The sequence below is a fragment of the Streptomyces sp. CB03238 genome, from assembly GCF_002099185.1.
Classification (GTDB): Bacteria; Actinomycetota; Actinomycetes; order Streptomycetales; family Streptomycetaceae; genus Streptomyces.
Genome location: NZ_NBCN01000039.1, coordinates 1 through 42237 on the forward strand (window position 1 = coordinate 1; position 42237 = coordinate 42237).

General features: G+C 72.4%; 36 protein-coding genes and 1 pseudogene. 25 read left to right on the plus strand and 12 right to left on the minus strand.

What is annotated here, in order from left to right; genetic code table 11:
* Positions 1-58 precede the first annotated feature (58 nt).
* Complete coding sequence (locus BKD26_RS36980; RefSeq protein ID WP_084907366.1) at positions 59-1108, minus strand: LacI family DNA-binding transcriptional regulator; 1050 nt, start codon at positions 1106-1108, stop codon at positions 59-61.
* A 148-nt stretch (positions 1109-1256) separates the two neighbouring features.
* The gene (locus BKD26_RS36985) at positions 1257-2789 is read right to left on the minus strand and encodes a M1 family metallopeptidase (RefSeq protein ID WP_084907368.1); all 1533 of its coding nucleotides are present in this window, start codon (positions 2787-2789) and stop codon (positions 1257-1259) included.
* Positions 2790-3059: 270 nt separating this feature from the next.
* On the opposite strand from BKD26_RS36985, the gene BKD26_RS36990 reads away from it, so the two are divergent.
* The 5 genes from BKD26_RS36990 (at position 3060) to BKD26_RS37010 (ending at position 10075) form a co-directional block, all read left to right on the plus strand.
* Entirely contained in the window at positions 3060-4001 is a 942-nt protein-coding gene (locus BKD26_RS36990; RefSeq protein ID WP_241519028.1) for an Inducer of phenazine A, read from the plus strand.
* 325 nt (positions 4002-4326) lie between these two features.
* Complete coding sequence (locus tag BKD26_RS36995; RefSeq protein WP_084907370.1) at positions 4327-6291, plus strand: Xaa-Pro dipeptidyl-peptidase; 1965 nt, start codon at positions 4327-4329, stop codon at positions 6289-6291.
* The gene (locus BKD26_RS37000; protein WP_084907372.1) at positions 6288-7580 is read left to right on the plus strand and encodes a M14 family metallocarboxypeptidase; all 1293 of its coding nucleotides are present in this window, start codon (positions 6288-6290) and stop codon (positions 7578-7580) included. Before BKD26_RS36995 ends, BKD26_RS37000 begins: the two co-directional genes overlap by 4 nt.
* 121 nt (positions 7581-7701) lie before the next feature.
* Positions 7702-9426, plus strand: coding sequence for a BCCT family transporter (locus BKD26_RS37005; RefSeq protein WP_084907423.1), 1725 nt, complete (start codon positions 7702-7704; stop codon positions 9424-9426).
* A 115-nt stretch (positions 9427-9541) separates the two neighbouring features.
* Complete coding sequence (locus BKD26_RS37010) at positions 9542-10075, plus strand: GNAT family N-acetyltransferase (protein ID WP_073760206.1); 534 nt, start codon at positions 9542-9544, stop codon at positions 10073-10075.
* Here BKD26_RS37010 and BKD26_RS37015 read toward each other — a convergent pair.
* Positions 10056-10994 carry an FAD-dependent oxidoreductase gene (locus BKD26_RS37015; protein WP_084907374.1) on the minus strand — a complete coding sequence of 313 codons (939 nt, stop codon included), beginning with the start codon at positions 10992-10994 and terminating at the stop codon, positions 10056-10058. The genes BKD26_RS37010 and BKD26_RS37015 overlap by 20 nt on opposite strands.
* Before the next feature lie 44 nt (positions 10995-11038).
* On the opposite strand from BKD26_RS37015, the gene BKD26_RS37020 reads away from it, so the two are divergent.
* Complete coding sequence (locus BKD26_RS37020; RefSeq protein WP_084907375.1) at positions 11039-12115, plus strand: oxidoreductase; 1077 nt, start codon at positions 11039-11041, stop codon at positions 12113-12115.
* A gap of 116 nt (positions 12116-12231) precedes the next feature.
* Entirely contained in the window at positions 12232-13872 is a 1641-nt protein-coding gene (locus BKD26_RS37025) for an ABC-F family ATP-binding cassette domain-containing protein (RefSeq protein ID WP_084907377.1), read from the plus strand.
* Between the two features lie 43 nt (positions 13873-13915).
* Here BKD26_RS37025 and BKD26_RS37030 read toward each other — a convergent pair whose 3' ends face one another.
* The 3 genes from BKD26_RS37030 to BKD26_RS37035 all read right to left on the minus strand — a co-directional run bounded on the left by BKD26_RS37030 (position 13916) and on the right by BKD26_RS37035 (position 17480).
* Positions 13916-16324, minus strand: a complete 2409-nt coding sequence (locus BKD26_RS37030) for a Tex family protein (protein ID WP_084907380.1) — start codon at positions 16322-16324, stop codon at positions 13916-13918.
* A gap of 85 nt (positions 16325-16409) precedes the next feature.
* Positions 16410-16541, minus strand: a complete 132-nt coding sequence (locus tag BKD26_RS42175) for an LPFR motif small protein (RefSeq protein ID WP_260604312.1) — start codon at positions 16539-16541, stop codon at positions 16410-16412.
* A 75-nt stretch (positions 16542-16616) separates the two neighbouring features.
* On the minus strand, positions 16617-17480 hold the full coding sequence (locus tag BKD26_RS37035) for a hypothetical protein (protein WP_084907382.1): 864 nt from the start codon (positions 17478-17480) through the stop codon (positions 16617-16619).
* Between the two features lie 113 nt (positions 17481-17593).
* On the opposite strand from BKD26_RS37035, the gene BKD26_RS37040 reads away from it, so the two are divergent.
* A complete protein-coding gene (locus BKD26_RS37040) occupies positions 17594-18574 on the plus strand; it encodes a GlxA family transcriptional regulator (protein ID WP_084907384.1) in 981 nt (326 codons plus the stop codon).
* Positions 18575-18590: 16 nt separating this feature from the next.
* Positions 18591-19214 carry a DJ-1/PfpI family protein gene (locus BKD26_RS37045; protein ID WP_084907386.1) on the plus strand — a complete coding sequence of 208 codons (624 nt, stop codon included), beginning with the start codon at positions 18591-18593 and terminating at the stop codon, positions 19212-19214.
* Here the strand turns inward: BKD26_RS37045 and BKD26_RS37050 are convergent.
* Complete coding sequence (locus tag BKD26_RS37050; RefSeq protein WP_084907388.1) at positions 19202-20686, minus strand: hypothetical protein; 1485 nt, start codon at positions 20684-20686, stop codon at positions 19202-19204. The two genes, BKD26_RS37045 and BKD26_RS37050, sit on opposite strands and share 13 nt — an antisense overlap.
* 1 nt (position 20687) lies before the next feature.
* Positions 20688-21434, minus strand: coding sequence for an enoyl-CoA hydratase/isomerase family protein (locus BKD26_RS37055; RefSeq protein WP_084907390.1), 747 nt, complete (start codon positions 21432-21434; stop codon positions 20688-20690).
* A gap of 182 nt (positions 21435-21616) precedes the next feature.
* Between BKD26_RS37055 and BKD26_RS37060 the strand changes: the two are divergent.
* A pseudogene (locus BKD26_RS37060) lies at positions 21617-22057 on the plus strand (ATP-binding protein); the annotation flags it as partial.
* A gap of 181 nt (positions 22058-22238) precedes the next feature.
* On the opposite strand, the gene idi reads toward BKD26_RS37060, so the two are convergent.
* The 4 genes from idi to BKD26_RS41845 form a co-directional block, all read right to left on the minus strand.
* The gene (gene idi / locus BKD26_RS37065) at positions 22239-22841 is read right to left on the minus strand and encodes an isopentenyl-diphosphate Delta-isomerase (RefSeq protein WP_073760224.1); all 603 of its coding nucleotides are present in this window, start codon (positions 22839-22841) and stop codon (positions 22239-22241) included.
* A gap of 101 nt (positions 22842-22942) precedes the next feature.
* Positions 22943-24202: a bifunctional class I SAM-dependent methyltransferase/N-acetyltransferase gene (locus BKD26_RS37070; protein ID WP_084907394.1), complete on the minus strand. Its 1260-nt coding sequence runs from the start codon at positions 24200-24202 to the stop codon at positions 22943-22945.
* Between the two features lie 195 nt (positions 24203-24397).
* Entirely contained in the window at positions 24398-25339 is a 942-nt protein-coding gene (locus BKD26_RS37075) for a cation diffusion facilitator family transporter (protein ID WP_084907396.1), read from the minus strand.
* A gap of 319 nt (positions 25340-25658) precedes the next feature.
* On the minus strand, positions 25659-25874 hold the full coding sequence (locus tag BKD26_RS41845) for a hypothetical protein (protein ID WP_241519029.1): 216 nt from the start codon (positions 25872-25874) through the stop codon (positions 25659-25661).
* Here BKD26_RS41845 and BKD26_RS37080 point away from each other — a divergent pair.
* From BKD26_RS37080 to BKD26_RS37150, 15 genes are all read left to right on the plus strand, one after another.
* On the plus strand, positions 25860-27617 hold the full coding sequence (locus BKD26_RS37080) for a DUF5941 domain-containing protein (protein ID WP_241519030.1): 1758 nt from the start codon (positions 25860-25862) through the stop codon (positions 27615-27617). The two genes, BKD26_RS41845 and BKD26_RS37080, sit on opposite strands and share 15 nt — an antisense overlap.
* Entirely contained in the window at positions 27614-28351 is a 738-nt protein-coding gene (locus BKD26_RS37085) for a phosphocholine cytidylyltransferase family protein (RefSeq protein WP_084907400.1), read from the plus strand. Before BKD26_RS37080 ends, BKD26_RS37085 begins: the two co-directional genes overlap by 4 nt.
* On the plus strand, positions 28339-29400 hold the full coding sequence (locus BKD26_RS37090; RefSeq protein WP_084907403.1) for an iron-containing alcohol dehydrogenase family protein: 1062 nt from the start codon (positions 28339-28341) through the stop codon (positions 29398-29400). The genes BKD26_RS37085 and BKD26_RS37090 overlap by 13 nt, the downstream gene beginning before the upstream one ends.
* A complete protein-coding gene (locus BKD26_RS37095; RefSeq protein ID WP_084907405.1) occupies positions 29378-30157 on the plus strand; it encodes a CDP-alcohol phosphatidyltransferase family protein in 780 nt (259 codons plus the stop codon). The genes BKD26_RS37090 and BKD26_RS37095 overlap by 23 nt, the downstream gene beginning before the upstream one ends.
* Before the next feature lie 8 nt (positions 30158-30165).
* Entirely contained in the window at positions 30166-31038 is an 873-nt protein-coding gene (locus BKD26_RS37100) for a glycosyltransferase (protein WP_084907407.1), read from the plus strand.
* A gap of 115 nt (positions 31039-31153) precedes the next feature.
* Positions 31154-32083 (plus strand): ABC transporter permease, encoded by a 930-nt coding sequence (locus BKD26_RS37105; protein ID WP_084907409.1) that lies wholly within the window; start codon positions 31154-31156, stop codon positions 32081-32083.
* Entirely contained in the window at positions 32076-32888 is an 813-nt protein-coding gene (locus tag BKD26_RS37110; RefSeq protein ID WP_241519031.1) for an ABC transporter ATP-binding protein, read from the plus strand. The genes BKD26_RS37105 and BKD26_RS37110 overlap by 8 nt, the downstream gene beginning before the upstream one ends.
* Before the next feature lie 437 nt (positions 32889-33325).
* Entirely contained in the window at positions 33326-34231 is a 906-nt protein-coding gene (gene hpnC / locus BKD26_RS37115; RefSeq protein ID WP_084907410.1) for a squalene synthase HpnC, read from the plus strand.
* On the plus strand, positions 34228-35178 hold the full coding sequence (hpnD, locus tag BKD26_RS37120; RefSeq protein ID WP_179166848.1) for a presqualene diphosphate synthase HpnD: 951 nt from the start codon (positions 34228-34230) through the stop codon (positions 35176-35178). The genes hpnC and hpnD overlap by 4 nt, the downstream gene beginning before the upstream one ends.
* Positions 35179-35282: 104 nt before the next feature.
* Positions 35283-36683, plus strand: a complete 1401-nt coding sequence (gene hpnE, locus BKD26_RS37125) for a hydroxysqualene dehydroxylase HpnE (RefSeq protein WP_084907414.1) — start codon at positions 35283-35285, stop codon at positions 36681-36683.
* On the plus strand, positions 36680-37780 hold the full coding sequence (locus tag BKD26_RS37130) for a polyprenyl synthetase family protein (RefSeq protein ID WP_179166849.1): 1101 nt from the start codon (positions 36680-36682) through the stop codon (positions 37778-37780). The genes hpnE and BKD26_RS37130 overlap by 4 nt, the downstream gene beginning before the upstream one ends.
* A gap of 119 nt (positions 37781-37899) precedes the next feature.
* Entirely contained in the window at positions 37900-39912 is a 2013-nt protein-coding gene (shc, locus tag BKD26_RS37135) for a squalene--hopene cyclase (RefSeq protein ID WP_084907416.1), read from the plus strand.
* A complete protein-coding gene (locus BKD26_RS37140) occupies positions 39912-40601 on the plus strand; it encodes a 1-hydroxy-2-methyl-2-butenyl 4-diphosphate reductase (RefSeq protein ID WP_084907418.1) in 690 nt (229 codons plus the stop codon). Before shc ends, BKD26_RS37140 begins: the two co-directional genes overlap by 1 nt.
* Positions 40602-40606: 5 nt before the next feature.
* Positions 40607-41629, plus strand: a complete 1023-nt coding sequence (gene hpnH, locus BKD26_RS37145) for an adenosyl-hopene transferase HpnH (RefSeq protein ID WP_179166850.1) — start codon at positions 40607-40609, stop codon at positions 41627-41629.
* Between the two features lie 4 nt (positions 41630-41633).
* The coding region (locus BKD26_RS37150) for a flavodoxin-dependent (E)-4-hydroxy-3-methylbut-2-enyl-diphosphate synthase (protein WP_179166851.1) at positions 41634-42237 on the plus strand (604 nt) is incomplete at its 3' end.

A 42237-nucleotide genomic window follows, 5' to 3' on the forward strand; every position in this document is an offset into this window, starting at 1 on the left:
CCGGCATCGGCGGCCAAACACCTGCCAGCCGCGGCACCAACCTCTCCAGACAGCACACCTAGGCCGATGCCCGTCGCACCAGTTCCGTAGGAGTGATCACCGAGCCCGGTGCGCTGCCCGCTCCGGGCTCGGCCTCCTGTGCGTTCAGGACGCGCATCAGCAGCCGGACCATGAGCCGGCCCATGCCCTCGATGTCCTGGCGGACCGTCGTCAGCGGCGGGTCGGTGGCCTCCGCGATGGACGTCATGTCGTCGAAGCCGACCAGCGCCACGTCCTCCGGCACCCGCAGCCCGCGCTCGCGCAGCACCCGCAGCGCGCCCGACGCCATCAGGTCGTTGGCGGCGAACACGGCGTCCAGGTCCGGACGTCGCTCCAGCAGCTCCGCCATGGCCCGCGCCCCGCTCTCCTCGGTGAAGTCGCCCTGTGCGATCAGCCCGGGGCCGGCGTCCAGCAGGACGTCCTGGTAACCGTCCATCCGGTCCATCGCGGACGTCTGGTCGCGCGGGCCGGCGATGTGCGCGACGCGCTCACGGCCCAGCGCCAGCAGGTGCCGTACGGCTTCCCGCGCGCCGCCCCGGTTGTCCGCGTCCACGTACGGTACGGCCAGGCCGGCCGTCGCGCCCGGCCAGCCCGGCCGCCCGCCGAACACCGCCGGCACCTGCACCCGCCGGATGATCGCGGGCAGCTCGTCGTCGTTGTGCACGGAGAAGGCGAGCGCCCCGTCGACATGGCCCCCGCCCAGATACCGGCCGATCCGGTCGTAGTCGCCGGGCCCCTCGACCCACAGCAGCACCAGCTGCGAGTCGTGCGCGGTCAGCTCGCGGCTGATGCCCCGCACCTGCTGCTCGAAGAAGGGGTCGGAGAACACCCGGAACTCCGGCTCGGCGATGATCACCGCCACCGCGCCGTTGCGCCGGGTCACCAGGGTGCGCGCCGCGTGGTTGGGGATGTAGCCCAGCTCCTCGACGGCCCGGCGCACCTTGTCCACCAGCGGCTGGCGGACCCCGGCGCCACCGTTCACGACGCGCGAGACCGTCGCCCGCGAGACCCCGGCGTGGGCCGCGACGGCCTCCAGGGTGGGGCGGGAGCCGGGGGCCGGATCGGGCATGGGGGACAAGGGTGCTCCTCGGCGGCGCGGCGGAACCTGTGTACAGGAGCAGGGTAACCGGTGCGCCGATCTTCTGAGAGCGCTCTCTGGGGCCTGCGGAAAGCCGCCGCCCCTAGGCGCAGGGCGGCGGCCTTCCGGCGAACCCCGATCAGTGACCGTGACCGTGACCGTGACCGTGGTCGCCGTGGTCGTGGATCGTGTTCGTCGCGGCGATCTTCTTCCACGACTTCGGCTGGGCCGGCTTCACCGTTGCCTGCGAGCGTGCCGCGATCCGCGCTTCGGCGGCGGCCGGAGCCGCCGGTTTCGACGGCTGGTACAGCCAGGTGTCGAACAGCCCCGCAAGGGGCTTGCCCGAGACGCGCTCGGCGTACGTCACGAAGTCGGCCACCGTGGCGTTGCCGTACGCGTGCTCGGTCGGCCAGCCCTTCAGGATCGCGAAGAAGTCCTCGTCGCCTATCTCGTTGCGCAGCGCCTGGAGGGCAAGCGCGCCCCGGTCGTACACGGCGATGTCGAACTGCTTGTCCGGACCCGGGTCGCCCGGCTTGACCGTCCAGAACGGGTCGTCGGCCGCCCGCGTCGCGTACACGTGGTCCGCCAGCTCCTGCGCCGTGCCCTCGCCCTCCTTCTCCGACCACAGCCACTGGCTGTAGCGGGCGAAGCCCTCGTTGATCCAGATGTCCTTCCATCGGTCCACCGACACGCTGTCGCCGTACCACTGGTGCGCCAGCTCGTGCACGACCACCGACACGTTCGCGCCGTTCGCGAACTGCCGCGGGCTGTAGAACGGCCGCGTCTGCGTCTCCAGCGCGTAACCGCTGGTCACGTTGGGAACGTAACCGCCGAGCGCGTTGAAGGGGTACGGTCCGAAGAGCTCCTCCAGCCACTCCGCGACCTCCGCCGTGCGCTCGAGGCTGGCGCGCGCCGCGCCCGCGTTGTCGCCGAGGTCCTTGCTGTACGCGTTGAGGACGGGCAGGCCCTTGGCGGTCTTGTCCGTCGTGATGTCGAACCTGCCGACGGCGAGCGTGGCGAGGTAGGTGGCCTGCGGCTTGTTGGAGCGCCAGGAGAAACGCGTCCAGCCGAGCCGCGACGACTGCGACTGCAGGACGCCGTTGCTGATGGCCTGGGTCCCGTCCGGCACGGAGACCGATACGTCGAACGTCGCCTTGTCCAGCGGGTGGTCGTTGGAGGGGAACCACCATACGGCCGAGTCCGGCTCCTGCGCCGCGACGCCGCCGTCGGGCGTGCGGTGCCAGGCGGTCCAGCCGCCGATCTTCAGCTCGGACGGCTTGCCCGCGTACCGTACGACGACCGATATCGCCCGGTTCTTCTCCAGTGGCGCGGCCGGGGTGACTTCCAGCTCGTGGTCACCGGTGGCGGTGAACGTCGCCTTCTTGCCGTTCACCCGGACCTCACTGGCCTTCAGGCCCAGGTCGAGGTTGAAGCGGGAGAGGTTCTGCGTGGTGGTGGCGATGATCGTCGCCGTACCCTCCAGCAGGTCCGTCTTCGGCTGGTACTTCAGGCGCAGGTCGTAGTGCGACACGTCGTATCCGCCGTTGCCGCTGGCCGGGTAGTAGGGGTCGCCGATGCCGGGGGAGCCGGGGCTGTAGTCGGCCGCCGATGCCGGGATCGCCAGCAGGAGGGAGGCCGCCAGGGCGCTCGGGACGATCAGTCTGCGGTGCACGTCAAGCTCTCCAAGTCGTATGGACGGAAGGGCTCCTGAAGACTAATCAGCCCGCGCGCCCCGGTCACGGGGATTGATCACGGCCGCTGGGGTGGCGGCAGGTGGTGCCGGCAGGGACGTGCGGTGGGCGGGATGGCAGCCATGATCGACGGGCCGGCCGTGATGTGCATAAACTCCGAACTGATACGCGAAGACCGCACTTGTTCGCTGAACATCCCTCAGACGGCCGGCTGACGAAGCCGGCCGCCATCCACAGAAGGGAGCACTCCCATGAGGTTGGTACGAACCCGGCTCCTGTCGTACCGAAACCGGCTCCTCCCGTACATGCAGCACTACTACTTCCCGGTGCCCGAACAGCCGTATCTGCTCTGGTTCCAGAAGCCCGACGAGTCCACTGAGGCCTTCAACACGGACCATCTGGGGTTCCGCTTCACCGTCTCCGGTGACCGGCGCACCTCCCCGGGCACGTACCGGGGCGACGGGCCCGTGCGGCTGCTCGCGGGCAGCTCCTCGGTGTTCGGGGTCGGGGCGAGCACGGACGAGACCACCATCGCGTCCCGGCTGTGGACCGAGTACGCACCGGCCGAGCCGTGGTTCGCCTTCGGGGGCCAGGCGTTCAACTCCGCCCAGGAGCTGGTGCTCCTCACCCTGTTCCACCACATGCTGCCCCCGGTCTCGGAGATCGTGCTGTTCTCGGGGGTGAACAACCTGGTGGTGAGCCGGTTGCCCGAGGAGCAGCAGGGCGTGCACGGTGCGCACTACCAGGCTGAGCCGCCCGCCGACGACGCCGTGGTGCCCGGCCCCGCCGAGCGGGTGCAGCGGGCATCCGACCGCACCGCGGCGCACCTGCGTACCTGGCAGGCGCTCGCCAACGCGATGGGGGCCCGGCTGGTGTTCGCCCTCCAGCCGTTGGCCCCATGGGTGCGGGAGGAACCGTCCAAGGAGGAGAAGAAGCTCTTCGCGGAGCTGGACAAGGCATCGAACTTCCGCAGCGTGCACAGCGACATCGTCTCCATGGACGTGGGCCGTGACTACGCCGCCGCGCTGGAGAAGCGGTGCCAGGAGATCGGTGTGCCGTTCCTGAACACCACCCAGCTGCTCGCCGAGCGGGCGACCCCGAAGGACTGGCTGTTCGTCGACCGGGTGCACATGACCGACGGGGGGTACGACATGGTGGCCCGGATCCTGGCCGAGGAACTGGAGCTGCGGTGAGCGCGCCCGGGCCCACTCCCGTCCCGCATCCCGTCCGGGGCGCTCGGCGGCGCCGGCCGGCGGCGCTGCTGTTCTGGCGGCGGCGGGCTGCCCAAGCAGCGGGACGACCCGACGATCCACCCGCGGTTCTGAACCCTGGTCCGTGACGCGCGGGTGGTCGCGGCGGGCGCGGCCGTCTCCAGGGCCCCACCTGTCACGTGATCACCATGGGGCCGCCAGGAACGGCGGTGGCCCGCAACCGGTGCCCGCACCACCCCCCTGTGCCACATTCGTCCCCGTACTGCCCTCTGTCATACGCCAGTTGACCCGTGTACCTTCCGCTCCCATGCCGATACGTGCGCGCAGCAGAATCCTGGTGGGCGCGGCCACAGCCGCCCTGATGTCCGCACTGGTGCCGCAGGCGGGCGCGAACAGCGCCTCCGCCCGCGAGTCCCGACCGATCTACTCGTACGACAACGCCGTCCGCGAGTCCGTCTGGGTCGACACAGGCCTCGACGGCGACCGGGACGGCAGGACGGACCGGGTGGCCGTCGACATCGTCCGTCCGCGCGAGGCGGCCCAGCGCGGCCGCAAGGTTCCCGTGATCATGGATGCCAGCCCGTACTACTCCTGCTGCGGGCGCGGCAACGAGAGCCAGAAGAAGACGTACGACGCGAACGGCGACCCCGTCCAGTTCCCGCTGTACTACGACAACTACTTCGTGCCGCGCGGCTACGCCTTCGTCGCCGTCGACCTGGCCGGAACCAGCCGCTCGGACGGCTGCGACGACGTCGGGGGCCGCTCCGACATCCAGTCCGCCAAGGCCGTCGTCGACTGGCTCAACGGCCGGGGCCGCGGCTACACCACCCGTACCGGCACGGAACGCGCCCGCGCGACCGGCTGGTCCACCGGTGACACCGGCATGATCGGCAAGAGCTGGGACGGCACCATCGCCAACGGTATCGCCGCGACCGGCGTCGAGGGCCTGAAGACCATCGTCCCGATCGGCGCCATCTCCTCCTGGTACGACTACTACTTCGCCAAGGGCGCCCCGCTGTACGACTCCGGCCCCGACTGGCTCTCCCACTACGTCAACAGCCCCGACGCCCGCGCCCGCTGCGCCCACGTCCAGCAGCGTCTCGTCGACGGCGCGCCGCGCACCGGCGACTGGACGCGGCTGTGGGAGGAGCGCGACTACGTCAAGAACGCGCACAAGGTGAAGGCCAGCGTCTTCGTCGTGCACGGGCAGCAGGACCTCAACGTCCGCGCCAAGCACTTCGGCCAGTGGTGGGACGCCCTCGCCGAGCACGGCGTCGAGCGCAGGATCTGGCTCTCGCAGACCGGGCACGTCGACCCGTTCGACTTCCGCCGCGCCGACTGGGTACGGACCCTGCACCGCTGGTTCGACCACTACCTCCTCGGCTACGACAACGGCGTCGACCGCGAGCCGATGGCCGACATCGAGCGCGCCCCCGACCAGTGGTCCACCGACCGCGTCTGGCCGCCGCGCGCCACCGCCGCCACCACGCTCCGCCCCGGCACGGGCGCGGCGCCCGGCGTCGGCACCCTCGGCCTCGCCCCGGCCGGGCCCGGCGCGACGGAGACGTTCACGGACGACCCCGAGCTGGACGAACTCGACTGGGCGGCGCACGTCGACGCCTCCACCCCCGCCAAGGCGGGTTTCATCTCCCGCCCGCTCACGCGGGACCTGCGGCTCTCCGGGTCCTCCACGGTCACCGTCACCGCCACCCCGACGACCACCAGCGCGCACCTGACGGCGGTCCTCGTCGACCTCGGGCCCGACACCATCCGCGACTACGGGGCCGCCGGCGAAGGAATCACCACCCTCACCGAACGCACCTGCTGGGGCGCGAGCACCACCGGCGACAGCGCCTGCTTCAAGGAGACCAAGGCGAAGACCGCCGACGTCGGCTTCACCGTCTTCAGCCGCGGCTGGGCCGACCTCGGCAACTGGGCCGACGCGCACCAGGGCCGCCCCCTCACCCCCGGCAAGGCGCACACCATCACCCTGGACCTCGCCGCGACCGACCACGTCGTCCCGGCCGGCCACCGCCTCGCCCTCATCATCGGCGGCACCGACCAGTACCTCATCGACCCTCCCGCCACCCGGCCCACCCTCACCCTCGACCTCACCCGCACCTCCGCCCGCCTGCCCCTCGTCGGCGGCGCCCCCGCCTTCCTCCGCGCCACCACCGGTACCGTGCACCGGGCTGCCCCGCGCACCGCCCCGCCGGCCGGCGTCACCGCCCCGCGTCCCGTACCGCCGATCCCCGGAGGCAGCACCCGATGACCCCACGCGCCGCACGCGTCCGCGCCCTCGCCGTGACCGTCACCGCCGCAGCCCTCGCCCTCCCGCTGATCACCGCCCCCGCCCAGGCCTCACCCACCACCCCGCCCCGCACCGGCTTCGAGACGTCCCACGGCGCCCGCTGGACGAGCCAGCCCGAGGAGCAACGCTTCCTCACCGCCGTCGACCGGGCGAGCGACCGCGTCTCCATGGCGACCATCGGCACCACCGAGCAGCGCCGCCCCCTCCAGCTCGTACGGATCTCCACCGCGCCCACCACCAACACCGTGCTCCTCATCTGCAGCCAGCACGGTGACGAACCGTCGGGCCGGGAGGCCTGCCTGTCCACCGTCCGCGACCTCGCGTACGCCAAGGACCGCGAAACCCTCCGCTTCCTCTCCCGCACGACCGTCCTCGTCGTCCCCACCGCCAACCCCGACGGCCGCGCCGCCGGCACCCGGGGCAACGCCGACGGCGTCGACATCAACCGCGACCACATCGCCCTCAAGACCGCCGAGGGCCGCGCCCTGGCCGCCGTGATCCGCGACCACCGCCCCGACGTCGTGTACGACCTGCACGAGTACGGCGCCACCCCGCCGTACTACGACAAGGACCTGCTCGCGCTCTGGCCGCGCAACCCCAACACCGACGCGCATGTGCACGACGAAGCGCACACCCTCTCCGAGTCGTACGTCCGCCCCACCGCTGAGCGGGCCGGCTTCGACAGCGGCGTCTACGGCATCTGGACCGACCCCGTCACCGGAGAGCCCGTCAAGCAGGTGGCGGGCGACGGCCAGGAGCGCATCCTCCGCAACACGGCGGGCATCAAGCACGCCGTCGGCCTGCTCGTCGAGACTCGCGTCGACCCCCTCACGGAGGAGGAGAAGAAGGACCCCGCCCTCAACAACCGCCGCCGCGTCGACACCCAGCTCGCCGCCCTCGACGGGCTCTTCGGGTACGTCGACGACCGGCGCGGCACCATCGAGGCGGCCACCACGACGGCCCGGCTGGCCGGCCTGCGCGACCGTGGTCCGGTCTTCCTGGGCGGCGCCGACAACGATCCGCCGCAGCCCGCCGAAACCCTCCAGGACCCGCCCTGCGGCTACCGCCTCAGTCCCGCCCAGTACGCCGGCGTCAAGGACGAGCTGGCGCTGCACGGGGTGACCGTCCGGGCGGGCGACGACGGCGCCTTCGTACCGCTGCGGCAGTCCCGGCGGGCTCTCGTGCCCCTCCTGCTCGATACTCGCGCGGCCTATCACCTCACCGGTGGGGAACCGGTCGACGCCTGTTGATCCCGGGAGGTGTACGCCAGGTGTGGTAGGGGGTATCGGAGAGCGAAATCAGGCCAAACGAATTCGGTGAAAGGTGCCGCTTGTGTCGCACGACGAACGCAAACCGGGACAACGGCTGCGGCTGCCGGTGAAGGCGGCCCTCCCCGGCCGCCACCCGCATGAGGACAAGCCACCCGTCACCGACCGGGTGGTGTTCGGTGTGACGGCCGTGCTCACCCTGGCCTTCGTGATCTGGGGCGCCACGGCCACCAGTGCGCTGGAGAGCGTTTCCGACTCCATGCTGAACGGCCTGATGCACAACGGCGGCTGGGCGTTCGTCCTGGCCGCCTCGGGCTTCGTCGTCTTCGCGCTCTGGCTCGCCATCAGCCGGTACGGGCGTATCGAGCTGGGCCAGGAGCACGAGGAGCCCGAGTTCAGCACCGTCTCGTGGGTCGCCATGATGTTCAGCGCCGGCATGGGCATCGGCCTGATGTTCTACGGCGTCAGCGAACCGCTCGCGCACTACACCACCCCGCCGCCGGGCACCGACCCCGCCGACTCGGCGGACGCCATGCAGACGGCGCTCGCCACCACGCTCTTCCACTGGACCCTGCACCCCTGGGCGATCTACGCGGTGGTCGGCCTGGCCATCGCGTACAGCACCTTCCGGCGCCGCAGGCGGCAGACGATCAGCGCCGTCTTCGTCCCGCTCATCGGCAAGAAGCGCGCCGACGGCACACCCGGCCGGGTGATCGACATCCTGGCGATCTTCGCCACGCTCTTCGGCTCCGCCACCTCCCTCGGGCTCGGCGCGCTCCAGATCGGCAGCGGCATGCACGAGGTGGGGTGGCTGGACAGGGCCGGAACCGGACTGCTCGTCGCCATCATCGGCGTCCTCACCGTGTGCTTCGTCTTCTCCGCCGTCTCCGGTGTGGAGAAGGGCATCCAGTGGCTCTCCAACACCAACATGGTGCTGGCCGTCATCCTCGCCGTCTTCGTCTTCGTCGCGGGCCCCACCATCCTGATCCTCGACCTGATCCCCACCTCGCTCGCCTCCTACTTCGACGAGCTGTGGCAACTGGCCGGCCGCACCGAGGCGGCCACCGGCGGCGGCGACGTCGCCGACTGGCTGAGCAGCTGGACGGTCTTCTACTGGGCCTGGTGGATCTCCTGGACGCCGTTCGTCGGCATGTTCATCGCCCGCATCAGCCGCGGGCGGACGATCCGGCAGTTCGTCGGCGGCGTGATCCTGGTGCCCAGCACGGTGAGCCTGATCTGGTTCGCCATCTTCGGCGGTACGTCCATGCGCCTGAAGGAGGGGGGAGCCCTCGGGGGCGCGACCACGCCCGAGGGCCAGCTCTTCGGCGTGCTCCAGGAGTTCCCCATCGCGGGCGTGATGAGCCTGCTCGTGATGATCCTGGTCGGCATCTTCTTCGTCTCCGGCGCCGACGCCGCCTCGATCGTGATGGGCACGCTCTCCCAGAGGGGCACCTTCGAACCGGCCCGGTTCGTCGTGGTCTTCTGGGGCGTGGTCACCGGCGGCGTGGCGGCGGTGATGCTGCTCGTCGGCGAGGGCAAGGGCGACGCCCTCGCGGGCCTGCAACACCTGACGATCCTCGTCGCGGCCCCGTTCGTCCTGGTGATGGTCGGCATGTGCTGGGCCCTGATGCGGGACCTGCGCCAGGACCCGCTGATCGTGCGTGGCGAACTCGCCGAGGAGGCGGTGGAGGAGGCGGTGATCGCGGGCCACGAGAAGTACGCGGGCGACTTCGAGATCCGCATCGGCCCGGCCCAGGACGAGGAACCCGGCCGCGGCGAGGGAACGGCGCCGAAGTCGGACCAGGGGCCCGACGAATCGCCCCGCTGACCGGTCGGCCCCGGTGCGCGCCCCCGGCCGGGCCGGGAGGCGGCAGCCGGGCCGCCACCGAACCCGGCCGGTGGCCGATTAACGCCCCGGGGCTTCCCTCGGCGAGGATGGCGGCATGACCGAGATCCGCACGCCCCGCCTCCTCCTGCGCCGCTGGCACGACGACGACCTCGTACCCATGGCCGACATCAACGCGGATCCCGAGGTCATGCGCTGGATCGGCGACGGCTCGGTCCGCGACCTGGAGGAGACCGCCGAGGACATCGAGCGGTGGGAGGAGGAGTGGGACGAGGAGGGCTTCGGGCTCTTCGCCGTGGAGCTCCTCGCCTCCGGTGAGCTGATCGGGTTCGCGGGGCTGTCCGTACCCGAGTACCTGCCCGAGGTGCTGCCGGCCGTCGAGATCGTCTGGCGCCTCGGCCGGCCCTTCTGGGGGCAGGGGTACGCCTCCGAAGCCGCCCACGCCGTCCTGGAGTTCGCGCTCCAGGACCGTGGCCTCGACCGGGTCGTCAGCATCGCCCGGCTGGGGAACGAAGGCGCCGAGAACATCATGCGCAAGCTCGGTATGGCGCCGGAACGCGAGACGACCCACCCCGTGTACGGCGTCCCGCTGCACGTCCACGCCATCGACCTCACCGAGTACCACGGGTGACCAGGCCCGCCACCTCCTTCGCGCACCCCCACGCGACCGTGACCCCCGCGCCCCCGTGGCCGTAGTTGTGGACCAGCACCCCGCCGCCGTCCGGCAACGGCTCCGCCGCCAGGCGCACCCCGCCCGACCGCACCGGGCGGAGGCCCACCCGGTGACCCAGTACGCGGGCACGGCCGATCTCGGGGCGGATCCGCGCGCACCGCGCCACGATCGCGGCGGCCGTCCCCGCGTCCGGTTCCGTGCGCCAGTCGTCCTCCTCCGCCGTACCGCCGAGGATCAGCCGCCCCGGCTGCGGGAAGAAGTACGTCGCCGTGCTCGCCGAGGCGTCCGCCGCGACGAACCACTCCTCCACACCCGGGTTCTCCACCAGCACCAGCTGTCCGCGCACCGGCCGCAGACCGCCGTCCGGTACGAGGTCCCGCGCACCGAGCCCCGTGCAGTTGACCACTACCGGGGCCGGGGCCTCCGCGAGGGACGACACCGCCCGCGTCTCGACGGCCCCGCCCGCCGCCTCCAGCCGGGCCTTCAGCCACCCCAGGTGGACCGGCATGTCGACCAGCGGCAGCCGGGCCGCCAGGCCCCGTGACGGCAGCTGCCGCATCCCCGGCACCTCGCCCGCCCAGGAACCGAGCGACCCCAGTTCGGTCTCCGCGTGGACGCCCGCCACCATCCGTACGCCCGTCGCCTCCGGATCGGCGGCGAGCCGCTCGTACACGCGAAGCGACGCCAGGGCCCACGCGCCCACCCGCTCCGCCGGTTCGATGCGGTACGGCCACCACAGCGCGCCCGCCACCGCGGAGGTGGTGGCGCCCGGCGCGTCGCGCGTCCACACCCGTACCCGCAGGCCGCGCCCGGCCAGCGTGACCGCCGTCGTCAGCCCGATGACCCCGCCGCCCACCACGATCACGTCGCCGCTCATGCCGGGACGGTAGCGGAGGCGTCCCGGGCGGGCATACACCCGACATGCCTGCCGAGCACGAGCACGACCCGACGCTCGACCCCGCCCACGCGTCCTTCGCCCTCGCGCCCGCGACCAGGACCGGCGGGGTCCTCACCACCGGTGCGTACCAAGTGCACCGCGACTTCCTCGACTTCCTCGTCGACGGCCGCCCGCTCCTGCACCAGCTGTCCGACCTCGACGCCGTGTCCCCGCTCGCCTCCGACGTACCGCCCGCCATCTTCACCGACCAGGTCCGTGGCCTGCTGCTGGACGCCGAGGCGCCGCTGCCCGGCGGGCGGTACGTCATCTACGGCTGCCCCGAGTGCGAGAGCCTCGCGTGCGGCGCCGTCACGGCCGTGATCGAGCGGGATGGCGACGACGTCGTCTGGCGCGACTTCGCCTGGCAGACGGACGAGTCCGCCGACCTGGACCTCAACGGCTACCACGGGATAGGCCCGTTCCGCTTCCACGGCGACCAGTACCGCGCCGAACTGGAACGCCTGCTCCCGAGCGCCGCCCCCGCCCGCCGCCGCGTCCTGTTGATCGGCGCCCGCGTCGCCGTCCTCGCCAGGCTCGCCGCCGCGCTGCGCACCATCGGCATCGGTGCCGACACCGCCGAGGACACCGCCGCCGTACCGCCCGAGGAGCTGCGGGCGTACGGCGCGGTGGCGTTCGGCCGGGGGGTCGGGGAGGAGCGGCGTACCGCCGTGAAGGAGGCGTTCGCCCGGGCGGGCGCGGACGTGGCGTACGTCGACGGGCTCGCGCCCATCGTCCCGCTGCTCGTCGCGCAGATCGAGCACGCCCTCGACCGCAGCCCGCTGGAGCGGCGGCGCCTGGTCCGGCTGGCCGCGGCCGGCGGCGAGGCGACCGTGGAGGTCACCTCCACCTGCCGCGTCCAGCTCGTCGCGTACCGGCTGGACCGCCTCCGCCGCACGCGCGCGCATGAGCTGTTCGACGGGTTACTGGAGCCGGGCCGACACCGGATTCCGCTGGACGCCCGGGCGGTCAAGGGCCGATCCTTCCTCGTGGCACGCACCATGGGGGGCGTGCTGGTCGCACCGACGATGGCCCCGGCGAGCCGCGAATCGCCGTCACGATGACACCGATGACCCGAAGGCACGCCTCCCCGCGCCGATGAGCGCCGTCGCCGGGTCCCTCGCCCCGCACGGGCTCGCCGGTCTGCTGTGACCGGGCCCCCGATAGGATCGACCCCCTGATGACTGCAACCCTCGTCGCCAAGGACCTCGCCGCCGGCCACGGCGAACGTTCCCTCTTCTCCGGCCTCGACCTCGTCGTCGCACCCGGCGACGTGATCGGCCTCGTCGGCGTGAACGGCGCCGGCAAGTCGACCCTGCTGCGGCTCCTCGCCGGGCTCGACACCCCCGGGCACGGGGAGCTGCGCCTGTCGCCGCCCGCCGCCACCGTCGGCCACCTCCCGCAGGAGCCGGAGCGCCGCGCGGGGGAGACCGTGCGCGACTTCCTCGCCCGCCGCACCGGCGTCGCCGCCGCCCAGGCCGCGATGGACGAGGCGACCCAGGGCCTGGTCGACGGCACGCCCGGCGCCGACGACGCGTACGCCACCGCCCTGGAGCGCTGGCTGAACCTCGGCGGCGCCGACCTCGACGAGCGCGCCGAGGAGGTCGCCGGCTCCCTGGGCCTCACCGTCGGGCTCGACCGGCCGATGACGTCCCTCTCCGGCGGCCAGGCCGCCCGCGCGGGTCTCGCCTCGCTGCTGCTGTCCCGTTACGACGTGTTCCTGCTGGACGAGCCGACCAACGACCTCGACCTGGACGGCCTGGAGCGCCTGGAGCGCTTCGTCCAGGGCCTGCGCGCCGGGACGGTCGTCATCAGCCACGACCGCGAGTTCCTCGCCCGCACCGTCACCAAGGTCCTCGAACTGGACCTGGCGCAGCAGCAGATCCGGCTCTATGGAGGCGGCTACGAGGCGTATCTGGAGGAGCGGGAAACCGCCCGCCGGCACGCCCGCGAGGAGTTCGAGGAGTACGCCGACAAGAAGGCCGCCCTCGAAGGCCGCGCCCAGATGCAGCGCTCGTGGATGGACAAGGGCGTCAAGAACGCCCGCCGCAAGGCGGGCAACGACAACGACAAGCTCGGCCGCAAGTTCCGCAGCGAGGCGAGCGAGAAGCAGGCCGCCAAGGCCCGCCAGACGCAGCGCATGATCGAGCGTCTGGACACCGTCGAGGAGCCCCGCAAGGAGTGGGAGCTGCGGATGGAGATCGCCGCCGCCCCGCGCTCCGGCGCGGTCGTGGCGACGCTGCGCGACGCCGAGGCCGCCCGGGGCGGCTTCCGCTTCGGCCCGGCCTCGCTCCAGATCGACTGGGCCGACCGGGTGGCCATCACCGGCGCCAACGGCGCGGGCAAGTCGACCCTGCTGGCCGCCCTCCTCGGCCGTCTCCCGCTGGACGCCGGGCACGCCTCACTCGGCTCGGGCGTCGTCGTCGGGGAGGTCGACCAGGCGCGCAAGCTGTTCCACGGGCAGGAGTCCCTGCTGGACGCGTTCTGCGCGGCCGTACCCGACACCGAGCCGGCCGACGTGCGCACCCTGCTGGCCAAGTTCGGCCTCAAGGCCCACCATGTGACGCGCTCCGCGACGTCCCTCTCGCCGGGCGAACGCACCCGTGCCGCCCTCGCCCTGCTCCAGGGCCGTGGCGTGAACCTGCTGGTCCTGGACGAACCGACCAACCACCTCGACCTGCCGGCCATCGAGCAGCTGGAGTCGGCCCTCGACTCGTACACGGGGACCCTGCTCCTGGTCACCCACGACCGGCGCATGCTGGACGCGGTACGCACGACCCGGCGCATCGAGGTCGCGGACGGCAAGGTGACCGAGCACTGACCGGTTCCGGGGACCGCCCCCGGAACCGGCCCGTCATGTCACCTCACCGGCGGCCCTTCGCGCCGCCTCCGCCCCCGCCGCCCAGCAGGCCCGCCTTGCGCAGGGCGTCCGCCATGGCGCTGTTCGCGGGCGCGGGCGCGGGGGCCTGGGCCTGACGCCCGCCACCCTTCGCGCCGCCGCCACCGCGCCGGTCACCACGGCCGCCACCGCTGCCCTGGCGCTGCTGCGGCGGACGACCGCCCCGCTCCCGCTTCGGCGACGCCGCCGCGTCCGTACCGGCGGACGTCTCGTCGTCCAGCCGCAGCGTCAGGGAGATCCGCTTGCGCGGAATGTCGACGTCCAGGACCTTGACCTTCACCACGTCGCCCGGCTTGACCACTTCACGCGGGTCCTTGACGAAGTTCCGGGACATCGCCGACACGTGCACGAGCCCGTCCTGGTGCACACCGACGTCCACGAAGGCGCCGAAGGCGGCCACGTTCGTGACGACGCCCTCCAGGACCATCCCCGCCTCCAGGTCGCCGATCTTCTCGACGCCCTCCTTGAAGGTGGCCGTCTTGAACGCGGGCCTGGGGTCGCGCCCCGGCTTCTCCAGCTCCCGCAGGATGTCCGTGACCGTCGGCAGACCGAAGGTCTCGTCCACGAAGTCGTCCGCCCGCAGCGACCGCAGCACCGAGGTGTTGCCGATCAGCGACGCGACCTCGCCGCCCGTCGTCTTCACCATCCGCCGCACCACCGGATACGCCTCCGGGTGCACGCTGGACGCGTCCAGCGGATCGTCGCCGCCGCGGATCCGCAGGAAGCCCGCGCACTGCTCGTACGCCTTCGGGCCGAGGCGCGGCACCTCCTTGAGCGCCTTGCGCGACCGGAACGGGCCGTTGGCGTCCCGATAGGAAACGATGTTCTCGGCGAGGCCCGCGCCGATGCCCGACACGCGGGAAAGGAGAGGCGCGGAGGCGGTGTTGACGTCGACCCCGACACCGTTCACACAGTCCTCGACCACCGCGTCCAGCGAACGCGACAGCTTCACCTCGGACAGGTCGTGCTGGTACTGGCCGACACCGATCGACTTCGGGTCGATCTTCACCAATTCGGCCAGCGGGTCCTGGAGCCGGCGCGCGATCGAGACCGCGCCGCGCAGGGAGACGTCCAGCTCCGGCAGCTCCTGGGAGGCGAACGCGGACGCCGAGTACACCGACGCGCCCGCCTCCGACACCATGACCTTCGTGAGCTTGAGATCCGGGTGCTTGGCGATCAGTTCACCGGCGAGCTTGTCGGTCTCGCGCGACGCCGTGCCGTTGCCGATGGCGACCAGCTCGACCGCGTGCTCCTTCGCGAGCCGTGCCAGGGTCGCCAGCGACTGGTCCCACTTGTTGGCGGGCACGTGCGGGTAGATCGTGTCGGTGGCGACGACCTTGCCGGTCGCGTCCACGACGGCGACCTTCACGCCCGTACGGAAACCGGGGTCGAGCCCCAGCGTCGCGCGGGTCCCGGCGGGCGCCGCGAGCAGCAGGTCGCGCAGGTTCGCCGCGAAGACCCGGACCGCCTCGTCCTCCGCCGCCGTACGCAGCCGCAGCCGCAGGTCGATGCCGAGGTGGACGAGGATCCGGGTGCGCCACGCCCACCGCACCGTGTCGGCGAGCCACTTGTCGCCCGGCCGCCCCTGCTGGGAGATCCCGAACCGGGAGGCGACGATCCCCTCGTACGACGAAGGGCCCTCGACCGGCTCCTCCGGCTCCAGGACCAGGTCGAGGACCTCCTCCTTCTCGCCGCGCAGCATCGCGAGCACCCGGTGCGAGGGCAGTTCGGTGAACGGCTCGGCGAAGTCGAAGTAGTCGGCGAACTTCGCGCCCGCCTCCTCCTTGCCCTCCCGGACCTTCGCGGCCAGCCGGCCGCGCGTCCACATCCGCTCGCGCAGCTCGCCGATCAGGTCGGCGTCCTCCGAGAACCGCTCGGTGAGGATGGCGCGGGCGCCCTCCAGCGCGGCGGCCGGGTCCGCGACACCCTTGCCGGCATCGACGAACGCGGCGGCCGCGGCGAGCGGCTCCACCGACGGGTCGCCGAGCAGCCCGTCGGCCAGCGGCTCCAGACCGGCCTCGCGGGCGATCTGCGCCTTGGTGCGCCGCTTCGGCTTGAACGGCAGGTAGATGTCCTCCAGCCGCGCCTTGGTGTCGGCGGCGAGGATCCGCGCTTCCAGCTCCCCGGTGAGCTTGCCCTGCTCGTGTACGGAGTCGAGGATGGCGGCCCGCCGGTCCTCCAGCTCCCGCAGGTAGCGCAGCCGCTCCTCGAGCGTGCGCAGCTGCGCGTCGTCGAGCATCTCGGTCGCTTCCTTGCGGTAGCGCGCGATGAACGGCACGGTCGACCCGCCGTCGAGCAGCTCGACGGCCGCCTTCACCTGCCGCTCCCGTACGCCGAGCTCCTCGGCGATCCTGCCTTCGATGGACGTCGTCACGGTGTCCCGACTCGCCTTCTCGTGCCTGCCAGCTTGAGGTTGCATTCTGCCGGGTCACCGTGCGACGTGTCCGCCTGCCCCGTCGTCAGGCGCGGCGCGCCCTGCCCCCGCCCCGTGAGGCCCCGCCGAAGAGCCGCGCCAGCAGCCGGAACGGCAGGGTGACGACGGTGGCGACGGCCGAGCCGATCATGCGGAAGAAGTCGGCGATGGTACGCAAGGGGCACCTCCAAGTGCTGTCGGTTGCCCCTTGCGGGTTGCCGCCACGTATACAGCGAAACGTTCCGGCGAAACGTCAGCCCTTGCCGGCCAGGTCCTGCGGGAACGCCCCCGCCGCCACGGCCGCGCCCAGGAAGTCCCGCCCCAGCTCGGTGAGCCGCTCGACGTCCGCCGCGCCGAGGTGCTCGTACGGAGCGGCGTCCAGGCGGTCCGTACGGTCCTCCAGCTCGGCGCGCAGGGCGGAGCCCGCACTCGTCAGCTCGCCGGCCTCGTCCATGAGGCCACGCCCGCGCAGCCGCTCGGCCGCCGCGTCCCAGTCGGCGCGCTGCCAGCCGCGCGTGGCGAGGATCCAGCGGGGCGCCATGCCCTTGCCGGTCGCCGTGTGGCTGACGAGCGCCTCCAGCGGATCCAGCCCGGCGGCCAGCAGCGCGACCAGGTGGGCGTCGCCCCGGTGCTCGCGCAGCAGCGTCGCGGCGTGCCAGTACGCCAGGTGCGGCTCCTCGGGCACCGGGAGGTCGGCGTGGGCGGCGTACAGCGGGCGGGCGTGCCGGGTGCACGCCTCGGTGGCGCGCAGCGCGAGCCGGGCGGCCTCCGCCATCTCCGCCGACTCGACCGCCGCGTCGCCGAGCAGCCGCCGCAGGGTGGTGTCGGCCGCCCGCAGCCGTGCCGCGAGCACCGCCCCGGGGGAGGCGGTGTCCCAGACGGCCGGCAGGTGCCGGGCGACGAGCTCGTGGTTGAAGTTGTAGAACGCCGCCGTGACGACCCCCGCGCCCACCGCTCCCATGGCGGCGGCCCGCCCGGCGAAGTACGCGGCGCTGGAGTCCGTGACCCCGAGCGCCGCCAGCTCCTTGGCGAAGTCGGGCGAGAAGTACACCGTCGAGTGGAGCGGGTTCAGGGCGTTGTGGCAGCGCCGGCCGGCGCGCGGCGGGAGAGTCGTCATGCCAAGCAGGTTACCGACTGGTTGGTACGCCGCCAGGGGCCGGACCCCGGATGGCCGGAAAGGTGGGGCTTTCGTCATTGCGGCCATCCAGCGCGCCCCCAAGGATGAAGGGCATGACGCAGCGACCCGTACTCGTCGTCCTCTTCGACGGCGTACAGAGCCTGGACGTCACCGGACCGGTGGAGGTCTTCGCCGGGGCGGACCACGTCGCCGGACGCCCCACGCCCTACCCGATCCGCACCGCCTCGCTCGACGGAGCGCCCGTCCGCACCCAGAGCGGCCTGCGCCTGGCCGCCGACGGCCCGCTGGCCGACGCGCCGCGGCCGCACACCCTCCTCGTCCCCGGCGGCGACGGCACCCGGGACCCCGACCCGCGCCTGATCGACTGGCTGCGCCGCCAGGCCCCGTACGCCGAACGCCTGGTCTCCGTCTGCACCGGCTCCGTCCTCCTCGCCGAGGCCGGCCTGCTGGACGGCCGCCGCGTGACCACGCACTGGGCGTTCTGCGACCACCTCGCCCGCGCCCACCCGGAGGTGGACGTCGACCCGGACCCGATCTTCGTACGGGACGGGAACCTCGCCACCTCCGCGGGCGTCACCGCGGGCATCGACCTGGCCCTGGCCCTGGTCGAGGAGGACCTCGGCCGCGACGTGGCGCTCACCATCGCCCGCCACCTCGTGGTCTTCCTCCGCCGCCCCGGCAGCCAGGCCCAGTTCAGCGCCCAGCTCGCCGCCCAGACCGCCCGCCGCGAACCGCTGCGCGAGGTCCAGCAGTTCATCACCGAGCACCCGGCCGCCGACCTGTCCGTCGAGGCCCTGGCCGCCCGCGCCCGCCTCTCACCGCGCCACTTCGCCCGCGCCTTCCAGGCGGAGACCGGCACGACACCCGGCCGCTACGTCGAGCGCGTCCGCCTCGAACACGCCCGCCGCCTCCTGGAGGACACCGGCAGCGGCGTCCACGAGGTCGCCCGGGCGTGCGGCTACGGCACGCCCGAGGCGATGCGCCGTGCCTTCGTCAAGGCACTCGGAACCCCGCCCGCCGAATACCGGCGCCGCTTCCACGCACCACCCGTACCCACCCACGGAGAGCACTGAAAGGACACCGGTCCGCATGCAGATCGCCATCCTCCTGTACCCCGGCTTCACCACCCTCGACGCCATCGGCCCCTTCGAGATCATCAGCCGCCTGCCCGACGCCGAAACCGTGTTCGTCGCCAAGCAGTCCGGCCCCGTCCGCAACGACCAGGGCAACCTCGCCCTCGTCGCCGACCGCACCCTCGCCGAGGTCCCGGGCCCCGGCATCCTCCTCGTCCCCGGCACCGGCGACCCGGGACCGGTCATGCGCGACGAGGAAACCCTCGACTGGCTCCGCACGGCGGACGCCACCAGCACCTGGACCACCTCGGTGTGCACCGGCTCGCTGATCCTGGCCGCCGCGGGCCTCCTCAAGGGCCGCCGCGCCACCACCCACTGGCTCGCACTGGACGACCTGAAGGAGCACGGAGCCGACCCGACGGGGGAGCGGGTCGTCTTCGACGGCAAGTACGTCACGGCGGCCGGCGTCTCGGCCGGCATCGACATGGGCCTGCACCTGGTCGGCCGCATCGCCGGCGACCGGCACGCCCAGACCGTCCAGCTCATCACCGAGTACGACCCCCAGCCCCCGTACGACGCGGGCTCCCCGGCCAAGGCCCCGGCCGACATCGTCGCGTTCTGGCGCGATCAGGCCGCCTGAGCGGCCTCCGGCAGCCCCGCCCGGTCCATGAGCGCGTGCATCGCGGTCTCGGGCAGGGCGGGGCTCCCGGCCGCCGCCTCCGCCGTCTCCGGCTCCTCCAGCAGCCCGGCCAGCACGTCGGCGGGCAGCCGGGGATGGCGTACGGCGGCGTTCCTCACCCACCACGCGGGATCACCGGTGAGGCGGACCACCGACGCCACCGACAGGCGGGGGTGCTCCAGTGCCCGTCGCCGTACGGCCTCGTCCGGGTCCCGCCCGAGCCGGTCCACCACCGCGGGCGGGCAGTCCGGGTCCAGCAGCGCGGCCTCCCGCATCCGGGGCCGGGGGTCGTCGGCGCACCGGAGCAGGCCCGCGCGCGGGAAGTTCGGGTGCTCGGGCAGCCGGCGGGCGGAGCGGCCGTCCCAGGTCTCCCACATCTCCAGCAGCATGTGCGCCGGGGCCTGGGCGCAGTGCTCGGCGAGCAGGAGCCGTACGGCGAAGTCCTCGTCGCCCGCCAGGCGTTCCACCACATCGGCGGGCAGGTTCCGCGCGGTCGCGGCGCTGCGTCGCAGCAGCACATGGCCGGACGCGGCACACCGGCGCATCTCGTCCGGGTCGCCGTGCCGTGCCCGGACCCAGGCCAGGGGGTGGTGGTGGTCGTCCGGCCCCACCTCCACGCCACGCACCGCCGCACGCTGCCGCTCGGTGAGCGCCGGGTGCACGGAGGCGTGGCGGCGCACGGTGTCGTACGGGTCCTCGCCGAGCACGGCCACCAGATCCGCGTCCAGGCGCGGATTGCGGGCCAGGAAGCACCGCACCCGGGTGTCCTCGTGCCGGGCCAGCCGCTCGGCGAGCCCCCGCGTGAGCAGGCACTCCTCGGCCGCCCGCTCCCGGACCTTGTCGTCGGGCAGCGCCGCGTACGTCGCCGGGCCCATGGGCAGCTCGTCGCGGTGCCGGCACAACAGCGCCTCGGCCCGCACGTCCTCGTCCTCGTCGGCCAGCAGCGCCGCCCGTTCCGCGGCGTCCAGGTGCTCCCAGGCGCGGGCGCAGACCATGCGCCGGACACCCGGCTCCGGGTCGTCGGCCAGCAGGCGCAGCGGACCGGGTGGCAGCCGCTGGTGGCGGGCGATCTCGCCACGGACCATGGCCTCCGGATGGGTCGCCAGCCGCTCGAACCCCTCGTCGGTCAGCGCGCTCCGGTCGTGAGCGGCATGCATGGCCACGACGTACGCCATGCGGACGTCTCCGTCGAGCAGCCGCGTGCGCTGCTCCGCGGTGAGGTGGATGTGCTCCGCCACCTCACGGCGGGTCCTCGGATGCGGATGGCGGGCCCAGGCCTCGATCACCTCGCCCGGCAGCGGGCGCAAGCGCAGCTTGAAGGGCAACCGCTCCGCCGGGGCCATGCCCAGCAGCCGCACCAGCACCGACGCGGGCGCGGCAGGATTCTCGGAGAGGCCGTGCAGCCAGGGGCTGCCCAGCGCCGCCGACGTCACCTCACACCCCGTACGTGAAGCGCGGCGACCGCCGCTCCAGGAAGGCGGCGACGCCTTCCTCCCGCTCACCGCTGCCGCGCGCCTGCTCCGCCCAGTACGCGTCCCGGTCGGTGCGCCCCGCGGCGAACTCCTTCGCCGCCGCCTGGGTCAGCAGCGAGCGGGAGGCGAGGGTACGGGTGAACTCCGCGACCCGTTTGCCCAGTTCCCCCGCCGGCAGCACCTCGTCCACCAGCCCGGTGCGCAGCGCCCGCTCCGTATCGATCAACTCGCCGGAGAACAGCAGGTACTTCGCCGCGGACGGGCCCACCAGCGACACCAGCCGCCGGGTGGAGGAGGCCGGGTAGACGATGCCGAGCTTCGCCGGCGTGATGCCGAAGAGCGCGCCCTCCTCGGCGAACCGCAGGTCGCACGCGGCCGCCAGCTGGCTGCCGCCGCCCACGCAGTAGCCGCGTACGGCGGCGAGCGTCGGCTTGGGGAAGACGGCCAGCGCCTCCTCGGCGCGCACGGCGAGCGACTGCTGCTCGTCACCCGGCTCGCGCAGCGACGAGATGTCGGCCCCGGCGCAGAAGGTCGCCCCCGCGCCGGTGAGCACCAGCGCCCGGACATCCCGGTCGGCGGCCAGTGTGTCGAGCAGCTCCGGCAGGGCACGCCACATGGCCGCCGTCATGGCGTTGCGCTTGGCGGGGTTGCTGATGACGACGGTGGCGACACCGTCCACGACGGACTGCTCCAGCTGCGGCTGCTCCATGCGCCGGATGCTATCCGTCAGAAGGCGGCTCAGAACGGTCGAGCCCAGAAACCTTGTTGTACGCGTACAGTCAGAAACCGTCGAATAGCTGTTGACTTCTGGTCAGTAACCCGGACCGGTCGCCCGCTGTACCAACACTCGACGACGTGGCGACAATGGAGCACGAGGGTGGAAACCGGACAATGGAGAGCCGCGGGAGCGACCCGGCCCGGCCGCCCTCGTACGAAGGGGTCTGGCGGTTCACCGCTCCCGCGGTCGACGTCTCCGTACCGCAGGCCAGGCGTGCCGTACGGGATCTGCTGAAACGTCAAGGCGTGCCCGCTCACGACGACGTGGTCCACGCCCTGCTGCTGATCGTCTCCGAGCTGGTGACCAACGCCGTGCGGCACGCGGCCCTGCTCTCGCCCGAGCTGGCCGTCGAGGTCGCGATCGGCGCGGAGTGGATCCGGGTGTCGGTGGAGGACAGCCACCCGTACCGCCCCAAGGCGCTGGAGGCGGACTACGGCCGGACGGGCGGGCGCGGTCTGCTGCTCGTACGGGAGGTCACGAAGGAGGCGGGCGGGGAGTGCGACGTGGAGCACACCGCGAGCGGCGGCAAGATCATCTGGGCCGCCCTGCCACTGAGACCCGCGGGGCCGCCCGTGCCGGCCGTGCCGCTCGTGGCGCCCGTGCCGACCGTTCCGCCCGGACTCCCCGTGCCGCCCGGACTCCCCGTGCCGGCCGTCCCGTCCGGTCCCTCGGGGCCCGAGAGACCGGACGGACCGGACCGACCGAACGGACCGGACGGACCGGACGGGCCGACCGTCACCAGCCCCCGGTCTCCCCTGTCAGCTCCTTGATCGCCGGGCGCGCCGCGTCCAGCACCGTCATGAACCACGCGGAGAACGGATCCGCGGCGTGCCGCTCGGTCAGCTCACGCGCCGTCACGAAGGCCGTCTCCTCCACCTCCGCCGGATCCGGCCGCAGCCGGGCCTGCACCATCCCCACGAAAAGGTGGTTGTACTCCTGCTCGACCAGCCCCGACGCGGGGTCCGGGTGGTTGTAGCGGACCGTGCCCGCCTCGGCGAGCAGCGACGGCGACACCCCGAGCTCCTCGTGGACGCGCCGGGCGGCCGCCGCGAACGGCGCCTCTCCCGGATAGGGATGCCCGCAGCACGTGTTCGACCAGACACCGGGGGAGTGGTACTTCCCCAGCGCCCGCCGCTGCAGCAGCAGCCGCCCCTCCTCGTCGAAGAGGAACACCGAGAACGCCCGGTGCAGTTGCCCGGGCGCCTGGTGGGCAGCCAGCTTCTCCGCGGTGCCGATGGTGGTGCCGTTCTCGTCGACCAGTTCGAGCATGATCGACGGCTGCGTTCCGTTCGACGCGGGCGACCCGTTGTTCGCCGCGGTGGCTGGTGTGGTCGGCATAACCATCCTTCGCTTCGGTTCTCGGCCCTGTGGGGCACGCCTCAGTCTGCCGTACAAAAGCCGCTTGTCGGCACACGACGACCCGCGCCCGTCATGCCGGATCAGACACCGAACGCCGCTGGGTAATGGATCGTGCCCACCGGCACTTTCCCGCAACCGTCCAGGTCGAGCGCCATCATGGCCTCGTCCGGCACGTCGAAGGACGGCCTGATCCCGTACCGCGAAGCCGGCACGAAACCGAACCTGGGGTAGTACTCCGGATGACCGAGCACCAGTACCAACCGCTCCCCGCTCAGCCGCGCCGCGTCCAGCACCGCACGGACCACCGCCTGCCCGGCGCCCTGCCGCTGGTACGCGGGCGCCACCGCGACCGGCGCCAGGGCGGCGGCCGGGACCCCGCCGACCCGGCACCGGGTGATCAGCGCGTACGCGGCGACCGTGCCGTCCGGCCCCTCGGCGACGTACGACAGGTCCGGCAGCCACGCGGACGGGTCCTGGCGGAGCCGGTCGACCAGCTCGGCCTCCGCCTCCGTCCCGAACGCGGCGGCGTTGACCGCCCGTACGGCCGCGGCGTCCGCGTCCGTCTCCGGCCGGGTACGCCAGCGGGGGTCGGCCGGGCGCAGCACGAAGCCGGTGTAGCCGTACTCCGAGCCGTGCTCGCGGCGCATGGCGATCTCCGCGCGGGTCGCGGCGAGCGCCTCGGCCATGCCGGGTGCGGCCGGATCGGCCGTGTCGGCCCGCTCGCCGAGCGGCCCGTAGTACTCGTCCCAGTCGCTCTCGGGCTGGGGGTACGTCCCGAGCACGTGGTACCCGGCCGCGACGGCCGCCGCGGTGTTCGCGGCGGTGGTACGCAGCGCGTAGTGCTCGTCCCAGAAGGCCCGCGCCTCGGGGCTCGGCTCGTCGGTCGTCCACACGCACTCGGTGACGACCAGCGTCCCGCCGGGGGAGAGCAGCCGGCGCCAGGAACGCAGCGCGCGGTCGAAGCCGATCGAGTACGCCGAGCTCTCCGCCCAGATCAGGTCGAACGACCCGTCACCGTACGGCAGCGCGGCCATGTCGGCCTGGACGGTACGGATGGAGCCCGCGAGCCCCCGGGCGTCGGCGGCCTGCCGCAGCTCGGCCAGGAACGGCTCGTGCAGGTCGACGGCCGTGACGTCCGCACCGCCGCCGGTACCGGCCTCTTCGGCCAGCAGCAGCGCGGACCGGCCGGGGCCGCAGCCCAGGTCGAGCACGCGCGGGTGCGGCGGCAGCGGACCGGCGAGGGAGAGGAGCCGGCGCGTGGTGTCGCCGGAACCGGGGCCCTGCCGCGGCAGACCGTGGTGCAGGGCGAAGAAAGCGTCGTACAGAGCGTTGTCGGACAACGTGGGAAACCCTTTGATGTGAGCGGGCCCCGGCCGACGTGTACGTGACGAGACGTACGGGATCAGGTCAGCCGAGAACCCGGAAGCCGAAGTCGAAGCTGGACCGGGCGCTGCACTGGGCAGCCATCGCCGCGACGGTCATCAACCTCAGCTCCTCTCACAGGTAGGGCTTTCGATCAACCACCCTAACAGCGGTCAGTGACAGAGCTTCGCCTCGTGCGCGGCATGGCCGCTGGGCTCCAGCTGGAACGTGCAGTGCTCGACGTCGAAGTGGTCGCCCAGGCACCCCTGGAGCTCGTGCAGCAGCTTCTCGTGCCCCACCGAGTCGAGCGCCTCCTGGTGCACCACCACATGCGCCGACAGCACCGGCATCCCGGACGTGATGGTCCAGGCGTGCAGATCATGGACGTCCAGCACACCCGGCAGGTCCAGTATGTGTGCCCGTACCTCGGTCATGTCCACGCCCTTGGGGGCCGCCTCCAGCAGCACGTCGAGCGTCTCGCGCAGCAGCTTCAGCGTGCGCGGGACGATCATCAGGCCGATCACCAGGGACGCGATCGGGTCGGCCGCCTGCCAGCCGGTGGCCAGGATGATCCCGGCCGAGATCAGCACCGTCACGGAACCCAGCGCGTCCGCGAGGACCTCCAGGTACGCGCCGCGCACGTTCAGGCTCTCCTTCTGTCCCCGCACGAGGAGGGACAGCGAGACCATATTGGCGACCAGGCCGAACAGGGCGAACGCGATCGCCACCCCGCCCTTCGTCTCGGCCGGCGTGATGAACCGCTGCACCGCCTCGAACAGCAGGTAGCCGCCCACGCCGAGCAGCAGCAGACAGTTCGCCAGTGCGGCGAGGATCTCCGCCCGCGCGAACCCGAACGTACGCCTCTGGTCGGCCGGGCGGCCGGCGAAGTGGATGGCCAGCAGCGCCATGGCGAGACCGACGGCATCGGTCGCCATGTGCGCGGCGTCCGCGATCAGCGCGAGCGAGTCGGCGATCACGCCGCCGACGATCTCGGCCACCATGACCGCGAGGGTGATCGTGAGCGCGATCCGCAGCCGTCCCTTGTACGCGGCGGCCGCGGTTCCCGTGGGCGGCGGCCCGCCGTGCGTGTGCCCGTGATCGTGCCCTGCCCCCATGGACGGCCTCCCGTTGATCGACGACAACGGCCAGTGAACTACGGGTGGGGGGTATCCGCAAGCCGGTACTGAACACCGTTGTCATGTGCCCTGACCTGCGGTGATGTCTCCTGGTCAGGGGTGGGGCGCCGGGTCATGGCGGCCGGTCCACGCGGTCGCCCACCCGCGGTTTGTGGGGGGAGGTGCCCATCGACGATGATGATCGCGTCCTGGCGGACGGCCGCCGGATGCCGGGAAACCTCAATGGACTTCCGCTTCCGTTCATCCGATAGCCTCTGCCGACGTGCCGCCGCCCGTGACCGGGCCGAGCCGCCGTGCATCAGCCCTGTTCAGCTCCAAGGAGTGAGTTCGTCTGTCGACCGCCATCCTCACCGGTCCGTCGGTACCCGGATCGCCGCTCGAGGGCGATCTGCGGTCGCTGGGCTTCGACGTCCGGTACGCCGCCGACGAGCGGGAGACCGCCGCACTGCTCGCCGCCGTCCCGGCCGCCGAGCGCGTCGCGGTCGTCGACCCGCGCTTCGTGGGCCACGTCCACGCACTGCGCCTCGCCCTGACGGACCCCCGCTTCCCGGCCGCCACGGCCCCCGGCGCCCTCACGGCCGGGCCGGAGGCCCGCCCGGCCCTGACCCACGCGCTGACGTCCGTGACGTCGGCCACCGCGGCGACCGGGCCGACCGGCACCGCCCAGGCCACCGCCCCGACCGGCCGCACGGGCGACGGCACCGGCCCGGCGCCGCAGGCGCAGGCCCCCCGGGCCGGTGCCGTCGCCGCGCAGGCCGGACGCCCCGGCCCGGACCGTGGCGTCGTCACCCTCGCCGACCGGCTCGCCGAGACCCTGGAGGCCGACGGGGTCCAGGTGCACCGGCCCGAGCTCGGGCCGCTCGTCGCCGCCGTGCCCGTCGATCCGCAGAGCCGCAAGGAGACCCGGGACGCCGTCGAGGCGGTGGACGACGAGGCCGTACGGCTCCGCTCCGCCGTGAAGGCGCGTGACGGTTTCTTCACCACCTTCTTCATCAGCCCCTACTCGCGCTACATCGCCCGCTGGTGCGCCCGCCGGGGTCTCACCCCCAACCAGGTCACCACCGCCTCCCTCCTCACCGCGCTCGTCGCGGCCGGGTGCGCGGCGACCGGCACCCGCGGCGGGTACGTCGCCGCCGGGCTGCTGCTCCTCTTCTCCTTCGTCCTGGACTGCACCGACGGACAGCTCGCCCGCTACTCGCTGCAGTACTCCACGATGGGCGCCTGGCTCGACGCGACCTTCGACCGCGCCAAGGAGTACGCCTACTACGCGGGCCTCGCCCTCGGCGCCGCGCGCGGCGGGGACGACGTATGGGCACTCGCCCTCGGCGCGATGGTCCTGCAGACCTGCCGCCACGTCGTGGACTTCTCCTTCAACGAGGCCAACCACGACGCGACGGCGAACACCAGCCCCACCGCCGCCCTCTCCGACAAGCTCGACGCGAGGGGCTGGACGGTCTGGGTGCGCCGGATGATAGTCCTGCCCATCGGCGAACGCTGGGCCATGATCGCCGTCCTCACGGCGGTCGCCACCCCCCGCGTCGTCTTCTGGGCCCTGCTCGTCGGCTGCGCCTTCGCCGCCTGCTACACCACCGCCGGCCGCCTCCTGCGGTCCCTGACCCGCAAGGCCCGCCGTACCGACCGGGCCGCCCAGGCCCTGGCCGACCTCGCCGACTCCGGGCCGCTCGCCCAGGCCGTGGCCGCGCTGTTCACGAGCGCGCCCCGGACCCTCCCGGCCGTCACCGCCCTCGTCGGCGCGGCCGCCGTCGTCGCCACCGCCGCCCTCGCCCCGCTCGACAGCCCCTGGCCGGCGCTCGCCGCCCTGGTCTACGTCGTGACGTCCGGCATCGCCGTCGCCCGCCCCCTCAAGGGCGCCCTCGACTGGCTCGTCCCGCCCGTCTTCCGGGCCGCCGAGTACGTCACCGTGCTGATCCTCGCCGCCCGCGCCGAGGCCCCGGGGGCGCTTCCCGCCGCATTCGGCCTGGTAGCGGCCGTCGCCTACCATCACTACGACACGGTGTACCGCATCCGCGGTGGCACCGGCGCGCCGCCCGCGTGGCTGGTGCGGACGATCGGCGGGCACGAGGTCCGCACGCTCGTCGTGGTGGTCCTCGCCGCGACCCTGACGGCGGGCAGCCACCTCACCCTCGCGCTCACCGCCCTCGCGGTGGCCGTCGCGCTGGTCGTGCTCGTGGAGTCCATCCGCTTCTGGGTGTCCTCCGGAGCACCCGCAGTACATGACGAAGGAGAACCCGCATGATCGGCCTCGTACTCGCAGCCGGTGCCGGACGGCGTCTGCGTCCCTACACCGACACGCTCCCGAAGGCCCTCGTGCCGGTCGACGGCGACAAGACGGTCCTCGACCTCACCCTCGCCAACTTCGCCGCCGTCGGTCTCACCGAGGCCGCCATCGTCGTCGGCTACCGCAAGGAAGCGGTCTACGCGCGCAAGGCCGAGCTGGAGGCCACGTACGGCGTCAAGCTCACCCTCATCGACAACGACAAGGCGGAGGAGTGGAACAACGCCTACTCCCTGTGGTGCGCCCGTGACGTCCTGAAGCAGGGCGTCATCCTCGCCAACGGCGACACCGTGCACCCCGTCTCCGTCGAGAAGACCCTCCTCGCCGCCCGCGGCGACGGGCAGCAGATCATCCTCGCCCTCGACACGGTGAAGAACCTCGCCGACGAGGAGATGAAGGTCATCACCGCCGACGGCCAGAGTGTCCGGCGCATCACCAAGCTGATGGACCCCGCCACCGCCACCGGCGAGTACATCGGTGTCACCCTCATCGAGCCCGAGGCCGCCGAGGCCCTCGCCGACGCGCTGAAGACCACCTTCGAGCGCGACCCGGACCTCTACTACGAGGACGGCTACCAGGAGCTGGTGAACCGGGGCTTCCAGATCGACGTGGCGCCCATCGGCGACGTCAAGTGGGTCGAGATCGACAACCACGACGACCTCGCGAAGGGCCGTGAGATCGCGTGCCTGTACTGACCCGCCTCATCCCCTCGCCCGTCGTCGTCGACATCAGCTGCGGGGCGATGGACGACCTGGCCGGCCTCCTGGTCGACCAGCGGATCTCCGCCTCCGGCAAGCTCGCCATGGCGATCAGCAACGGCTCCGGCCAGGCCCTGCGCGAGAAGCTCGCGCCGGTACTACCGGACGCCGACTGGTACCCGGTGGACGACGGCACCATCGACTCCGCCGTCCGGCTCGCCGACGCCATAAAGGGCAAGCGGTACGACGCCGTGGTCGGCCTGGGCGGCGGCAAGATCATCGACGTGACGAAGTACGCCGCGGCGCGGGTCGGCCTGCCGATGGTCGCCGTCGCGACGAACCTCTCGCACGACGGCATCTGCTCGCCGGTCTCCATCCTCGACAACGACAACGGTCGCGGCTCGTACGGAGTCCCCTCGCCGATCGCCATGGTCATCGACCTGGACGTGATCCGCGAGGCACCGTCGCGGTTCGTCCGCTCCGGCATCGGTGACGCGATCTCCAACATCTCGGCGATCGCGGACTGGGAGCTGTCCCACCGGCACACCGGCGAGCAGATCGACGGCCTGGCCGCCGCCATGGCCCGTACGGCGGGCGAGGCCGTGCTGCGCCACCCCGGCGGAGTCGCCGACGACGAGTTCCTCATCGTGCTCGCGGAGGCCCTCGTCCTGTCCGGTATCGCCATGTCGATCAGCGGCGACTCCCGCCCCTCCTCGGGCGCCTGCCACGAGATCTCCCACGCCTTCGACCTGCTCCACCCGGGGCGCAACGCCCTCCACGGCGAGCAGGTCGGACTCGGCGCCGCCTTCGCGATGCACCTGCGCGGCGCCCACGAGGAGTCGGGGCTCTTCGCCGAGGTGCTGCGCCGGCACGGGCTTCCCGTACTGCCCGAGGAGATCGGGTTCTCCCCGGACGAGTTCGTCGCGGCCGTGGAGTACGCACCGCAGACCCGCCCCGGGCGCTTCACCATCCTCGAGCACCTCGACCTGTCCACCGACCAGATCAGGGACGCGTACGCCGACTATGCCAAGACCATCCGTAGCTGAACTCCGCCCGGTCGTCCATCCGGCCGGAGTGAAGGACCGTCGAAGCGGTGAGCACTGGGGCGGCCGCCTGTACATGCGCGAGATCTCCCTGCGCATCACCCGCCTCCTGGTCACCACCAAGGTCACCCCGAACCAGCTGACGTACGTGATGACCCTCGCGGGCGTCCTGGCGGCCCCGGCCCTGCTGATCCCGGGCATCCCCGGGGCGCTGCTCGGCGCGCTCATGGTCCAGCTCTACCTGCTGCTCGACTGTGTCGACGGCGAGGTGGCCCGCTGGAAGAAGCAGTTCTCGCTCGGCGGGGTGTACCTGGACCGGGTCGGTGCCTACCTGTGCGACGCGGCGGTGCTGACCGGTTTCGGCCTGCGCGCCGCCGACCTGTGGGGCAGCGGGCGGATCGACTGGCTGTGGGCCTTCCTCGGCACCCTCGCCGCCCTCGGCGCCATCCTGATCAAGGCCGAGACCGACCTGGTCGGCGTCGCGCGCCACCAGGGCGGCCTGCCGCCGGTCAAGGAGTCGGCCTCCGAGCCGCGCTCGTCCGGCATGGCGCTGGCCCGCAAGGCCGCCGCGGCGCTGAAGTTCCACCGGCTCGTCCTGGGCATCGAGGCGTCGCTGCTCATCGTGGTCCTGGCGATCCTGGACACGGTCCGTGGTGACCTGTTCTTCTCCCGCCTCGGCGTCGCGGTCCTGGCCGGCATCGCGCTGCTCCAGACCGTGCTGCACCTCATCTCGATCCTCGTGTCGAGCAGGCTCAAGTGAGGCCGCCGATGAAACTGGGCGCCGTCATCATCACCATGGGCACCCGCCCCGACGACCTCCGCGCGCTGATCGACTCCGTCCACAAGCAGGACGGCGACCCGGTCCAGGTCGTCGTCGTCGGCAACGGCGCCCCCGTCACCGGCGTCCCCGACGGCGTACGCACCATCGACCTCCCGGAGAACCTGGGCATCCCCGGCGGCCGCAACGTCGGCATCGAGGCGTTCGGCCCCGGCGGCACCGACGTGGACGCCCTGCTCTTCCTGGACGACGACGGGCTGCTGCCGAACACCGACACCGCCGAGCTGATCCGCCAGGCGTTCACCGCCGACCCGGAGCTGGGCATCATCAGCTTCCGGATCGCCGACCCGGACACCGGCGTCACCCAGCGCCGGCACGTGCCCCGGCTGCGCGCCGCCGACCCGATGCGCTCCTCGCGGGTGACGACCTTCCTCGGCGGCGCCAACGCCGTCCGTACGAAGGTGCTGGCCGAGGTCGGCGGGCTGCCGGACGAGTTCTTCTACGCGCACGAGGAGACCGACCTCGCCTGGCGGGCGCTCGACGCCGGCTGGATGATCGACTACCGCGCGGACATGGTGCTCTTCCACCCGACGACCGCGCCGTCCCGGCACGCCGTCTACCACCGCATGATCGCCCGCAACCGCGTCTGGCTGGCCCGCCGCAACCTCCCCGCGCCCCTGGTGCCGCTCTACCTCGGCGTCTGGCTGCTGCTCACGCTGGCCCGCCGCCCTTCGGTGCCGGCGCTGAAGGCCTGGTTCGGCGGGTTCAAGGAGGGCTGGACGACTCCGTGCGGGCCGCGCCGGCCCATGAAGTGGCGTACGGTGTGGCGCCTGACGAGACTGGGCCGCCCGCCCGTCATCTGACACGCTCGGAATCTGACAAGCTCGGACCGACAAGCACGGGGCATCCGGGGCCCGGCCGCCACCTGACCCGCCCGCCCCCCAACTGCCGCGCATCTTGAACACGAAAGTTTCCCTTGTGAGTGAGACAACCCATGACGGAGCGATCGCCGTGACCGCCCCGCCATCACCGGACGCGGGCCTGTCCCCGGCGGAGCTGGCCGCCAAGTACGGCCTGTCGGTCAGCGGTGCCCGGCCCGGTCTGGCCGAGTACGTCCGGCAGCTGTGGGGGCGCCGTCACTTCATCCTGGCCTTCTCCCAGGCGAAGCTCACGGCGCAGTACAGCCAGGCCAAGCTCGGCCAGCTCTGGCAGGTGGCGACACCGCTGCTCAACGCGGCGGTCTACTTCCTCATCTTCGGCCTGATCCTGAACGCCGGCCGCGGCATGGACAAGGACGTCTACATCCCGTTCCTGGTGACGGGCGTCTTCGTCTTCATGTTCACGCAGACGTCCGTCATGTCCGGCGTACGGGCGATCTCGGGGAACCTGGGCCTGGTGCGGGCGCTGCACTTCCCGCGCGCCTCCCTGCCCGTCTCCTTCGCGCTCCAGCAGCTCCAGCAGCTGATGTTCTCGATGATCGTGCTGTTCGTGATCGCGGCGGCGTTCGGCAGCTACCCCTCGCTGAGCTGGCTGCTGATCCTCCCGGCGCTGGCGCTGCAGTTCCTCTTCAACGTCGGCCTGTCGCTGATCATGGCCCGGCTCGGCAGCAAGACCCCCGACCTCGCGCAGCTGATGCCCTTCGTCATGCGCACCTGGATGTACGGCTCGGGCGTCATGTTCTCGATCCCGATCATGCTCAAGGACAAGCCGGCCTGGATCGCGGACGTCCTGATGTACAACCCGGCGGCGGTCTACATGGACCTCATCCGGTTCGCGCTGATCGACGGGTACGGTTCGGAGAACCTGCCCTCGCACGTCTGGCTCGCCGCCCTGCTGTGGGCGGTCCTGGTCGGGGCCGCCGGGTTCGTGTACTTCTGGAAGGCAGAGGAGCGGTACGGCCGTGGCTGAGCAGACCGACGACGTGACCGCGACCGCCGCCGCCGACGGCGCGCGGATCCCCACCGTCATCGCCGACGACGTGCACATCGTGTACCGGGTCAACGGCGGCGGCGGAGGCAAGGGCAGCGCCACCGCCGCGCTCAGCCGGATCATCCGCCGGGACAAGGGCGAGTCCCGGGGCGTACGCAAGGTGCACGCCGTGCGCGGGGTGTCCTTCACCGCGTACCGGGGCGAGGCCATCGGCCTCATCGGCACCAACGGCTCCGGCAAGTCGACCCTGCTGCGGGCCATCGCGGGCCTGCTGCCCACGGAGAAGGGCAAGGTCTACACCGACGGCCAGCCCTCGCTGCTGGGCGTGAACGCGGCGCTGATGGGCGACCTGACCGGTGAGCGCAATGTGATCCTCGGCGGACTGGCCATGGGCATGTCGCGCGAGGAGATCCGGGAGCGGTACCAGGACATCGTCGACTTCTCCGGCATCAACGAGAAGGGCGACTTCATCACCCTCCCCATGCGGACGTACTCCTCCGGTATGGGCGCCCGGCTCCGGTTCGCCATCGCCGCCGCGAAGAACCACGACGTCCTGATGATCGACGAGGCGCTCGCCACCGGTGACCGCAAGTTCCAGATCCGCTCCGAGCAGCGCATCCGCGAGCTGCGCAAGGAGGCCGGCACGGTCTTCCTGGTCAGCCACAGCAACAAGTCGATCAGGGACACCTGCGACCGCGTCCTGTGGCTGGAGAAGGGCGAGCTGCTGATGGACGGCCCCACGGACGAGGTCCTGAGGGCGTACGAGAAGGAGACCGGCAGGTAGTCCGGCCGGGGTCGTACGAGGCCGGTTGCACGAGGCCGGGAAGGCCCCTGCCGGAGCGCACGGCAGGGGCCCTTCCGGTGGGCGGGCACGCGCCGGTCGTACCAACCGCCCAGGGATGCCATGTTTCGGTCAAGTCCCGTACGTCGCGGGGTGGTTGACGTCAAGATCGTGACCGTTCCCGTGCGTGTGACACCCCGACACGGCCCGGGACGTTGTACAACGTAAGCTGTACCGGTGCTGATTCGCGGCAAGTGGGGCGATATTCCCCGGGCCCTCCACCGGGCCGGGGTGGTGCCTCAGTCGGCAGGACCGGCGGCGTGTCCGAAATAGGATGTTTTGTGTCGGCAGTGTAGAACGGGAGACGTGACGGCAATGACGGTGAATCCCCAGCCCCGCCTCCGTAAGGGTCCCGCCGTCCCCGCGCCGGGCAGTCCACAGTGACAGGTACCCGGCAGGTGCGCCCCGACGCCTCCCCGCGCACCACACTCGACAAGGCCGCGCACGAGAACTTCCCCGTGGCCCCCTTCTTCCTGCCCCGCGCCTGGCGCGCCGACCTCATGGCCGTCTACGGCTACGCCCGACTCGTCGACGACATCGGCGACGGCGACCTCGCCCCCGGCGGTGCCGACGCCCGCCATCTGGGCGCCGAGGGCGAGACGGACCGGCTCGCCCTGCTCGACGCCTTCGAGGCGGACCTGCGGCGCGTCTTCGACGGCGCCCCGTCCCACCCGCTGCTGCGCGCCCTGCAGCCCACCGTACGGCGCCACGCGCTCACTCCCGAGCCGTTCATCGGCCTGATCGAGGCCAACCGCCAGGACCAGGTGGTGCGGCGCTACCAGACGTACGACGAGCTCGTCGCCTACTGCGAGCTGTCCGCCAACCCCGTCGGGCGCCTCGTCCTGGACATCACCGGCACCACCAGCCCCGAACGCCTGCGCCGCTCCGACTCCATCTGCACCGCCCTGCAGATCGTCGAGCACCTCCAGGACGTCGCCGAGGACCTCGCCCACGACCGGATCTACCTCCCGGCCGAGGACATGAAACGTTTCCACGTCACCGAGGCCGACCTGGCCCGCCCCACCGGCGGCGCCTCGGTACGCGCCCTCATCGCGTACGAGGCCGAACGCGCCCGCCGGCTCCTGGACGACGGCACCCCCCTCGTGGGCAGCGTCCACGGCAGGCTCCGGCTCCTCCTCGCGGGCTTCGTCGCCGGAGGGCACGCCGCCCTCGACGCGATCACGGCCGCCGGACACGACGTACTCCCCGGACCGCCCAAGGCCACCGGACCGAACCTGATGCGCGAAGTGGGAACCGTGTTGCGCAGAGCGCGTAGAGAGGGGTGAGCGGGACCGTGGAGGGACAGACGGAGATGTCCGCGCCGGTGGCGGCCGCCTACAGCTACTGCGAAGCCGTCACCGGACGGCAGGCCCGCAACTTCGCCTACGGCATCCGGCTCCTGCCGACCGAGAAGCGGCAGGCCATGTCGGCGCTGTACGCGTTCTCCCGGCGGGTCGACGACATCGGCGACGGCACGCTCGCCCCCGAGGCCAAGCAGGACCGGCTGGACACCACCCGCGAACTGCTCGACCGGATCCGCGAGGGCGCCGTCGGCCAGGACGACACCGACCCGGTGGCCGTCGCGCTCGCCGATGCCGCACGTCGCTTCCCGCTGCCGCTCGGCGGCCTCGACGAGCTGATCGACGGCGTCCTGATGGACGTGCGCGGCGAGACGTACGAGACCTGGGACGACCTCAAGGTCTACTGCCGGTGCGTCGCCGGCGCCATCGGCAGGCTCTCCCTCTCCATCTTCGGCACCACACCCGGCGCACGCGGCGCGGCACGCGCCCCCGAGTACGCCGATACACTCGGCCTCGCCCTCCAACTCACCAACATCCTCCGCGACGTTCGCGAGGACGCCGGCACCGGACGCACCTACCTGCCCGCCGACGACCTCGCCAAGTTCGGCTGCTCCGACGGCTTCCGCACCGCCACCCCGCCCCCCGGCTCCGACTTCACCGGCCTCGTCCACTACGAAGTCCGGCGCGCCCGCGCCCTGTTCGCCGAGGGCTACCGGCTGCTGCCCATGCTCGACCGGCGCAGCGGCGCCTGCGTCGCCGCCATGGCCGGCATCTACCGCCGCCTCCTCGACCGCATCGAGCGCGACCCCGAGGCCGTCCTGCGCGGCCGCGTCAGCCTGCCCGGACACGAGAAGGCGTACGTCGCCGTGCGCGGCCTGTCCGGCCTGGACGCCCGTACCGTCTCCCGGCAGACCGTCAGGAGGCGCGCCTAGATGGCCACCATGCCTGCGACCCGGCCCGCGAACCGGCACAATCAGCGCGCAACCCTCCGCCACAGCCTCGCGTCCCTGACTGCGACGACCCGACGGGAGACCGGATGAGCGACGACGTCCTGACACCGGGCCACGCAGCCCCGGGCCACGCCGTGGTCGTCGGCGGCGGCCTCGCCGGCATCACCGCCGCCCTGCGCCTGGCCGACTCCGGACTGCGCGTCACGCTCCTCGAAGGCCGGCCCCGCCTCGGCGGCCTCGCCTTCTCCTTCAAGCGCGGCGACCTCACCGTCGACAACGGCCAGCACGTCTACCTCCGCTGCTGCACCGCCTACCGCTGGTTCCTCGACCGCGTCGACGGCGCCCACCTCGCGCCCCTCCAGCCCCGCCTCGACGTGCCCGTCCTCGACGTCGCCCACCCGCGCGGCCCCCGCCTCGGCCGGCTGCGCCGCACCGCCCTGCCCGTACCGCTGCACCTCGCCGCGAGCCTCGCCACCTACCCGCACCTCTCGCTCGCCGAGCGCGCGAGCGTGGGCCGCGCCGCCCTCGCCCTGAAGAGACTCGACCCGGCCGACCCCGCCCTCGACGGCATCGACTTCGCCACCTGGCTCGCCCGCCAGGGCCAGTCCGCGCGCGCCACCGAAGCCCTGTGGGACCTGATCGGCGTCGCCACCCTCAACGCCACCGCCCCGCACTCCTCCCTGGGCCTGGCCGCGATGGTCTTCAAGACCGCCCTCCTGACCGACCCCGGCGCCGCCGACATCGGCTGGGCGCACGTCCCGCTCGGCGACCTGCACGACACCCTCGCCCGCAAGGCCCTCGACGCCGCCGGCGTACGCACCGAACTCCGCGCCAAGGCCAGCGCGATTCTGCCGAGCGCGCACGGCCGCTGGGCCGTGGACGTGCCCGGCGAGCGGCTGGAGGCCGACACCGTCGTCCTCGCCGTACCGCAGCGCGAGGCCCACGACCTGCTGCCGCACGGCGCCCTGGACGACCCCGGCGCGCTCCTGGACATCGGCACCGCCCCGATCCTCAACGTCCACGTCCTGTACGACCGCAAGGTGCTGCGCCGTCCGTTCTTCGCCGCCCTCGGCTCCCCGGTCCAGTGGGTCTTCGACCGCACCGACGCCTCCGGATACACCGACGGCCAGTACCTGGCCCTCTCCCAGTCGGCCGCCGGGGACGAGATCGACGAGCCCGTCTCCGTACTCCGCGAGCGTTACCTGCCCGAGCTGGAGCGGCTGCTGCCCGCGGCACGCGGCGCGAAGGTCCGGGACTTCTTCGTCACCCGGGAGCGGACAGCGACGTTCGCCCCCGCCCCCGGCGTCGGCCGGCTGCGGCCCGGCGCCCGCACCAACGCGCCCGGCCTGCACCTGGCCGGCGCGTGGACCGCCACCGGCTGGCCCGCGACCATGGAGGGCGCCGTACGCAGCGGCTTCACCGCCGCGGGCGCCGCCCTCTCGGCCCTCGGCCGCCCCCATGTACATCCGCTCGAGGAGGCGGCATGAGCCTGAGTACTGGAACCAGAGGAGAGACCGTGCCGACTGTGCCCCCGGTGAACCCGGCCGTCGACACCGCGGACGTCACCGCACTGCTGGAGCGGGGCCGGACCATGTCCACCCCCGTCCTGCGCACGGCGGTGAAGCGGCTGGCGCCGCCCATGGACACCGTCGCCGCCTACCACTTCGGCTGGATCGACGCCCACGGCCGGCCCGCCGACGGCGACAGCGGCAAAGCCGTACGCCCCGCCCTCGCGCTGCTGTCCGCCGAGGCGGCCGGTGTGGCGCCCGAGGTCGGCATCCCCGGCGCGGTCGCGGTGGAGCTGGTGCACAACTTCTCGCTGCTGCACGACGACCTGATGGACGGCGACGAGCAGCGCCGCCACCGCGACACCGTGTGGAAGGTGCACGGCCCGGCCCAGGCCATCCTCGTCGGCGACGCCCTGTTCGCGCTCGCCAACGAGCTGCTGCTGGAGCTCGGCACCGTCGAGGCCGGCCGCGCCACCCGCCGGCTGACCACCGCCACCCGCAAGCTCATCGACGGCCAGGCCCAGGACATCTCCTACGAGCACCGCGAGCGGGTCACCGTCGAGGAGTGCCTGGAGATGGAGGGCAACAAGACCGGCGCCCTGCTCGCCTGCGCCTGCTCCATCGGCGCCGTCCTCGGCGGCGCCGACGACCGCACCGCCGACACCCTGGAGGCGTACGGCTACCACCTCGGCCTCGCCTTCCAGGCCGTCGACGACCTGCTCGGCATCTGGGGCGACCCGGAGGCCACGGGCAAGCAGACCTGGAGCGACCTGCGCCAGCGCAAGAAGTCCCTGCCGGTCGTCGCCGCGCTCGCCGCGGGCGGACCGGCCTCCGAGCGGCTCGGGGAGCTGCTCGCGGCCGACGCCAAGAGCAGCGACCTCGACAGCTTCTCCGAGGAGGAGTTCGCCATGCGCGCGGCCCTCATCGAGGAGGCGGGCGGCCGCGCGTGGACCTCCGAGGAGGCCCGCCGGCAGCACGCCGTCGCGATCGAGGCGCTGCACCGCGTCGACATGCCGGAACGGGTCCGCGCCCAGCTCACCGCGCTCGCGGACTTCGTCGTCGTACGAAAGCGATGACCGCCATCGGGACCAGCACCCGCACCATATGAATCGCTAGTCGCCGGCCGGTGCACTCCGCTGTACCGGCCGACGGCCCACCCGCAGCCGCAGAACGCCAACTGCACGAAGGGGAAGCCATGACAGCGACGACCGACGGAAGCACCGGGGCCCTGGAGCCCCGAGCCGCCTCGGCCACCGGAACCACCACCGGAACGACCACCACCACGACGACCCCCGCCGCGAGCGACGTACGGGAAGCCGCCGCGCGGGCAGCTCAACGCTCCATCGAGTACCTCCTCGCCCGGCAGGACGACGAGGGCTGGTGGAAGGGCGACCTGGAGACCAACGTCACCATGGACGCCGAGGACCTCCTGCTGCGGCAGTTCCTCGGGATCCAGGACGAGGCGACCACCCGCGCCGCCGCCCTCCACATCCGCGGCGAGCAGCGCGAGGACGGCACCTGGGCCACCTTCTACGGCGGTCCCGGCGAGCTGTCGACCACCATCGAGGCGTACGTCGCGCTGCGCCTGGCCGGAGACCGGCCCGACGAGCCGCACATGGCCCGCGCCGCCGCCTGGATCCGCGACCGGGGCGGCATCGCCGCCGCCCGCGTCTTCACCCGCATCTGGCTGGCCCTGTTCGGCTGGTGGAAGTGGGAGGACCTGCCCGAGCTGCCGCCCGAGATGGTCTTCCTGCCGAAGTGGTTCCCGCTCAACATCTACGACTTCGGCTGCTGGGCCCGGCAGACCATCGTGCCGCTCACCGTCGTTTCCGCCAAGCGGCCCGTCCGGCCCGCGCCCTTCCCGCTGGACGAGCTGCACACCGACCCCGGGCTCCCGAATCCGCCGAGGAGCCTCGCTCCCGCCGGGACGTGGGAGGGCGCCTTCCAGCGGCTGGACAAGGCGCTGCACGCGTACCACAGGGTCGCTCCGCGCCGGCTGCGCAAGGCCGCGATGAACACCGCCGCCCGCTGGATCATCGAACGGCAGGAGAACGACGGCTGCTGGGGCGGCATCCAGCCACCCGCCGTCTACTCCCTCATCGCGCTGCACCTCCTCGGCTACGACCTGGAGCACCCGGTGATGCGCGCGGGCCTGGAGTCGCTCGACCGGTTCGCCGTCTGGCACGACGACGGCGCCCGCATGATCGAAGCCTGCCAGTCACCCGTCTGGGACACCTGCCTGGCCACCATCGCGCTCGCCGACGCCGGCGTACGCCCCGACCACCCGGCGCTCGTCAAGGCCGCCGACTGGATGCTGGGCGAGGAGATCGTCCGCCCCGGCGACTGGGCCGTCCAGCGGCCCGGACTCACCCCCGGCGGCTGGGCGTTCGAGTTCCACAACGACAACTATCCGGACATCGACGACACCGCCGAGGTCATCCTGGCGCTGCGCCGCGTCAAGCACCCCCACCCGGAGCAGATCGAGGCGGCGATCCGGCGCGGCGCCAACTGGACCGCCGGCATGCAGTCCCGCGACGGCGCCTGGGCAGCCTTCGACGCCGACAACACCAGCCCCTTCCCCAACCGGCTGCCGTTCTGCGACTTCGGCGAGGTCATCGACCCGCCGTCCGCCGACGTCACCGCGCACGTGGTGGAGATGCTGGCCCACGAGGGCAAGGCCCACCATCCCCGTGCCCGCCGCGGAATCACCTGGCTGCTGGCCGAACAGGAGGCGAGCGGCGCCTGGTTCGGGCGCTGGGGCGTCAACTACGTCTACGGCACCGGCTCGGTGGTGCCCGCCCTCACCGCGGCGGGGCTGCCCCCGTCGCACCCGGCCATCCGGCGCGCCGTCGCCTGGCTGGAGTCGGTCCAGAACGACGACGGGGGCTGGGGCGAGGACCTGCGCTCGTACCGGGAGCAGGAGTGGATCGGCCACGGTGCCTCCACCGCCTCGCAGACGGCGTGGGCGCTGATGGCGCTGCTGGCGGGCGGGCAGCGGGAGTCCAAGGCCGTGGAGCGCGGCGTCCGCTGGCTCGCCGGGACCCAGAGGGAGGACGGCTCCTGGGACGAGCCGTACTTCACCGGCACCGGCTTCCCCTGGGACTTCTCCATCAACTACCACCTCTACCGGCAGGTCTTCCCGCTGACCGCGCTCGGCCGGTACGTCAACGGCGAACCGGTGGTCGGCCGGCTCGGCAAGGGGGCCTGATGGCAGCAGAACCGGAGCCTTCCGGTTCCGCTCACGCTCCCGCGGTGCCGTCCGCGGCGCCGCTGCTGATCGCCTGCGCGCTCGGTATCGAGCAGCTCGCGCTGCGCAGCGGCCGCCGCCACGGCGGTACGTCGCCCGGCCCGGTGACCGTGCTGCGTACGGGCATGGGGCCCGCGAACGCCCAGCGGGCCGTCACCCGGGCGCTGGAGGGCGGCGAGCTGCGCGGCGCCGCGGTCGTCGCGTCCGGGTTCTGCGCCGGGCTGGAGCCGGGCATGCACCCGGGCGACCTGGTCGTCGCCGACGAGACCCGGGGCCCCGGCGGCTCCACCCGGTGCACGGGCACGGAGCTGCTGGTGGACGCGCTGGCCCGGGCCGTTCCCGGCCGGACCGTCCACAGCGGCCCGCTGACCGGCTCCGACCACGTCGTACGCGGTCAGGAGCGGGCCCAGCTGCGCGGCACCGGGGCGATCGCGGTCGACATGGAGTCCGCCGCCACCCTCCGCTCCGCGCTGAGCACGGGCGTCCGGTCCCGCCCGGTTGCGGCCGTACGAGTGGTCGTGGACGCTCCGGAGCACGAGCTCGTCCGGATTGGCACGGTACGCGGGGGAATATCAGCTTTCCGTGTTCTTCGTTCTGTAATGCCCGCTTTCTTTGAATGGCACCGTTCTTTGCTGCTCCCCAGGAGGTGAGCCAGATGGCCATGCCGCTTCGCCAGACCATCCGGGTAGGGACGTATCTCTTCGAACAGAAGCTGCGCAAGCGTGAGAAGTTCCCGCTCATCGTCGAACTGGAGCCGCTCTACGCGTGCAACCTCAAATGCGAGGGCTGCGGGAAGATCCAGCACCCTGCCGGGGTCCTGAAGCAGCGCATGCCGGTCGCCCAGGCGGTCGGAGCGGTCCTGGAGTCCGGCGCGCCGATGGTGTCCATCGCGGGTGGCGAGCCACTGATGCACCCGCAGATCCACGAGATCGTGCGCCAGTTGGTGGCCAAGAGGAAGTACGTCTTCCTCTGCACCAACGCCCTGCTGCTGCGCAAGAAGATCGAGGACTTCACACCGTCGCCGTACTTCGCCTTCGCCGTGCACATCGACGGCCTGCGCGAACGGCATGACGAGTCGGTCGCCAAGGAGGGTGTGTTCGACGAGGCGGTGGAGGCCATCAAGGAAGCCAAGCGGCGGGGCTTCCGGGTCACCACCAACTCCACCTTCTTCAATACCGACACCGCGCAGACCGTCATCGAGGTGCTCAATTTCCTCAACGACGACCTGAAGGTCGACGAGATGATGATCTCGCCCGCGTACGCCTACGAGAAGGCGCCCGACCAGGAGCACTTCCTGGGTGTCGAGCAGACCCGCGAGCTGTTCCGGAAGGCCTTCTCGGGCGGCAACCGGCGCCGCTGGCGGCTGAACCACTCCCCGCTCTTCCTCGACTTCCTGGAGGGCAAGGCCGACTTCCCCTGCACCGCCTGGGCGATCCCCAACTACTCGCTCTTCGGCTGGCAGCGGCCCTGTTACCTGATGGCCGACGGGTACGTCCCGACGTACCGGCAGCTCATCGAGGAGACCGACTGGGACAAATACGGCCGGGGCAAGGACCCGCGCTGCGCCAACTGCATGGCGCACTGCGGCTACGAGCCGACCGCCGTCCTCGCCACCATGGGCTCGCTCAAGGAGTCCCTGCGCGCCGCCCGCGAGACGGTCTCCGGAAGCCGGAGGTGAGGTGATGCCGGAGCCTGTGGGCCTCGGGCTGCCCGAGCTGCCGCCCAGGCCGATCGCGGTGCGCCGCCCCTCGCGGCGCATCCAGGTCGGCTCGGTGGCCGTCGGCGGTGACGCGCCCGTGTCGGTGCAGTCCATGACGACGACCCGGACCTCCGACATCGGCGCCACGCTCCAGCAGATCGCCGAGCTGACCGCGTCCGGCTGCCAGATCGTACGGGTGGCCTGCCCCACCCAGGACGACGCGGACGCGCTGGCGGTCATCGCGAAGAAGTCGCAGATCCCGGTGATCGCCGACATCCACTTCCAGCCGAAGTACGTGTTCGCCGCGATCGACGCGGGCTGCGCGGCGGTCCGGGTCAACCCGGGCAACATCAAGCAGTTCGACGACAAGGTCAAGGAGATCGCCAAGGCCGCAGGGGACGCGGGCACCCCGATCCGGATCGGCGTCAACGCGGGCTCCCTCGACAAGCGGCTGCTGGAGAAGTACGGCAAGGCCACCCCGGAGGCGCTGGTGGAGTCCGCGCTGTGGGAGGCCTCCCTCTTCGAGGAGTACGGCTTCCGGGACATCAAGATCTCGGTCAAGCACAACGACCCGGTCGTGATGATCG

What these genes read in the sequence shown, in the direction of transcription:
- BKD26_RS36980 (WP_084907366.1), bottom strand. Translation starts at nt 1,108, where the DNA reads ATGCCCGATCCGGCCCCCGGCTCCCGCCCCACCCTGGAGGCCGTCGCG.
- BKD26_RS36990 (WP_241519028.1), top strand. Translation starts at nt 3,060, where the DNA reads ATGAGGTTGGTACGAACCCGGCTCCTGTCGTACCGAAACCGGCTCCTC.
- BKD26_RS36995 (WP_084907370.1), top strand. Translation starts at nt 4,327, where the DNA reads ATGCCGATACGTGCGCGCAGCAGAATCCTGGTGGGCGCGGCCACAGCC.
- BKD26_RS37000 (WP_084907372.1), top strand. Translation starts at nt 6,288, where the DNA reads ATGACCCCACGCGCCGCACGCGTCCGCGCCCTCGCCGTGACCGTCACC.
- BKD26_RS37010 (WP_073760206.1), top strand. Translation starts at nt 9,542, where the DNA reads ATGACCGAGATCCGCACGCCCCGCCTCCTCCTGCGCCGCTGGCACGAC.
- BKD26_RS37015 (WP_084907374.1), bottom strand. Translation starts at nt 10,994, where the DNA reads ATGAGCGGCGACGTGATCGTGGTGGGCGGCGGGGTCATCGGGCTGACG.
- BKD26_RS37020 (WP_084907375.1), top strand. Translation starts at nt 11,039, where the DNA reads ATGCCTGCCGAGCACGAGCACGACCCGACGCTCGACCCCGCCCACGCG.
- BKD26_RS37025 (WP_084907377.1), top strand. Translation starts at nt 12,232, where the DNA reads ATGACTGCAACCCTCGTCGCCAAGGACCTCGCCGCCGGCCACGGCGAA.
- BKD26_RS37035 (WP_084907382.1), bottom strand. Translation starts at nt 17,480, where the DNA reads ATGACGACTCTCCCGCCGCGCGCCGGCCGGCGCTGCCACAACGCCCTG.
- BKD26_RS37040 (WP_084907384.1), top strand. Translation starts at nt 17,594, where the DNA reads ATGACGCAGCGACCCGTACTCGTCGTCCTCTTCGACGGCGTACAGAGC.
- BKD26_RS37045 (WP_084907386.1), top strand. Translation starts at nt 18,591, where the DNA reads ATGCAGATCGCCATCCTCCTGTACCCCGGCTTCACCACCCTCGACGCC.
- BKD26_RS37055 (WP_084907390.1), bottom strand. Translation starts at nt 21,434, where the DNA reads ATGGAGCAGCCGCAGCTGGAGCAGTCCGTCGTGGACGGTGTCGCCACC.
- idi (WP_073760224.1), bottom strand. Translation starts at nt 22,841, where the DNA reads ATGCCGACCACACCAGCCACCGCGGCGAACAACGGGTCGCCCGCGTCG.
- BKD26_RS37075 (WP_084907396.1), bottom strand. Translation starts at nt 25,339, where the DNA reads ATGGGGGCAGGGCACGATCACGGGCACACGCACGGCGGGCCGCCGCCC.
- BKD26_RS37085 (WP_084907400.1), top strand. Translation starts at nt 27,614, where the DNA reads ATGATCGGCCTCGTACTCGCAGCCGGTGCCGGACGGCGTCTGCGTCCC.
- BKD26_RS37095 (WP_084907405.1), top strand. Translation starts at nt 29,378, where the DNA reads ATGCCAAGACCATCCGTAGCTGAACTCCGCCCGGTCGTCCATCCGGCC.
- BKD26_RS37100 (WP_084907407.1), top strand. Translation starts at nt 30,166, where the DNA reads ATGAAACTGGGCGCCGTCATCATCACCATGGGCACCCGCCCCGACGAC.
- hpnE (WP_084907414.1), top strand. Translation starts at nt 35,283, where the DNA reads ATGAGCGACGACGTCCTGACACCGGGCCACGCAGCCCCGGGCCACGCC.
- BKD26_RS37130 (WP_179166849.1), top strand. Translation starts at nt 36,680, where the DNA reads ATGAGCCTGAGTACTGGAACCAGAGGAGAGACCGTGCCGACTGTGCCC.
- shc (WP_084907416.1), top strand. Translation starts at nt 37,900, where the DNA reads ATGACAGCGACGACCGACGGAAGCACCGGGGCCCTGGAGCCCCGAGCC.
- BKD26_RS37140 (WP_084907418.1), top strand. Translation starts at nt 39,912, where the DNA reads ATGGCAGCAGAACCGGAGCCTTCCGGTTCCGCTCACGCTCCCGCGGTG.
- hpnH (WP_179166850.1), top strand. Translation starts at nt 40,607, where the DNA reads ATGGCCATGCCGCTTCGCCAGACCATCCGGGTAGGGACGTATCTCTTC.